Annotated in this window: 33 protein-coding genes (1 of these 33 cut by a window edge); 9 read left to right on the forward strand and 24 right to left on the reverse strand. The window is 71.4% G+C overall.

What is annotated here, in order from left to right:
- A protein-coding gene (locus ACFWI8_RS17025) for a plastocyanin/azurin family copper-binding protein (protein ID WP_387091590.1) crosses the window boundary here: on the forward strand, positions 1-6 show its final stretch. The gene continues 1,158 nt to the left of window position 1, outside the view; the window shows 6 of its 1,164 coding nt (coding positions 1,159-1,164); the start codon falls outside the window, past its left edge; its stop codon occupies positions 4-6.
- A gap of 121 nt (positions 7-127) precedes the next feature.
- Positions 128-916 carry a cupredoxin family copper-binding protein gene (locus ACFWI8_RS17030; RefSeq protein WP_387091593.1) on the forward strand — a complete coding sequence of 263 codons (789 nt, stop codon included), beginning with the start codon at positions 128-130 and terminating at the stop codon, positions 914-916.
- Positions 917-923: 7 nt separating this feature from the next.
- Here the strand turns inward: ACFWI8_RS17030 and ACFWI8_RS17035 are convergent, their stop codons facing one another.
- From ACFWI8_RS17035 to ACFWI8_RS17070, 8 genes are all read right to left on the reverse strand, one after another.
- Complete coding sequence (locus tag ACFWI8_RS17035; protein WP_387091678.1) at positions 924-1,451, reverse strand: DUF4396 domain-containing protein; 528 nt, start codon at positions 1,449-1,451, stop codon at positions 924-926.
- 90 nt (positions 1,452-1,541) lie between these two features.
- The gene (locus tag ACFWI8_RS17040) at positions 1,542-2,792 is read right to left on the reverse strand and encodes an MFS transporter (protein ID WP_387091680.1); all 1,251 of its coding nucleotides are present in this window, start codon (positions 2,790-2,792) and stop codon (positions 1,542-1,544) included.
- A 50-nt stretch (positions 2,793-2,842) separates the two neighbouring features.
- The gene (locus ACFWI8_RS17045) at positions 2,843-3,955 is read right to left on the reverse strand and encodes a PLP-dependent cysteine synthase family protein (protein WP_387091596.1); all 1,113 of its coding nucleotides are present in this window, start codon (positions 3,953-3,955) and stop codon (positions 2,843-2,845) included.
- 196 nt (positions 3,956-4,151) lie between these two features.
- The gene (locus ACFWI8_RS17050) at positions 4,152-4,505 is read right to left on the reverse strand and encodes a hypothetical protein (RefSeq protein WP_387091599.1); all 354 of its coding nucleotides are present in this window, start codon (positions 4,503-4,505) and stop codon (positions 4,152-4,154) included.
- A 179-nt stretch (positions 4,506-4,684) separates the two neighbouring features.
- The gene (locus tag ACFWI8_RS17055; RefSeq protein WP_387091601.1) at positions 4,685-8,611 is read right to left on the reverse strand and encodes a glycoside hydrolase family 2 TIM barrel-domain containing protein; all 3,927 of its coding nucleotides are present in this window, start codon (positions 8,609-8,611) and stop codon (positions 4,685-4,687) included.
- 112 nt (positions 8,612-8,723) lie between these two features.
- A complete protein-coding gene (locus ACFWI8_RS17060; RefSeq protein ID WP_387091604.1) occupies positions 8,724-9,590 on the reverse strand; it encodes a hypothetical protein in 867 nt (288 codons plus the stop codon).
- 11 nt (positions 9,591-9,601) lie between these two features.
- The gene (locus tag ACFWI8_RS17065) at positions 9,602-11,197 is read right to left on the reverse strand and encodes an alkaline phosphatase D family protein (RefSeq protein WP_387091607.1); all 1,596 of its coding nucleotides are present in this window, start codon (positions 11,195-11,197) and stop codon (positions 9,602-9,604) included.
- 184 nt (positions 11,198-11,381) lie between these two features.
- Complete coding sequence (locus tag ACFWI8_RS17070; protein WP_387091609.1) at positions 11,382-12,311, reverse strand: DMT family transporter; 930 nt, start codon at positions 12,309-12,311, stop codon at positions 11,382-11,384.
- Positions 12,312-12,332: 21 nt separating this feature from the next.
- Here ACFWI8_RS17070 and ACFWI8_RS17075 point away from each other — a divergent pair, with 21 nt between their 5' ends.
- The 3 genes from ACFWI8_RS17075 to ACFWI8_RS17085 all read left to right on the forward strand — a co-directional run bounded on the left by ACFWI8_RS17075 (position 12,333) and on the right by ACFWI8_RS17085 (position 15,705).
- Positions 12,333-13,853, forward strand: coding sequence for a PLP-dependent aminotransferase family protein (locus ACFWI8_RS17075; protein WP_387091612.1), 1,521 nt, complete (start codon positions 12,333-12,335; stop codon positions 13,851-13,853).
- 118 nt (positions 13,854-13,971) lie between these two features.
- The gene (locus ACFWI8_RS17080; RefSeq protein WP_387091614.1) at positions 13,972-14,556 is read left to right on the forward strand and encodes a TerD family protein; all 585 of its coding nucleotides are present in this window, start codon (positions 13,972-13,974) and stop codon (positions 14,554-14,556) included.
- A gap of 180 nt (positions 14,557-14,736) precedes the next feature.
- Positions 14,737-15,705: a threonine/serine dehydratase gene (locus ACFWI8_RS17085; protein ID WP_387091617.1), complete on the forward strand. Its 969-nt coding sequence runs from the start codon at positions 14,737-14,739 to the stop codon at positions 15,703-15,705.
- A gap of 4 nt (positions 15,706-15,709) precedes the next feature.
- Here ACFWI8_RS17085 and ACFWI8_RS17090 read toward each other — a convergent pair whose 3' ends face one another.
- Both ACFWI8_RS17090 and ACFWI8_RS17095 read right to left on the reverse strand, forming a co-directional pair.
- Positions 15,710-16,471 carry a hypothetical protein gene (locus ACFWI8_RS17090; RefSeq protein ID WP_387091620.1) on the reverse strand — a complete coding sequence of 254 codons (762 nt, stop codon included), beginning with the start codon at positions 16,469-16,471 and terminating at the stop codon, positions 15,710-15,712.
- A 225-nt stretch (positions 16,472-16,696) separates the two neighbouring features.
- Positions 16,697-17,281 (reverse strand): TetR/AcrR family transcriptional regulator, encoded by a 585-nt coding sequence (locus ACFWI8_RS17095; RefSeq protein ID WP_387091683.1) that lies wholly within the window; start codon positions 17,279-17,281, stop codon positions 16,697-16,699.
- 106 nt (positions 17,282-17,387) lie between these two features.
- Here ACFWI8_RS17095 and ACFWI8_RS17100 point away from each other — a divergent pair, with 106 nt between their 5' ends.
- The 3 genes from ACFWI8_RS17100 to ACFWI8_RS17110 all read left to right on the forward strand — a co-directional run bounded on the left by ACFWI8_RS17100 (position 17,388) and on the right by ACFWI8_RS17110 (position 23,748).
- Positions 17,388-18,338, forward strand: a complete 951-nt coding sequence (locus ACFWI8_RS17100) for an alpha/beta fold hydrolase (RefSeq protein WP_387091623.1) — start codon at positions 17,388-17,390, stop codon at positions 18,336-18,338.
- A gap of 357 nt (positions 18,339-18,695) precedes the next feature.
- Entirely contained in the window at positions 18,696-23,174 is a 4,479-nt protein-coding gene (locus ACFWI8_RS17105; protein WP_387091625.1) for a DUF6531 domain-containing protein, read from the forward strand.
- A gap of 4 nt (positions 23,175-23,178) precedes the next feature.
- Positions 23,179-23,748, forward strand: coding sequence for a hypothetical protein (locus ACFWI8_RS17110; RefSeq protein ID WP_387091628.1), 570 nt, complete (start codon positions 23,179-23,181; stop codon positions 23,746-23,748).
- A 564-nt stretch (positions 23,749-24,312) separates the two neighbouring features.
- On the opposite strand, the gene ACFWI8_RS17115 is transcribed toward ACFWI8_RS17110, so the two are convergent.
- From ACFWI8_RS17115 to ACFWI8_RS17180, 14 genes are all read right to left on the reverse strand, one after another.
- Entirely contained in the window at positions 24,313-24,885 is a 573-nt protein-coding gene (locus ACFWI8_RS17115) for a YcxB family protein (protein ID WP_387091631.1), read from the reverse strand.
- A 552-nt stretch (positions 24,886-25,437) separates the two neighbouring features.
- Positions 25,438-26,049, reverse strand: a complete 612-nt coding sequence (locus ACFWI8_RS17120; RefSeq protein WP_387091633.1) for an SMI1/KNR4 family protein — start codon at positions 26,047-26,049, stop codon at positions 25,438-25,440.
- A gap of 22 nt (positions 26,050-26,071) precedes the next feature.
- Positions 26,072-36,640: a LamG-like jellyroll fold domain-containing protein gene (locus ACFWI8_RS17125; protein WP_387091636.1), complete on the reverse strand. Its 10,569-nt coding sequence runs from the start codon at positions 36,638-36,640 to the stop codon at positions 26,072-26,074.
- 1,117 nt (positions 36,641-37,757) lie between these two features.
- Entirely contained in the window at positions 37,758-39,704 is a 1,947-nt protein-coding gene (locus ACFWI8_RS17130; RefSeq protein ID WP_387091639.1) for a TIGR03960 family B12-binding radical SAM protein, read from the reverse strand.
- Positions 39,705-39,761: 57 nt separating this feature from the next.
- A complete protein-coding gene (locus tag ACFWI8_RS17135; RefSeq protein ID WP_387091642.1) occupies positions 39,762-41,255 on the reverse strand; it encodes a CHAD domain-containing protein in 1,494 nt (497 codons plus the stop codon).
- A gap of 65 nt (positions 41,256-41,320) precedes the next feature.
- Positions 41,321-42,514 (reverse strand): rod shape-determining protein RodA, encoded by a 1,194-nt coding sequence (rodA, locus tag ACFWI8_RS17140; RefSeq protein ID WP_387091645.1) that lies wholly within the window; start codon positions 42,512-42,514, stop codon positions 41,321-41,323.
- Positions 42,514-44,847, reverse strand: a complete 2,334-nt coding sequence (gene mrdA, locus ACFWI8_RS17145) for a penicillin-binding protein 2 (RefSeq protein ID WP_387091648.1) — start codon at positions 44,845-44,847, stop codon at positions 42,514-42,516. Before mrdA ends, rodA begins: the two co-directional genes overlap by 1 nt.
- Complete coding sequence (mreD, locus tag ACFWI8_RS17150) at positions 44,844-45,551, reverse strand: rod shape-determining protein MreD (RefSeq protein ID WP_387091651.1); 708 nt, start codon at positions 45,549-45,551, stop codon at positions 44,844-44,846. Before mreD ends, mrdA begins: the two co-directional genes overlap by 4 nt.
- A gap of 5 nt (positions 45,552-45,556) precedes the next feature.
- The gene (gene mreC / locus ACFWI8_RS17155) at positions 45,557-46,618 is read right to left on the reverse strand and encodes a rod shape-determining protein MreC (RefSeq protein WP_387091654.1); all 1,062 of its coding nucleotides are present in this window, start codon (positions 46,616-46,618) and stop codon (positions 45,557-45,559) included.
- A gap of 99 nt (positions 46,619-46,717) precedes the next feature.
- Entirely contained in the window at positions 46,718-47,737 is a 1,020-nt protein-coding gene (locus tag ACFWI8_RS17160; RefSeq protein WP_311603410.1) for a rod shape-determining protein, read from the reverse strand.
- 322 nt (positions 47,738-48,059) lie between these two features.
- Positions 48,060-48,464: a nucleoside-diphosphate kinase gene (gene ndk, locus ACFWI8_RS17165; protein WP_311603411.1), complete on the reverse strand. Its 405-nt coding sequence runs from the start codon at positions 48,462-48,464 to the stop codon at positions 48,060-48,062.
- Positions 48,465-48,926: 462 nt separating this feature from the next.
- A complete protein-coding gene (locus ACFWI8_RS17170) occupies positions 48,927-49,274 on the reverse strand; it encodes a DUF4233 domain-containing protein (protein ID WP_387091688.1) in 348 nt (115 codons plus the stop codon).
- Positions 49,275-49,282: 8 nt separating this feature from the next.
- Positions 49,283-50,785, reverse strand: coding sequence for a bifunctional folylpolyglutamate synthase/dihydrofolate synthase (locus tag ACFWI8_RS17175; RefSeq protein ID WP_387091658.1), 1,503 nt, complete (start codon positions 50,783-50,785; stop codon positions 49,283-49,285).
- Positions 50,786-51,018: 233 nt separating this feature from the next.
- Complete coding sequence (locus ACFWI8_RS17180) at positions 51,019-53,646, reverse strand: valine--tRNA ligase (RefSeq protein WP_387091660.1); 2,628 nt, start codon at positions 53,644-53,646, stop codon at positions 51,019-51,021.
- 146 nt (positions 53,647-53,792) lie between these two features.
- Here ACFWI8_RS17180 and ACFWI8_RS17185 point away from each other — a divergent pair, with 146 nt between their 5' ends.
- A complete protein-coding gene (locus ACFWI8_RS17185; protein WP_387091663.1) occupies positions 53,793-54,884 on the forward strand; it encodes a hypothetical protein in 1,092 nt (363 codons plus the stop codon).
- Positions 54,885-54,976 lie beyond the last annotated feature (92 nt).

The following is a 54,976-nucleotide window of genomic DNA, read 5'->3' on the forward strand; positions in this document are numbered from 1 at the left end:
TGCTGACGACCACCGACAACCCCTGAGGGTGCGTGCCGGGCCGGCCGAGTCGCAGTCGGCCGGCCCGGCAGCACCCTCCATCCTGCCCGGCCCCCGCCGCCCGCTCCACCCGCTCAAGGTGACCGAGATGACGAAGCCGCTGCCCTCTCCCCCGATCCGCCCCGGCCGCCGCCTCCGCGCGGCCGGACGCGCCCTGCTGGCCACGCTGCTGCTGGCCGCCGCCCTGGTCCTGCCCCTCGCCCCGACCCCGGCCCGCGCCGCCACCCACGAGGTGGTCATCGCCGACTACGCCTACGGGCCGGCCACGTTGACCGTCTCCGTCGGGGACACGGTGACCTGGACCAACCAGGACACCGCTCCGCACGACGTGCTGACCACCGCGGGGCCGGTCGCCGTGGACTCCCCCATGCTGGAGCAGGGCGACCAGTGGAGCTACACCTTCACCACGCCCGGCACCTACGACTACTACTGCACCGTCCATCCCGACATGACGGCCCGCGTCGTGGTCGAACCGGCACCCGAGCCGACCACCCAGGCACCGGCTCCGGCCCCCGAGCCGGAACCGGAACCGGAGGACCACGGCGGTGGCGGCCACGACGAGCACGAGTCGGAGCCGGCGCCCACGTCCGCCCCGCCCGAGACGGAACACGGGACAGAACCCGAGCCGGACCCCACGACCGGTACCGAAACCGAAACCGAGGCCGAACCCACCGAGTCCGGGGCCCACGCCCACGACGCCTCCCCGACGCCCGCCTCGCCCACCGCGGTGGCCGTGGAGCCGGCCGCCGCCGAGGAACGGCTCGATCCCCTCCTGCTGGTGACGGGCGCGGTCGCCGGCATCGCCGTGCTGTGCCTCCTCCTCGTCGGCTCCCGCACCGCCGCCGCCCGCCAGCAGCCGCCCACCGAGGCCGACTGACGGGCGCTCAGTGGTGGTACTGGTGGACGACCGCGTGCCCCTTGCCCCGGCCGATCAGCCACCGGTTCACGGGAGTCGTCACCAGGAAGGCCACCGCGAAGGCCAGGGCGAGCGCGCCCCAGAACAGGCCGTCCGACAGGTGCGCCTCCATCGCGCCGGGCACCAGCAGGAGGACGCCGTTGTCGACGATCTCCATGACCGTGATGGACAGGGTGTCGGCCGCCAGCGCGATGCCGATCGCGGCCGACAGGGCGACGCCCGCCCTGGTGACGGCGTACAGCGTCAGCGAGTAGCCGAAGAAGAAGGCCAGCGCGATGGCCAGCACCATCGTCGGCGCGTTCCCCCAGCCCAGCGCGGTCCCGATGACCATGCCGAGCACCTCGCCGATCGCGCAGCCGGTGAGGCAGTGGAGCGTCGCCCTGACGGCCATGCCCCATCCGACCGGCGCGCCCCCGGCGGTCGGGTGGGGCCCGTGCTGCCCGTGGTCCTGGTGGTGGTGCGCGGGCGCCTGCGCGTCGTCGGCCTCGTGCCGCATGGGATCACCCCTCGGGTCGGTGGCGACTGTCTCGCCGGGCACCGAAACTATACCCCTCCGGGGTATATTCCACCAAGGGGCTTCCGGCCGTCAGACCGGGACGGGCCGCGGCTCCGGGGCGGCCGGCGGAGCGAGGCGGCCCGACCGGTGGAGGAGCAGGACGGCGCCGCCGCACGTCACGCCGAGGGCGAGCAGCGCGACCCACGGCAGCGCCGCCAACCCCGCCTCGCGCGCGGCGTCGAGCACGGCGCCGGTCAGCAGGTTTCCCAGCGTGATGCCCACCCCGCAGACGGTGTTGTAGAGGCCGTAGTGGGTGGCGACCTGCCGGTCGCCGGAGAGACGGACGATGGTGTCCATCTCGAACGGGTAGGCGATCATCGTCCCCACGGCGAGGAGCAGCGCGGCCAGCGTCGAAGGGGCGGTCGCCAGCAGCCACCGGCCGACGCCGTCCTGCTGCCCTGGCACGGCGCCGGCGGCCAGCAGCGGCACGAAGGCCAGCCCCATCGTCGTCACGCCCAGGGCCAGCGCCCGGCCCGGCGCCATCCTGGCCCGGCACCAGGCGGTCACCCTCGTCTGCCCGAGGATCGTGGCGAGCCCGGAGACCGCGAACAGCACGGCCACCGCCGCCGTGCCGGCCTCCCCCTCGCCCCCGAGCCGTCGTACCTCGAGCGGCAGCGCCAGATAGACCTGGAACGAGAGGACGTACGAGCCGGTCATGGCCGTCGAGAAGAGCAGGAACGGCCGGTTGGCCACGACGCTCACCCAGCGCGACCAGACGCTCCCCCGCTCGCCGGCGCCGCCGCCCGGCGGGGCGTCGGCGGCGCCGCGGGGCGGCAGCGCGCGGATCTGCACAACGCTGAGCGCGCCGAAGACCGCGGCGGACGCCAGGCAGGTGACGCGGAAGTCGATGCCGGTCAGCGCCATGCCCACGAGCGGCCCGAGCAGGATCCCGGCCTGGTAGCAGACGTTGAACAGCGCGAACGCCTCGACCCGCCGTTCCCCCGCGTCCGCCGCCAGGTAGGCGCGGACGGCCGGGTTGAACAGCGCGCCGGCGAACCCGGTGGCCGCGGAGGCGGCGAGCAGCGCGGGCAGTGAGTCCACCAGGCCGAGGGTGGCGAAACCGGCGGTCCGCAGCGCGCACCCCGCCACGATCAGCGGCTTGTAGCCGTACCTGTCGGCCAGCGTCCCGCCGACCAGGAACATGCCCTGCTGGCTGAAGTTCCGCACCCCGAGCACCAGGCCGACCAGCCATCCCGCGAGGCCGAGCGTCCCCGAGAGGTGGCCGGCCAGGTAGGGCATGAGCATGTAGAAGCCCAGGTTGATGGTGAACTGGTTGACCATCAACAGCCGGACGCCGCGCTCGTGGGAGCGAAGCTGCCTGATCACGGAGGTCACCTGGACTCGCCCTCCTCGTCGTCGTGCCGGCCGAGCGGGTCGGTGACGTGCGCGCACCGGGTCCAGCGCGTCGCCTCCTTCTCGTCCTGGCGGTCCACCGTCTCCGGCTCCGCCGCCGGTGGCGCGTCGAGCAGGCCGTGGGCCGCGCAGTAGTCGTCGTGGTAGACGGTGTCGAGGTAACGCTGCGGGCCGTCGGGGAAGACCGCCACGACGCGGGCCTCGGCGGGTCGGGTCCTGGCGAACCAGCCGGCGACCAGGGCGACGGCTCCGACGCTCCAACCGCCGGTGGCGTAGTGCGAGGCGGCGAGCCGACGGCAGGTCCACACCGCCTCGGCCGGGGCCACCCAGTGCACCTCCGAGAAGTGCTCGTACGCCACGTTGCTCGGGTGGATGCTCGACCCCAGGCCGCGCATCAGCCGGGGCCTGGCGGGCTGGCCGAAGATCGTCGAGCCGACGGTGTCCACGCCGACGACGGTCAGCTCCGGGTAGAGCTGCCGCAGGACGCGGGAGATCCCGGCTGAGTGGCCGCCGGTGCCGACGCTGCACACCAGCACGTCGATGTGGCCGAGCGAGGAGGCGAGTTCGAGGGCGAGCGGGGTGTAGGCCGAGACGTTGTCGGGGTTGTGGTACTGGTCAGGGCACCAGGAGCCAGGATGGCGTGCCAGCAGCAGCCGCACCCGGTCGCGGCGGGCCTGCTGCCAGCCGCCGGCGGGGTGCGGCTCGGACACGACGTCGACCTCGGCGCCGTGTGCCGTCAGCAGCCTGGTCAGTGAGCGTTCCAGGCCGGGGTCCGTGACCAGGGTGACCGGGTGGCCGTACACCAGGCCCGCCAGGGCCAGGCCGAGGCCGAGCGTGCCGCTGGTGGACTCGATGACGCGGCCTCCAGGCCGCAGCTCGCCCCGGGCCCGGGCCCGTTCGACCATGTGCAGGGCGGTGCGGTCCTTGATGCCGCCGGGGTTGAAGCCCTCCAGCTTGGCCCAGAAACCACGGCCGGTCGGGGTGAAGGGCTCCGCGATCCGCAGCAGCGGGGTGTTGCCGACCAGACCGGGCAGCGCGGAGCGGCCGGTCGGGGCGGTCTCGGGGGATGCGGTGACGGTCTGAGAGGTCATGGTCTCGCTCTCGGAGGGCAGGGATCGGTACGGAGGCGCGCCGGCACGGCGACGGGGAAGCCGGCGGACGCGGGCGGGCGGAGACGGCCGTCGACCGCGGTGGGAGACGGCGCGCCTCGGCGCGGAAGGAAACGGGAAGCCCGGAGGCGGCGGAGCCGCGCGGAGGTGCGGCGGTGGAGGGACGCCGCGCCGAGGTCTAGATCCGCAGGATCGCCGTGACCGCCGAGCCGGCGGCGGGACCCGCCGGCCGTGGCCGGTCCCCGAGGGCGGTCGGGAAGGCGTCGGGCGGCGGGAGCGGCGCCCGATCGGTGACCGCCGGGCCCGGCTGCGCCAGCCCGGGGCCGGACTGCGGCTGCCCGGCGGCGCACGAGTCGGCCGACTGGTACGAGCCGTGGCCCTCACGCGGCCGCTCGGTCGTGTCCTCCGCCGCCGCCTGCTCGGTCTGGCCGTCGCAGACCACGGGGGTCGAGCTGCCGGGGGCGAGGTGGGCCAGCACGCCTTCCGCGCTGACGCCGTGCATGTAGACCAGCGCGAGCAGAAGCGCGCTCACCCACAACAGGCGCCCGGGACGGGTCCGGGAGCGGACCCGCGCCGTGACGGTGAGAGACGAGGCCGTGACCACGCGGTGACCCTAACACCCCGTCAGAGAGGCTGGCGCTGTCGCGCGGGGCAATCCGGCGGCACCGTCGGCCGAGGGCCCCCGCCCAGGGGCGGGGGCCCTCGGCGTGCTCAGTCCAGCGCCGTCGGGCGGCGGGTGGCCGCCGTCGCCTCACCGACGTCGGCGAGCGGCCGCAGTCGGTAGGTGTAGGCGTACTCCCGGTCGGCGAACAGCTTGAACTCGTCGTGCGTGTGCGCGCCCCAGCTGTCGTCGCCGCCGACGCCCATCTGGCGGTGGCTCACCCGCAGCACGACCTCCTCCCTGGGGTCGAGCTGGTAGTCGTGCCGCCTGCCGACCGACAGGTCCTCGGGCGTGAAGTGGGAGGCGTTGATCTCCAGCAGCGGCTCGCCGGAGACGAGCAGCCCCGCGCCGGTGTCGTCCGTCAGCGCCGCCCACCGCACGTCCGTCCGGCTGCCGTTCTCCTGCGGGCGGATGTACGGGGTCCACTGCTCGGCGACGGTGGACGAGTACCGGCCGACGTCGGTGCCGTTGGCGCGGTCCCACTGGTTCTCCTCCGGGCCCCGGCCGTAGTAGTGCAGGGTGGTGAGCCGGCCGGGCAGGAACAGGAGCGTGCCGACCTCCGGGATGTAGGGGAGGCTGGCGGCGCCGGGGCGCAGCGTGTGGTCGACCCTGATCTCGGCGTTGCCGAAGACGGTGTAGGTCGTGGTGTAGGTGGACCGCACGGTGGTGGGCAGGGTGCCCTCGACGGCGATCTCCACGGCCCGGTCCCGCAACGCCCGCACCCGCACGCCGGTCACCGTCCGGTCGGCGCCGGCGTCGCGCCAGGTCTGGTTGCGGAGGTGCTGGCCGTTGCCCCGGTCGTTGTCGGTGGGCGCGCGCCAGAAGTTCGGCGCGGGCCCGGAGTCGACCAGTCGGGCGCCGCCTGCCTCGTAGGAGGTGATGGTCCCGGTGCCCTTGTCGATGGTGACGGAGAAGCCCTCCCCGGTGACTGTCACGGCCGTGTCGCCGTCCTCGTGGCGCAGCGCCGGCACGGAGTCCAGCGGGCGCGGCGTCACGGCGGGCGCGCCGGCGTCGACGGGGAGCTGCTGCCTGGCCACCTCGAATCCGGCGTCCGCCCACGGCGTGCGCTCCCGGGTGGTGAAGGACAGTTCGAGGAAGTACTCGGCGCCCGGCGCCGGGTCGGCCGGCAGCCGCAGCGGCACGGTGATCTCCCGGCTCGACAGGGGCGGGATGTCGAGCTGGGAGCGGCTGAGCCGGCCCCGCCGGGCCACCTCGCCGTCGAGGACCAGTGCCCAACTTCCTTCGAACTCTCGGAGGTTGGTGAAGAGGTACTCGTTGGTGACGGTGATCAGGCCGGCGGCCGCGTCTCCGTCCGTCGCGGTCACGTTGATCGCCTGGTAGACCCGCTTGACCTCGGCGGCCTTGCCGGTGTGGCCGCGGTCGGCGGTGACGACGCCGTCGGCGACGAACGCGCCGTCGTTGGGGTTGTCGCCCCAGTCGCCGCCGTAGGCGAGGAACGTCGGCCGGTCGGGATCGATCCGGGTGACGTCGACGGTGGCCGCGTCGAACCAGAACCGCACGCCGTCGTCGCCGGGACCGCGCTCGGCGGAGGCGAGTTCGGCCACCGTCAGCGCGCGGGCGTAGACGCGTGCCCGCCGCACGGTGCCGCTGAACTCCCGGGTCTGGCTGTCGGCGTCGGTGGCGAGCGCGAGCGGGGCGGCGGTGACGTCCGGCCGCCGGGTCGTGCTGGTGGTGGCCCGCGCCTGGCCGTCGACGTGCAGGGTCAACGTCCCGGCCGCCGCGTCGAAGACGCCCGCCACGTGGTGCTCGGTGCCGGTCCAGTCCGCCGGCACCGGCCAACTGGCGGTGACCCACTGGCCGCCCGAGTGGATGAAGAACTCCAGGGACCGGCCGGTCACCTTCAGGGCGTAACTCGTGTCGCCCTTGGCGAGGACGGGCTGGTGGCCGCCGGTCACGTGCTGGGTGACCCATGCCTCGAGCGTCAGCGAGCCGGTGATGTCGAGCCCGGCGTCGCGCGCGAAGACGGTGCCACCGAAGACGCCCGTCTCGCGGTCGAAGCGGCCGCTCGGCGCGAGCAGTTCGCCCCGCAGCCCGGCGGGACCCGCCTCGGTGAAGACGGTGCGGGCGGGCGTGGGCCAGACCAGCGACTGGTCGGCGAAGTCCCAGATCCAGCCGCCCTGGAGCACGTCGTGGCGGCGGATGATGTCCCAGTACTTCTTGAAGTTGCCCGTCGAGTTCCCCATCGAGTGGGAGTACTCGATCAGCACGAACGGCCGGGTGTCGGCGGTGTTCCCCGCGCGCTGCTCGACCTGGGCGGGCCTGGTGTACATCTCCGAGCGGATGTCGCTGATCTCGGGGCGGTCGTCGCCCTCGTACTGGATGACGCGGGTCGGGTCGTAGCCGCGGATCCAGTCGCGCATGGCGACGAAGGTGGAGCCGCCGCCGGCCTCGTTGCCCAGCGACCAGATGACGGCCGAGGCGTGGTTCTTGTCCCGGTGCACCATGTTCCTGGCCCGGAACAGGCAGGCCTCGGTCCAGTCCTGGTGGTCGCCTGGGTACTCGTCGCGGATGCCGTGCGTCTCCAGATTGGTCTCGTCGACCACGTACAGGCCGTAGGCGTCGGTGAGTTCCAGCCACAGCGGATTGTTCGGGTAGTGCGAGGTGCGGACCGTGTTCATGTTCATCCGCTTCATGACCTCGATGTCCCGCACCATGTCGGCGCGGGTGAGCGACATGCCGCGCTCGGGGTGCATCTCGTGCCGGTTGGTGCCGCGGAACGACACCGGCCGCCCGTTGATCCGCATCAGCCCGTCCCGCAGCGCGAACTCGCGCAGGCCGACCCGGTGCGACAGGGTCTCGACGACCCGCCCCGCCGGGTCGCGCAGCCGCAGCACCGCCGTGTAGAGATACGGGTGCTCCGCCGACCACAGCCTCGGCCGCGGCACCGCCCTGGCGGCCCACACGGTGACGTCCTCGCCGGCCGGCACCGAGCCGACGTCGACGCGCTGGCTCAACGGCCGCGACCACACGGGGTCGCCGCCGGCGTCGTACAGCTGCGTCTCCACGGTGTACCGCCCGGTGGCGGCGTCCTCGGCGTAGGCCCGCACCGACGCGGTGACGGCCAGTTCGGCCGCCGTGTAGTCGTCGCTCAGCGGGGTGTCGAGCTTGAAGTCCCGGAGGTGGACCACCGGCGTCGAGAAGAGATGGACCGAGCGGAAGATGCCGCTCAGCCGGATCATGTCCTGGTCCTCGAGCCAGTCGCCGTCGGAGTAGCGGTAGACCTCCACCGCGATCTGGTTGGTGCCGCCGCGCAGGTGGGACGTGATGTCGTACTCGGCCGAGGTGAAGGAGTCCTCGCGGTAGCCCACCGGCTCGCCGTTGACCCACACGTAGAACGCCGACTTGACGCCCTCGAAGTGCAGGAACACCCGCCGCCCCGACCACCCCTCCGGGACGGTGAAGGTGCGGCGGTACTGGCCGACCGGGTTGTACCGGGTCGGGGCGAACGGCGGCTGGGCCTCCTCCCCCAGGCCGTTGGGACCCCACCACGGATAGGTGATGTTGACGTAGATCGGGCGGTCGTAGCCGTGCAGTTGCCAGCAGGAGGGCACCGGGATGGTGTCCCAGGAGCTGTCGTCGAGGTCGGTCCTGTGGAACTCCGGATCGCGGTCCTCCGGGCGGTCGGCGTAGGCGAACTTCCATGTCCCGTCGAGGTCGAGACGCCACGGCGACCTGGTCCGGTCGCCGGTCAGGGCCTGCTCGACGTCGGCGTAGGGCATCAGCGTGGTGTGCGGCGGCTCGGCACCGACGTCGAAGACGGCGATGTTGTTGTTCCACTCCGGGTAGCCGTTGGCCGGCGGCTCCCAACCGGCCCGCCCGACGGCGCGGGCGGTGCCACCGCCGACGACCCCGCCGAGCGCGAGCGCGCCGAACCCGGCGGCCCCCACTTCCAGGAGACGTCTGCGGCTCACGGCCCGGACGGGCCGGTCGTCGGAGTGCGCGTGCGAGTGCGACATGTCTGGTGGCCCCTTCATCGATCTCGAACAGGAACGAGCGGGGGAACGCGCCAGAAAGGTTATGTACATGTCGCATTCTGTTCAATGATGGTGACGCCGCCTCCTGAGCCTCCTACTGCGGGGCGAACGCCTCGAGTTCCAGGATCCGGGAGTAGTCGGCGCTGTTCGAGGCGTGGACGACGACCCTGATCGCGTCCGTCGTGACCGGGTCGAACGTGGTCACGACGCGGTCGAGCGTGTTGTCGCGGTAGGAGCCGACGGTCAGCCACTCGCCGCCGGACCGCACCTGGACGTCGAAGTCCTTGATGCCCTGGAGCGCGGCGGGCCGCGTCGGGGTGCCGTAGGTGACGGTCTCGATCCGTCCGAGCTCGACCGGCTCGGGCCAGGTGACGGCCAGCCAGTCGGGGAACGCCCCCCTGGTGCCGTCGTTCCACCCGGTCCTGGTCGACCAGTTGCGGTAGTCGCTGTCGCCGTCCACGGCGCCGCAGACCTTGAAGTTGCCGTGCGTGGACGAGGCGGTCGCCTGCTGGCCGTAGGCCAGGTTCGCCCCTGGGCCCGGCTCGGGGACGGCCTCGACCGTGAGGGGCACGACGACGCGCTGCCTGCCGCTGGCCACCGTGATGTCGTAGGTGCCCGGCTCGGTGCCTCGCGGCACCCGCACTCCCACCGAACGGCTCACGGGCTGGTCGGGATCCGTGGCCGGAAGGTAGGTCGAGAACACCGTGTCCGAGAGCGCGATCGGCTCCTCGGCGGCCATCGTCGCGTCGGCGAAGACCGGTTCGGTGCCCGTGTTGGTCATGGTGACGGCGAGCGTCGTGGGCAGGCAGGGGAGTTCGTTGGCGGTCAGGGCCGCGGGCGCCGCCGAGAGGACGACGTTCGAGCGCGGCGCGGCGGCGCGCGCCTCGTCCGACGGGCCGCCGGTGGCCACGGCGGTGCCGAGCAGGACCACGGCCACGGTGCTGATGAGGGTCTTCTTCACAGTGCGGCTCCTCAGGCCTGCTGGACGGCGGGGACGCCGTTCTCGACGGCGAACACGGCGCGGCTGCTGACGGTGCCGTCCGGGACGGTGACCCGGTCGCAGACGCGGAAGTCGGACCGCCACAGCTCCGGGGTGATCTCACAACTGACGTAGCCGCGCTGGAAGTTGCCGAACCTCATGTGCGGGTTCTCGTCGAGCAGCACCTGCCCTCCGGCGTCCAGGTCCTCGCCGTCGAGTCCTGAGGTGATCGACGTGCCGACGAACTCGGTGGCCACCGCCCGGGAGTCCGGGTCGTGGAAGTCGAGCGCGAGGTCGCTGACCACGCTGCGATGCAGGTCGCCGGCGAGGCTGACGACGTTCTGGATCCCGCGTTCCGCGATGCCGCCGAGCAGGCGGTCCCGGGAGGCGCTGTACCCGTCCCAGGTGTCCATCGGCACGGCCACGTTCGGCCCGGACACCGTGTCGAGCAGGGTGATGGCCGTCTGGTGGCCCAGGACGTTCCAGCGGGCGTCGGACGCGGTGAGCCCGTCGAGCAGCCACCGCTCCTGGGGGAGGCCGAGGAGGGAGCGCGCCGGGTCGGCGGTCGCGTCGTTCGGCGGCTTGATCCCGTCGCCGTTCACCTGGTCGTCGCGGTACTGGCGGGTGTCGAGCATCGAGAACTCGGCCAGCCGCCCGTAGCCGAGCCGGCGGTACAGCTGCATGTCGGGACCCTGCGGGGTCTGCGCCGAACGCAGCGGCATGTGCTCCCAGTAGGCCCGGAAGGCGTTGGCCCGGCGCACCAGGAACTGGTCCGACGGGGTGCTTCCCGCGTTGAGGTCCGCCCAGTTGTCGACGACCTCGTGGTCGTCGAGGACGACGATCCACGGGGCGGAGTGATGCGCCTCCTGGAGGTCCGGGTCGAGCTTGTAGTAGGCGTAGCGCTGCCGGTAGTCGTCCAGGGTGACGGCCTGGCGGGTGTTGTGCTCGTCGCCGTCGCCCGGCCGGATGCCGCGGTCGTTGCCGAACTCGTAGATGTAGTCGCCCAGGAACAGCACGACGTCGTGACGGCGGGCGGCGAGGTCCCGGTAGGCCGTGTACCAGCCCTCCCATATCGCCTGGCAGGACGCGAAGGCGAGCGACAGGCGGGGCACGAGCTGCTCGGGGGACGGCGCGGTCTTCGTCCGCCCCACCGGGCTGATGAAGCCTCCGCAGCGGAACCGGTAGAAGTACTCCCGCCACGGTTCGAGGCCACGGACGTCGACGTGGGCGGAGTGGCTGAACTCGGGGCCGACGTGGGTCGTTCCGCGCCGCACGACGCGGCTGAAGCGCTCGTCGGTGGCCACCTCCCACCGCACCGGGTAGGTCCGCCGGTCCATGCCGCCGAACGGGGCGAGCGGGTCGGGGGCCAGGCGGGTCCACAGGACGACCCCGTCGGGCAGCGGGTCGCCCGAGGCGACCCCGAGCGTGAACGGGTCGTCGGCGGGGCTGGGGGCGGACGTGGCCGAGGCCGGACTGATTCCGGGCAGGGCACCGGAGAACGCGAGCGCGGCGGCGGCACCGGAGACGGTCAGGAACCGCCGCCGGGTGGCCGCCAGCAACGCGGCGGGGGGTGTGGGTCTGGAAATCACCCGGGCACCCAATCGGCACTCGGTGAACGAGGGCAATACCTCTGCCGTCGGAAACCGGGCGGGCAACCGACCACCAGGGGCCCATTCCACCCCCCACGGGCGATTCGCCCCGAGCCGGCCGGGCGTCGACCGAGCCGACGCGCGGGAAGTCCCCTGTGCACCAGGCCCGTTGCCCGCCATCCGGTCACCCGGAGCGCACCCCGGTGGGCGCGGCCTCCGCCTCAGTCGGCCGACCGGGGCCCGTGCCGCGTGGCCGCAGGCCGATGCCCAGGCCGACGACCACCACGGCGATGCCCAACCAGACCGAAGGACGCGGCATGCCGGAGCCCGCGGCCGCGCCGACGGCCGCCGCGGCCAGCGGTGCGACGCCGGTGAGCAGTCCGGCGTGCCCGGCCCCCACGGCGCGCACCGTCGAGTACCACAGCACGAAGGCGACCGCCGTGACCAGCAGCGCCAGGTAGCCGGCGGCCACCCACTGGGACGCGGACAACTCCCGTACGGCCGTGGGACCTTCCGCCGCCGCGCCGAGCAGGGCCAGCATCAGGCCGCCCAGCCAGGTCGCGTGCACGGACACCCCCCACGGGCTGTGCCGCCCCAGCACCGGCACCGCGAGCAGCGTGAACCCGGCCTCGCAGCCCAGGACCAGCGCCGCCCAGGCCACCCCGGCGGCATCGGTGCGGCCCGTCCCCTCCACCAGTACCGCGCCCGCCATGACGACGGGCGCCGCCAACAGGACCTGCCGGCTCGGCCCGCGCCGCTCCAACAGCGGTCCCACCACGCCGAGGACCAGCGGTACGCACGCGACCGCGACGGCGATCACCGCGGGCTCGGCGTGCGCGACACCCCTGACCACGGCCACGTTGAACAGCACGAGACCGGTCGCCGCGAGGCCGGTCAGCCACAGCCACTCCCGTCCGCGTGGCCACACCAGCCGGGCACCGGCGAACCGCGCGATGACCAGGAGGATCGCGGTCGCGGCCACGTACCGCACGGCCTGGGCCGTGAACAGCGGGGCGTCCACGAGGGTGCCGGAGACCGTGACGCTGCTGCCGACCAGCGCCATCCCGGCCATCCCGGGCAGCAGTCGGACGAGGGAAACGGAAGACGTGTCCATGCGGTTCACCCTGCCCGCACAATGGACGGCATGGGCAGATCCACGATGCCCCCGTCCGAGGGGTCCAAAGAGCCGTCCCGGGACTCCGGCACGCCCTCCGGCTCCGACTTCCTCCAGCTCGACATCGGGCAGGCGCCGCCGGGCGGGCGCACCGCCTGGCTCACCGAGCGGCTGCGCTCCGCCGTCGCCGACGGCCGGCTGCCCGTCGGGACCCGGCTGCCCGCCAGCCGCGTGCTGGCCGCCGAACTGCGCGTCACCCGGGGCGTGGTGACCGAGGCGTACCGGCGGCTCGCCGAGTCGGGGCAGATCGCCGGTCGCGGCCGGCTCGGCACGGTGGTCGTGGTGGCCCCCGCCGCCCCCCGCGCACCGGCCCGCGACGCCACCGCGCCGGGGCCCGCGCTCTTCGACTCGGCCGACCGGGACGGCGCCGTCGACCTCCTGCGCGCCCTGCCCTGCCGCATCGACCTCTCCCCCGGCGTTCCCGATCTCGCCGCGTTCCCCCGGACCAGCTGGCTGCGCGCCGAACGTGCCGTGCTCACCGACGTCAGCCGGACCGACCTCGGTTACGGCGACCCCCGGGGCGCCCCCGCGCTCCGCCGGGCCGTCGTCGGCTGGCTGGCCCGCAACCGCGGCATCCGCGCCCACCCCGACGAGGTGATCGTGGTCGCCGGCGTCGCGCAGGCCCTCGCCCTGCTGGGGCAGCTCCTGCGGGCGGACGGGATCCGCCGCGTCGCCGTCGAGGACCCCGGATCGCTCGGCACCCGTCAGCAGTTGGCGTACGGCGGCCACACGCCCGTCCCGATCCCCGTGGACGAGCGCGGACTCGACGTCGCGGCGCTGCGCGCCAGCGGCGCCCCCGCCGTGCTGCTCACCCCGGCCCACCAGTTCCCCACCGGAGTCGTCCTCGACGGGGAGCGCCGCCGCGAACTGCTGGGCTGGGCCGCCGACGGCGGGCTGCTCATCGAGGACGACTACGACGCCGAACACCGCTACGACCGGCCCCCGGTGCCGGCGCTGCGCTCACTGCTGCCCGAGGGCGTCCACTACGCGGGCAGCGTCTCCAAACTCCTCGCGCCCGCGCTCCGGGTGGGCTGGCTCCTCGCCCCCTCGGCCCGACGCGACGCCCTGCTGACCGCGAAGAGACACGCCGACCTCGGAAACGGCGTCCTCACCCAGCTCGTCCTCGCCCGCCTGATGGACTCCGGCGAACTGGAACGACACCTGCGGCACCTCCGGCTGCGCCACCGTCGACGCCGGGACGCGATGCTGCGGGCCGTCAGAACCCACCTGCCAGGCGCCCGTGTCCACGGCGCCGCCGCCGGCCTGCACCTCATGGTCACCTTCGACACCCACGGAGCCGGCCTCCGCGACACCGACCTCGCCGCGGCCGCCCTGGCCCGGGGCGTCAAGGCACACCCCCTGTCCTGGCACCGGATCACCCCCGGCCCACCCGGCCTGGTCCTCGGCTACGCGGCGGGCCCGGCCCACGAGATCGACGAGGGCATCGCCCTCATCGGCGCCGCCCTGCGCGCCGGCGCCTGACGGGCGGTCCGCTCAACACGCGGCATCTCAGGACGAAATGGAACCGAAGCGCAGAACTCCGGGGATTTCTCGGCACACTGTGCGTACGACAGTCCAACCGGCCAGAGGATGACCAGAAATGATCACGCTTACCAAGGAACAGGGCCCCGCGGACCTGGACGGAGTGACCCATCTGTCCATCGGGGTGTCCTGGGACCCCACGGCCGGCACCAGCGGCGGAGTGCTGGGCGTGCTCCGCCGCAAGGCCGGCACCGACCTGGACCTGATCGCCATCGCCATGCAGGGTGCCGACCCGGTGCGCCTGGCCGGCCTCGACTCGCACGACCCCATGGGCAACGGCTCCCTGGTGCACAGCGGCGACAACCAGACCGGCCGCGGGGACGGCGACGACGAGACGGTGACGGTCGAGTTCGCGCGCATACCGACCAACATCACGTCGATCGTGTTCGTCGCCGCCGCCTTCAAGAAGGGCAGCTCCTTCCAGAAGGCACGCAACATCAGCTTCAAGGTGTACGACGCGACCGGCGGCAGCACCCAGCAGGTCGCCGACATCTGGCCCAGCCTGCTCGGCCAGGACAACGGCTGCGCGGTGGCCAAGGCCACGCGCGCGGGCACCAGTTGGAAACTCGAGGTGATCAACGAGACGGGGAAGATCAAGCAGGGCGACGAACACGCCCTGATGCGCTTCGCCGTCAGCAAGTAGCGGAACCCCTCCCGCGGCCCGGCACCGACGCGTCACCCGGGCCGCGGAAGACGCACCCCTGCCGGGAAGCGCCGCTGGCCGACTCCCCGGCCGCCAGCCTCGCGCTGGTGTTCAAGCCGGCCCGCCCAGGCCCGCCGGCGGGCACCCACCGGCGCCCACGCGGCCCTACGCTTCGGTGTCATGCAGGAGACGCGCCTCGACACCGCTCGGATCCGGGCGGCTCGCCGGGTCATCGACCCGATGTTCCTCGACACCCCGCTGTACCGCTGCGAGGCGCTGGAGCCCGGCCTCGGGTGCGCCGTGAGCATCAAGCTCGAAACGGCGAACCCGGTCCGCAGCTTCAAGGCTCGCGGCACCGAGCTCGTCGCGAGCCTGCTCGCCGACCACGGCGCGCAGGCCGTGGTGTGCGCCAGCGCGGGCAACCTCGGCCAGGCACTCGCCTGGTCCGCTCGCGGCCGGGGGCTCGACGTCACCGTCGTGGCGTCCCGCTTCGCGACCGCGGCCAAGCTCGACCGCATCCGCGCGCTGGACGCCAGGTTGGAACTGGTCGACGGCGACCACGAGCTGGCGCGGGAGCGGGCCGCGGCCATCGCGCGCCACGACGGCATCCGGCTGCTCGAGGACAGCCTGGACATCGAGACCTGCGAGGGCGCGGCGACCATCGGCCTGGAACTGGTGGCCACCGCACCGTCGTTCGACGCCGTCCTGATCGCGCTCGGCGGCGGGGCACTGGCAACCGGCGTCGGCCATGTGGTGAAGGCCATGGCGCCCGAGGTCGAGGTGATCTGCGTCCAGCCGCTGGGCGCACCGGCGATGACGCACTCGTGGCGCCAACGGCGCGTCGTCACCACCGACTCGACCGACACCATCGCCGACGGCGTCGCCGGCCGGCGTCCCATCCCGGCCGTCCTGGACGACCTCCTCCTGGTCGCCGACGACGCCGTCCTGGTCCGGGAGGCGTCGATCACCGCCGGCATGCGGATGCTCCTCGACCACGCCGGCCTCGTCGTCGAACCGTCAGCAGCGCTCGGCATCGCGGCGATCCTCGAAGACCGCGACCGCTTCGCCGGCCGACACGTGGCCACCATCGTGTGCGGTGGCAACGTCGACATGGCCGCCTACCACCGCTGGGTCTCGCCGCGGGCGTGAAACGCTAGCTTCGGACCGGCTCGTTGAAGTAGCGCTCCATCAGCTCCTGCTGGAAGGTCACGACCTCCATCGTCTGGTCGGGATCGGGCGCGCGGAAGTACAGGGGCTCGTCGTAGGTCATCTCCAGGTGCTCGTAACCACCGTCGAGCTCGCGGGAGAACTCCAGCGGGTAGGGCCTCCCGACGGCGGCCACCCGCACGACGATCTCGCCCCGCGGCGTGGTGGTGCTCAGCGTGACGGTCGGCGTGCCGCCGAAGAAGTCCGCCCCGTCGAACGTCACGTCTCCGTAATCGCCTTCGTCTTCCTGAGGCGAGCCCGAGGCGGAGGTCAGTTCGTCGAGGGAGCACAGGGCGGCCATCTCATCCACCCCGGCCGAGTCCTCGGCGGCGAGGTCGATGTGCAGGTAGCGCTCCTGGAGGATCTCCCTCGCGGCCTCCACCAGCTCATCGTCGTCGGCCTCCGCGGAGACGGCCGCCAACCAGCCGTCTCCGCCGACCCACATGTGGTCTCCCCGCCGGAGCACCTCCATGTTGCCGTACTCGTCGCTCGTCATGGTGGCCGAGCACTCGCCGCCCGAGGTGAGATGCACCTCCCCCGTCATCCCGTCCTCCCGCGCCTCATACCGGATACGCACCGCGTCGGCGCCGGCCATCGCCTCCATCGAGGCGAACGCCACCTCCGCGGCGTCCATCCCGGCCAGCGCGGCCCCCGGGCCCCCCGGCCAGCCGTCCCCACCACAACCGGCCAGCGCGACCACTCCCGCCATGACCCCGGCGGCTCTGACGGCCCGTCTGCACCCCATCGATCTCCACCCCTCGCTCACCCGATCGATTCAATATCGTCGCACGCGGTGCACCTCCCAGGGGCCGGCCGCAGCACCGCATTCGGCCACGGGACACCTACGGGGCGGCCGGGGTCAGGCCCACCGAGCTGCCGATCGCGGCATGACCGTGCGTGCCGGACGGCGAGCCCGACGGTCGCATCAGGTTCGTCACGCGCGCAGCGCCCGCGTGAGCGCGTCCACGGTCACGCCCACGACAGCCAGGAGCTGCGCCGGGCTCGCCCCGGCCCTGCTCATGACGGCGAGGGACTGGTTCACGGCCACGCAGTGCACGGCGTGGGCCTCGGCGTCCCGGTCGGTCAGTCGGCCGGCCTTCAGCGCGTCGCGCAGGCGCAGGCGCTGGAAGCCGAGCGCCTGCTTGGCGTGCGCCGCGACCCGCGGGCTCAGCGCTGGAATCGCCATGGCTGACTGGGCGATCAGGCATCCGTCGGGTAGGTCGGGATCGGCGATGCGATCGAGGGTGACGTCGAAGAACGCACGAACAGCGGCCACGGTTTCCGAGGCCGCACCCGACAGGGCGGCGTCGTACTTCTCGCCGTAGCGCGCGGCGTAGCGATCCAGGCAGCGCAGGAAGAGGGTGTCCTTGTCGCCGAGGGAGGAGTAGATGGAGCTGCGGTTCAGGCCGGTCGCCCGGGACAGGTCGTCCAGCGAGGTGTCGGCGTAGCCGGCGCGCCAGAACTGGATCATCGCGGCGTCGAGCGCCGTGTCCATGTCGAACTGCTTCTTGCCTGCCACGCGGCACTTCCTTGCCGATGCGTCGATCGTTCGGACCGTGTCGCCCACCATCCTATCTTGAACTGATCAGTCCAAGATGTGTTAGCCTTCGAAAACACTGACCCCGATGGAGGACCCCGTGGCCGGCCCAGCAACCAGCGCTCCGCATGCCTCCGAAGGCAACCCCGTCCGCGACCTGCCCCTACCGCACCTGGCCGGATTCACTCACCGCTGGCTCGACGCGGACGGCGTCCGCCTCCATGCCGTCGAGGGAGGACGGCCAGCCGGCCCGGCCGTCGTGCTGCTCGCCGGATTCCCGCAGACCTGGTGGGCCTGGCGAAAGGTGATGCCCGGCCTCACCCGCCGGTTCCACGTCATCGCGATCGACCTGCCGGGTCAGGGCCACTCCGAGCGTCCGGAGCGCGGCTACGACACGCACGCGGTCGCCGCGCACGTCCACGCCGCCGTGCAAGCTCTCGGCGTGTCGACCTACTCCCTCGTCGCCCACGACATCGGCGCCTGGGTCGCTTTCTCCCTCGCCCTCAACTACGAGAGCCAACTACGCGGGGTCGCCCTGCTGGACGCCGGAATTCCCGGTGTCACTCTCCCGGAGGCGATCCCCACCGACCCGGATCGCGCGTGGAAGACCTGGCATTTCGCGTTCCACGCCGTGCCCGACCTCCCCGAGAGGCTGCTCGCCGGCCGCGAACGCGAGTACGTCGGCTGGTTCCTGAAGGTGAAGGCCCTGTCTCCCGGCACGTTCGACGACGCCGAACTCGACCACTACGCCGCCGCCGTCGCCGTCGACGGCGGCCTGCGTGCCTCCCTCGCGTACTACCGGAACGCCGCGAAGTCGGCGCGCGAGAACCGCGAGGCGCTCAAGCGGCGGCACCTGACCGTGCCCGTCCTCGGCATCTCCAGCAGCCACGGCTCCGTTCCGGACATGGCCGCCGCCATCAGCCCCTGGGCCGACAACACCACCGGAATCGTCGTGCCCGACGCCGGACACTTCATCCCCGACGAGCAGCCCGAAGCCGTCGCCGCCGCGCTAGCGGACTTCCTCCCAGCCGGCGACTGACCCACCGACCGCGCCACCCAACCGACGACGCGACGTCCCTCGCCAGCCGCAGCCTCCAGGGCTATTCGCCCTGGCTAGCACAAGCAGCAGTACACCCTGGAACGTCAACCCAGGGGGGTTCGCAACCCGCGCGTGAGGCGGTCGTTCCAGGTCGGGATGGACGCCGTCATCAACTCTCCCTCCCTGCCCTCCAAGGGCCGCCACCCACGATGGCAGCCACCGCCACCGAGGCACCATCTCGGGCAGCCGACAACTTCGATCTTCCAGACTGTTGAACCTCGAACTCGCCCCGTCTATGGTCGATGACGCGTTGTCAGCACGATCCGAACGTTCACTGCGGGGGCGGGGGCGGACGAGATGGCACGACCAACTGACTGGAGTCCGGTCGGCATGGACTCCGATCCGACACCGGGGGATCCCGACGAGATCAGGTCACTGGCCGACGAGTTGCAGACCTTCGCCGACGACGTCGGCGAGGCCCTCGGCCGGGTTCGGGGCATGGCGGAAGACCGGGCGGTGCTGGACTGGGCGGGCTTGTCCGCGGACGCCTTCCGCAGCGAGTTCGACGGCGTGCCCGGCAACTTGGAGAAGCTGGAGACGTCCTACGCGTTATGCGCCCAGGCCCTCCAGACCTACTGGCCGAAGCTCGAGACGGCCCAGGGCATGGCGGACCGCGCACTCGACCGGGCGATCGCCGCGCAGGCCGATCTCAGCTCCGCGCAGAGTGCGCTCTCCGATGCCCAGGACTGGGTGTCCCGCGCGGGCGAGGAGGCCGAACGCTTAGAGCGTGAAGGCGAGCGGGACGACGTCGAGCCGCCGTCCGAGGCGGATGTGCGGGCGGCGACCCGCGACGCGAACGCCGCCAACGAGGCGGCCTCGGCGGCCCAGACGCGGGTGGACGACGCAGAGCAGCGGCTGTCCGCCGCACGGGAGTTGGCCGAGCAGGCGCGCGAGATGCGGGAGGAGGCCGCGAGTCAGGCGGCCCGGGACATCGACGAGGCGTCCGACGCCGGTATCCAGAACCGCAGTTGGTGGGAGGACGCGGTTCACTGGGTGCGGGAGAACTGGGACACGATCGTAGAGGTCTGCAAGGTCGTCGTCGCCGTCCTCGGTATCGTCGTCATGATCATCGGCGGCCCCCTGGCCTGGGTCCTCCTCGCCGCCGCCCTGGTGGTGTTGGCCGACACCCTCTACGACTACGCCAACGGCCGCGCCTCCCTCTGGGACGTCGCCTTCGCCGCCCTCGACTGCATTCCCGGCATGAAAGGCCTCACCACGGCCGCCGGCCTGGCCACCGGCCTCAGGCGGTACGCCGCCAACTTCCGGAACCTCGGCCCCATGTTCCGCCAGCAGGGCATCCGCGGCATCGGCCGTGTCCTGATCGGCGACCCGATCGACGTCATCACCGGCGAGATGACTCTGCGCGAGACCGATGTCGAGCTCCCCGGCGTCCTCTCGCTGACCCTCGCCAGGGAACACCTCAGCACCTACCGCGCCGGCCGCTGGTTCGGGCCGTCCTGGGCCTCCACCCTCGACCAACGCCTTGTACTCGACGACTACGGCGTCGACTACTACGCCGACGACGGCATGTGCCTCCACTATCCGGTGCCGAGGAAGGACCCCGACCAGCCGGTGATGCCGGTGGAGGCGCCGCGCTGGGGACTGTCGTGGGACGGCCGGCACGCCGGTGAACTCACCGTACGGCAGCGCGACACGGGCCTGACCCTCCACTTCGCGCCGGTCCCCGGCCGGCCCGGCACCGAGCTGCCGATCACCGCCATCAGCGACCGCAACGACAACCGGATCACCTTCGTCTACGACGAGCACGGCGCGCCGACCGAGGTGACCCACTCCGGCGGCTACCGAATCGGCGTCGCGGTCCACGACGGGCGCGTCACCGCCCTCACTCTCCTCAACGATCCGGACCGGCCGCTACTGCGCGCCTTCGAGTACGACCCGGCGGGCAACCTCGCCGGCGTCTACAACTCTTCAGGGCTGCCGCTGCGTTACGAGTACGACGCCGAACGCCGGATGACGCGCTGGGAGGACCGCAACGGCACCTGGTACCGGTACGAGTACGACGAGGCCGGCCGGTGTGTCTTCACCACCGGCACGGACGGGGTGCTGGCCTACCGCTACGACTACGAACCCGAGCGCCGGCGCACCATCGCCACCAACAGCCTCGGGCACGCCACCACCTACGAGTACAACGACTTCTTCCAACTCGTCGCCGAAACCGACCCCCTGGGGAACGTCACGCGCAAGGAGTGGACGGAGTACCACGACCTGCTGTCCGTCACCGATCCACTAGGCCGCACCACCCGCTACGACTACGACCCGCACGGCAACCTCGTCACCGTCACCCGCCCCGACGGCAGCACGCAGCACACCGAGTACAACGACCTCGGGCTGCCCAGCACCGTCGTCCAGCCGGACGGCGGCACCTGGAGCCGCGCCTACGACGCCCGGGGCAACGTCGTCGCCATCCTGGACCCCGCCGGCGGGCGCACCCACGTCACCTACGACCCGCACGGCGGCATCGCCTCCGTCACCAACACGCTGGGACACACCGCCCACATACGCTGCGACGCCGCCGGCCTGCCACTGGAGGTCACCGACCCGCTCGGTGGCAGCACCTCCGTCGTCCGCGACTCCTTCGGACGGCCATCGCGCCTGACCGACCCCAACGGCGCGGAGACGACGTTCACCTGGACGGTCGAGGGCAGGCTGCTGCGCCGCACCGACCCCACCGGTGCCGTCGACACCTTCACCTGGGACGGCGAGGGTAACCTCCTCACCCACAACGACGCCAAGGGCGCTGAGACCAGCCACACCTACGGCCCGTTCGACCTGCTCACCTCCTACACGACGCCCGACGGCGCCACCCACCGCCTCACCCGGGACACCGAGCTCAACCTCGTCCAGGTGACCAACGCTCTCGGGGCCACCTGGACCTACACCTTCGACGCCGCCGGCCGTCTCGCCTCGGAGACCGACTTCGACGGCCGCGAGACCACCTACCGACGCGACGCCGTCGGCCAACTCACCGAACTCACCAACAGCCTGGGCGAGACCGTGTCCTGCGCCTACGACTCCCTGGGCCGGCGCACCGCCATGACGACGTCCGACGGCGACACCTGCACGTACACCTACGATCCGCTCGGCCGCGTCGTCTCCGCGGCCTCACCCGGCGTCGAGCTGAGCCGCGTCCACGACGCCCTCGGCAACCTCGTCAGCGAGACCGTCAACGGACGCGTCCTCACCCTCACTCACGACACCGAGGGCCAACTCCTGTCACGCCGGAACCCGTCCGGACACGCCAGCACCTGGACCCACGCCCCCAACGGCCGGCCCGCCACCCTCACCACCGACGGCCGCACCATCACCTTCGACCACGACCCCACCGGACGCGAGATCGCCCGCCACATCGGCGAGCACCTCACCCTCACCCACCAGTGGAACGGCGCCGGCGCACTCGAACACCACGCCCTCACCGCCCCCACGGGCCGAGTCCTGAGCGGGCGCAGCTACACCTACCGCCAAGACCACTACCCGACGGCGCTCACCGACCACCGGGCCGGCACCACCAGCACCTTCACCCTCGATCCCGTCGGCCGCCCGACGGCCGTCGCCCACTCCTCCGGCCGACACGAGTCATACGCCTACGACATCGCCGGCAACCAGACGAGCGCCCGCTGGTCCACGGCGGACACCCCGACCGAGGGCGAACGCGATTACGCTGGCACCCTGTTGACCCGCGCCGGCGCCGCCCGCTACTCCTACGACGCCGCTGGCCGCCCGACGCGCCGCCAGGTGACCCGTCTCTCCCGCAAGCCCGACACCTGGTGCTACGCCTGGAACGCCCGGAACCAGCTCACCGAGACCGTCACCCCCGACGGCAGCGTCTGGCGCTATCTCTACGACCCCTTCGGCCGCCGCGTCGCCAAGCGGCAGATCCGCCCCGAGGACGGAACCGTGCTCACCGAGGTGTGGTTCACCTGGCACGACGGCGAACTCATCGAGCAGACCACGTCGGACGCCACGATCACCTGGAACCACCGCGAAGCCCAGCTCCTCACCCAGACCCACCACACCGCCGGCCAAGAGGAGATCGACCGCCGCTTCTTCGCGATCGTCACCGACCTCGTCGGTAGCCCGATAGAACTCGTCGACGAGCGGGGAACGACGGCCTGGACGGCGGACACCACCCTGTGGGGCCTCCGAACGGCTCCCGACGACGGCGCCGTTCCCGCGCCCCTCGGCTTCCCCGGCCAGTACATCGACGACGAGACCGGCTGGCACTACAACTACTTCCGCCACTACGACCCGAACACCGGCCGGTACGTCACCCAGGACCCTCTCGGCCTGCTACCGGCCCCCAACCCGTGGACGTACCCGCACAATCCGCTGCTCTGGTGCGACCCGTTCGGCCTGGCGGCGCACGTCCCACGGGAGTTCGTGGTCGACTCGGCAGGCGTCGCCGAATCCCTGCCCGTCCACGTCATCGACTCGAGCCGCTGGCGACCACAGGCCGACAACTTCCTCCGCGCGACGGAGAACGGGGCCCCGGCCCTGGTCACCTACGCTCAGCGGACTGAGAGCCAGTCGCGGCGGGTCCGCCGCCAGGCCCAGGCCGGCCGCCCGCGCCCGCGCAGGTTCGCCTCGGACGGCACCTGGGAGGAGTACCCCTTCGCCAGCACCTTCGAGGGCGGCGCCGGCGCGACCCTCACTCTCAGCCCGCAATCGGTAAACTCCAGCCACGGAAACGCGCTCGGCCAGTTCTACGAAGACGCAGGCCTGTCACGCGGTGACCAGTTCCTCGTGAGAGTGAGGTGACGTCGTGAGCAGTCCCACGCTCGAAACGCTGATGGGCGCGCTCTGGGCCCATCTGGAGCGGCTCAACCGCCCCATCATCCAGCACCGCACCCCCGGAGCCGCCCCCACCGAGATCGCCGACGCCTTCGGCGGCCAGGTCCCGGCAGACGTCACCACGTGGTTCACCCTGTGCAACGGCGTAACACACACACCGGACCAGACCCAGGACGACGCCGCCTTCATCCCCGGCTACGAACCCCTGTCCCTGACCGAGGCCGCCGCGATCCGGGCGGACTTCGGCGACTCCCCTCCCCTACCGGAGAAGGACTGGTTCCCCCTCCTCGCCACGGGCGGGGGCGACCTCTACGTCGCAGTCCCAGCACCCGACGGCACCCACTCCCGCGTCTTCACCGTGATGATCGGCTACCCGCCTCGCCTCGCCTATCACAGCATCGAACAGATGCTGAGCGTCTTCGCCCGCTGCTACGACGAGGGTGTCTTCTTCGTCAACGACGAAGCCGGCATGCTCGACGCCGACGACGACCGCTGGGAGGAACTGGAAGACGAAGCTCTCCAGACTGACGGAGGCTCCTGATCTGCCTCATTTCAATGGCCCGCGCACTCCCACTCGGCCATCCACCTCAACCACTCTGACCTGCGACGATGCACTGCCGCCGGATCGCTGCAAAACAACCTTCCACGCCGGTCCCGGCCAGTACCCTGACCTGCCGCTTTACCGTCGGGTCCGTCATCAATCCAGGTGGGTTCGGAACTCACGCTGCTCGGGCGTGCGCATGCAGCCGCCGGCGAGAGTCCGTCATCAACCCTGATGGGTTCAGAACGCCGAGGAGGCCGAGGGGTTGGTACACCTCACAAAGGTCCGTCATCGACTCTGGTGGGTTCGCAAGACACGCAGGCTCTCCGCCTGGGCGTGCCGGAGGTGCACAGCCGAGCCAGTCCCGACAGCGGGCCACGACTCACCTCGCACCGGCCCCCTTTCGCAGCCGACACCACACCATCGCACCTCGAGGCATCCACAGACGGCATGCCCCTCCGAACAATCACCTTCCGCGTGCGCCCCCTCCAGACACCCGGGCCATCAAACTTACAGAAAGATAGTCGCGATATCCCGAATGAGGCTTTCCAACTGTTGCGGCGGCTACGATGAACGATCGCTCACCGAATTCACTGCATCGCCACAATTGACGTATCGATCTAGCAAGGCTCGAAGATACGACACGTCGCCCTCTTCCGCGATGGCTCGCTTGGGAAGGGGAATGAATGTAGCCCCCTGCTGGGGACCAAACAATACAAAGTGTCTCTCGGTCTCCACGTGACAGAGAAAATATGCCCAATTCACGACCGAGGACGTCTCGGCAGTCACGGTCTGAATCCCAGATGCATCAAGGGTAATTCGACATTCCCCCGTGACGGCAGCATGTCCCCCGAAGCCTCGCGCCTGCCTATGGGCAGCAATGCCACGGGCAAGAACCCAAAGCCCCGAGCAAACGCTCAGCACCACGACTGGAAGAAATCTATACCTAAGATTGTCGGCCACAATAGCGAAAAGCATCGCCATCACGACCAAGAAAAATATTGGCAACCTGGCGGCTTGCCACTGCACCCTCTCAAACGTCTGCCTTCGCGTCCGCAGCGCAACCCGAAAATCTTCTGCCACGGGAGTGTAGATAAGAGTCAACGGGCGTGGCGCCTCTCGCTCATCAACCATCATTCCCTCGCTTCCCTAATTCGACCAAATCATTAATCGCCGAGAATTTAGAGTTTGCGCCCCTCGTTCGATCCACATCACCCGACCGGTCACCTGGAACAAGATGGAAGGGAGCACTGCTCGAAGGTGCGTCTCCGCCCTAGGGGCACACGTATCGCATCCCGGATCAGGCTCCTCGGTCCAGAGACGCAAACGACATGGACCAGAAGGCCACACTCGTCACATGGTGACCGAGCACCCATGGGAGAGCAGATAACCTGCTCTACTTCTCTGCGGCGAGGCAACCTACGAAAATATGGAGACCGATCGTCAACTCGAATGACGGGCACATCATCCGCGCTACATGACGTCACGCACATACTGTTCGACACGAACCTCAATGCTATTTCTCATGCCGAGCATCCGATTCCACTGGCTGCAGGAGCTCCCCTAGCCATCATTCTGCCTGATGCCCCCGGCCAGCGAAGAAGGTCTGGGCAGCCGACAGGAGCTGCAGCAGAGTTCTGCGGTGCAACGCTCATCGAGTTGCGAGGGATGAACCGTTTCACTGATGAACTACTCCCCGAACATGCCAGCATTGGGATTGGGCTTACCGGTCCACGGGTCAATCCCTTGCTCCCATGAACGCTCTTCCGTTCTCCAATGCAGAAACCTGGGGGCAGAAACACCCCATAGGTCCATGCCACTCAGCGGGTTCTCATCGTATTCGCACTGAAAAGTCTTCAAGAAAAAATCGGCCACGCCGTCGGGGTACACGACCCAACGAGGCACCCCTTGCCGCCGAAATATGACGATCGGCCAACGGTCCGGATCTGTCCGCGACGTTTCCCAACACAAAATGTCTCCACTGGAATCCGCACCCCAAGCGATCAAAGAATCACCATGAATTTCAGCAGGCCTCTCCCCTTGCCTGGTCTCCAACCACAACCCTCGCACGTTCAGCGTTTCGAAGGACATCCCCTGCACGACGTCGACCTCCATTTTAAGGTCGGGCGCAAGGACTCCCAGATACCTCTCGATGGTCCCCTCACCGTAAACGCGAATGAATTCACAGTAACTGAAGGGAAACCGAGTACCCCAGCCGCTTGTCACCGCATCCCAGTCGATCTCGTCGCCCGCCCCCTCATGCGGCGGCATGAGCCGAGTCAACCGCTCCATTGCCGACAAGTGAAACCTCCTCCAGGCCTCGTCAAGGCGTCGGCCCAGTGGGGACCGGCTGCCTGGTGCGACTATGACTCACCGTGCCTATATTTCGCCAGCCCTCTCTTGGGCTATTGAAAGAATTAGGCGTGAACATGTGAATTCTGATTCCCGGTCGCCCGTCAGCAGTAACACCTATCGCGGTCATCTCGAACCCAACAGGCACCGTTCGTTCTCCCGCATAGTGTGGAGTGACCGTGTAGTCGACTATTTGACGGTCGTGGGTCACGGCGTCATGAACTTGATTTTCGACGCTGAGCATGTGATCCTCGATGCGCCCAGGCCCTAGTACAGAGACATTGGCTTGGCGGGTACACGTTGCCAGATTCCGCAGATCCGTCCCCGAACCGGTGAGTTGCCGACCGAGGAGATGGCAATTATTTATGACCTCTCCTATAGGAAGCCTAAAGCGAAGATATCTGGCATAGTCTTGCGCCCATTCGTAGCCCGGCGGCCTGACACTCGAGGTCGTGTAACTGCCCTTATTTTCTTCAAGGTAAGCCGCATCAAGACAAGCTCGTATACCAGTCGCTCGACCACCATGTACATCATCTGTGTCGTAAAGGTCGACCCATCCCCTCCCCGCACGGCGACAGTCACGCCTCCTGTCCTGTGAAGTTCCGCTTCCCGACGAACTGTCGGATGCCAGGTCACCTGCCTCAGCAGTCTCGGGGCTGAACCGCCCTTGATCGAGCAGGCCAAGCAGATCCTGGGCATGCAGGATCATGTCCCAGCCTTGGCTGAGTGTCCAGCGCCCGGCGTCGCGGTCCCAGTGAGGAACCGGGGCCGGTTGGGCGGGGGCGGGAGCGGGGTTTGGGCCGCGGTTCGGGTTCTGCGGGGGCGGTGGCGGGGGCGGAGTGATGACCGACGTACCGAGTCCGCCCGTGGAGGACCCACCTGCGCCGCCCCAACTTCCCGCTAGACCCTGGGCGGTTCCAGGACCAGAGTTCCCCTTGTTCTGCATTTTGTTCAGGAACTGCCTGAGCCAGTCGGCCAACGCTTGGCGCCCTGCGGCGTTCGCCTGGGCCTGGGCCTGTGCCTGCACCCTGGCGGCCGCTGAGGAGTTGTAGCCCGAGAGGCTGCCGAAGGCGTTCGGGTAGTAGCCGCCCGAGGAGGATGAGTACGAGGAGGCCCGCCACCAGGACCAGGCTCCGACCCCGAGCCATACCACGGCAGCTGCCCCGGCACCGATGGCGGCGCCTGGAGGGCCGCCGACCGCGCCACCAGCTCCGGCTCCCAGGCAGATCGTCGCCGTGGGTGCTGAGACGGCGCAGGGGGCCACCGCATAGTGCCCGCTGGGGTCGGTGCCGTTGAGGGGTGAGCCGCCAGCATAGGCATAGCGGTTGGGTTCGACGTTCCAGGTGTCACGGGAGGCGAAGGCGCCGGTGCCCGGCTGGTACCAGCGGGCGGCCATGTTGACGTCGCCGGTGGCGGGGTCGGTCCAGCCGGACTGGTAGCCGAGGTTGGGGGACGTGCCGTCGGAGGCGGTGACCTGGCCGAAGGGGTCATAGGCGCGGGAGGCTTCGAGGGTGGCGCCGCGGTCGGTGAGGGTGGCGACGACGTCGGTGTGCTGGTTGGTCAGGACGGGGTCGCCGTCGGTGGTGAGGAGGGCGCCTTCGGGGGCTCGGACGTAGAGGGAAGTGCCGTCGGAGACGACGTTGTTGGAGCCGCCGTCGTAGGTGAAGGCGGTGTCGCCGTGGTGGGTGACGCGGTCGAGGGAGTCGTAGCGGTAGGTGGTGTCGCCGTCGGTGATGCGGCGTTCGAAGGCGTCGTGGGTGAGGGTGCGGTCGCCGACGGAGGCCAGGGTGCCGCGGGGCGTGTAGGTGTAGGTGGTGTCGCCGACGGAGGTGAGGCGGTTGCGTTCGTCGAAGGTGGCGGTCTCGTCGCCGGCGGCGACGCGGTTGCCGGCCAGGTCCCAGGCGTAGGTGGTGGTCTCCTCGCCGCTGGTCCAGGAGGTCAGGTGACCGGCGAGGTCGTAACCGTAGGTCTGGAGTCCGGCGCCCGCCGTTCCGGTCGTCTCCTTCTCGGTGAGGCGGTCGTCCAGGTCGTAGGCGTAGCGGGTGCTGGCGACCTCGGCGCCGTCGGTGTCGACGACGAGGCGGTCGGTCTCCTGTCGGCCCAACGCGTCGTAGGTGAAGCTGCGGGTCGCGTGGATGTCGATCTGTGGCGGAGCGGCGGCCAGGCGGGCTCCGTCAGCCGGGACATCGGACACGAAGGTCTGGGCGGTGGGGCGACCGTCGCGGTCGTAGCTGTACGAGATGAGGTAGTTGGTGGTGGCGTCGAGCACGGCCGACGACAGCTGGCCGCGGTCGTTGTGGCCGAAGGTGATCGTGCCGGCGGCGTCGGTGCGTTCGGTCATGCGGCCGTCGCGGTCGTAGGCGTACTGGGTGGTGCCGCTCGGGCCGTCGGCGGTGAGGAGTTGGCCGCGGTCGTTGTAGGTGTAGGTGTCGATCCCGGCGACCTCGTTGGTGGCCTGGCTCGTCATCCGGCCGGCCGCGTCGTACGTGAACCGGCGGTCCATGGTGTCGGCTTCGGCGCCGGCGCCGGTTTCGAGGACGAGACGGCCGAGGTCGTCGTAGGTGCGGTCGCGGCGGACGCCGCCTGGGAGGAGTTCGGTGACGGGCTGGCCGGCGGCGTCGTAGACAGTCGTCCAGGTGCGGTCGGCCGGGTCGGGGTGGGCGTCGGTGGCCGGTTCGATGGTGGATTCGAGCTGGCCCCACGGGGTGTACGTGTACTCGGTGGTGTTGCCCCGCGCGTCGGTCATCCGCGTGCGGTTGCCGGCGGCGTCGTAGCCGAAGGCGACGGTCGCCGAGGTGTCGTCGTCGACGGGCTGGGTCTGCTCGGTGAGACGGCCCAGGACGTCGTAGCGGTAGGTGGTCTCCGTGCCGCTGCCTGAGACGGCCGCGACCTGGTTGCCGTCGGCGTCATACTCGGCACTGGTGGTGCGCAGCACGGTCTCGCCCCTGCCGTACTCCTCCGTGCGGACGACCTGGCCCAGGTGGTTGTAGGCGAGGTCGGTGCGGTAGCCGGCGCCGGTGGTGGTGCGAGCCTCGCGGCCGAAGGGGTCGCGGTCGACGGTGGTCCAGGCGCCGGCCTGGAGGACGCCGGTCAGCTCGCCAGCGGGGTTGTAGCGGGCCTGCGTCACCACGCCCTCGGCGGTGCGGGACTCGGTCTGGTTGCCGGCGTCGTCCCACGTGTAGGTCGAGGTCAGGTTCCGCGGGGTCGGGTGGCGTTCGACGACGGTGGCCGTGAGTTGGCGGCCCAGCGGGTCGTAGGTGGCCTCGGTGCGGGCGCCGGTCGGGTCGGTGGTGGACAGGAGCAGGCCGGTGGGGGTGTGGGCGTAGTGGGTCTCGGAGCCGGAGCCGGGGGTGTCGGCGAGTTCCAGGTCCGGCGGGTCGAGCAGGAAGCGGGACGCGCCGGTGGCCTCGGTGCCCGGGTCGGGGTCGGTGCGGGTGATGAGGTTGCCGAGCTGGTCGTAGGCATAGCGAGTGGTGCGGCCGAGTGCGTCGGTGGTGGCGACGGGACGGCCGAGCACGTCGTAGACGGTCTCCTCGGTGGCGGTGATGGGCTGGCCACCGGGAGCGGTGTACTCGGGGCGGGTGACGGCCGTGGGTTGGCCGAGGCGGTCGTAGGTGAGGCGGGTGATGGCACCGAGGGGGTCGCGCTGCTCGGTGGCGTCGCCGAAGGCGTTGTAGCCGGTACGGGTTTCGGGGCGGGTGCCGTCGACCTCGGGGGCGGTCTCGGCGACGGGGCGGCCGAGCGCGTCGTACGTGTAGTCGGTGGTGTGGCCGCGCGGGGTGGTGCTGGAGGTGAGGAGGCCGCGCTGGTCGTAGGTGTGGTGGCTGGCGCTCTGGCCGTTCGGGTCGGCGACGGTCTCGGAGAGCGGGTTGCCGGCCGGGTCGTAGGTGTAGGTGGTGGACAGGAAGTCGGTCTCGGAGGTACCGAGTTGGCGGACGGTGAGGGGGCGGTCCGCGTCGTCGTAGGTGGTGACGGTGCGCCGGTTCAGGCCGTCGGGGTCGAGGACGGTGGTGGTGACGCGTCCGGTGGTGTCGACCTCGTACTCGGTGACGGTGGTGCCGTTGCCGGTGGCCTGCCGGACGAGGTTGCCGGCGCGGTCGTAGGTGTTGTCCTCCAACACGATGTCGCGGGTGCCGGTCACGTCCTGGGCGGTGACGGTGGCGGTCAGGCCGTCGCCGAAGTAGCGGTAGGCGGTGACGGCGCCCATCGCGTCGGTGGTGGTGGCGAGGCGGCCGGCCGGGTCGTAGGCGTTGGACACCAGCGTCAGGTCGCGGATCTCGCCGGAGGGGTCGCCGGTCCAGTCCTGGAGGACGGTGGTGGCGTGCTGGCCGCGCGGGGTGTAGGTGTGGCGCAGCACGGTGCCGGCGGGGTCGGTCTCCTGGGCGAGCCGGCCGAGGTCGTCGTAGAGGTAGTAGCTGACGCCGTTCTCGGGGTCGATGACGCGGTCGACGCGGCCGTGGTCGTCGTAGCGCTGCTGGCTGACGCGGTCCGGGTCGTCGCCGCCGAGGTCGGCGACGGTCTCGGTGAGGATGTTGCCGTCGGGGTCGTAGGTGCGGGTCACCTGGGCGGTGTGGTCTTCACCGGTGACGGCGTTCTCGGTGGTGGCGCCGGTCTCGGTGGTGACGCGGGAGAGGGCGTCGTAGGTGAACGTCGTGGTGACGCCTTCGGGTTGGGCGTCGGATATCTCGGTCTCGGTCAGCCGGCGGCCGAGGCCGTCGTAGGTGTACTCCAGGGCCAGCCCTGAGGGTTGGGTGGTGCGGGCGACGTCGCCGCTGGCGTAGTAGGCGTACCGGGTGGTGGCTCCGTCGGGTTGAACGTCGGTGGCCAGCAGCCCGGGCGGGGTGGTGCCGCCGCCGACGGCCGGTTCGGTGCCGGTGGTGTAGGTGCGGCGGGTGGTGCGGCCGTCGGGGAGGCGGGTGGTCTCCGGCAGTCCGAGGGTGGTGTACGTCGTGGTGGTGCGGTAGGTGGCGTCGGTCGGTCCGGTCGAGCGGGCGTCGGCGGTGGCGGTGGGCTTGTCGTTGCGCGGGTCGAGCGGGTTGCTCGCGTTGAGGTAGTGGTCGGCGTACGACGTCTGGCAGTCGCGCGGGCCGCGGCAGGTGGTCGAGGAGACGGTGTTGCCGCGCTCGTCGTGCCCGGTGATGGTCGCGTTGCCGTTGGGGTCGGTGACGGTGTGGAGGAAGCCGCCGGTGTCATAGGCGTAGGTGGTGGTGCCGTCCTCGGCATCGGTGACGGAGGTGACGCGGTAGCCGCGCAGCGCGTCGTACGTCGCGTCGGTGGTGTCGCCGAGCGGGTTGGTCACGGTGACGGTGGCGCCGAGCGCCGAACTGGCGCGCTCGACGCGGGCGCTGTAGTGGGCGGCGACGTCCTCGGCGGAGAGGGCGTGGCGGTAGAGGGCAACCTCGTCGAGGAGACCGCCGAAGTGGTAGGTGCCGGCGGGCACGCCCATCCAGCCGCTGCTGGCGTACCCGGCGCCGAGGTAGGCGTAGGGCCGGCTCTGGTCGGTGATGTTCCCGGCCAGGTCGCCGATCTCGACGCCGTCGAGGTAGAGGGTCTGGGTGTCGCCCGAGCCGGAGAGGACGACGTGGTGCCACTCGTTGTCGTTGACGGCCTGCTCGGAGGTGATGGGCGTGGCGCCGCCCGCCTCCGGGGTCCACCACTGGCCGCGCAGGCGGCCGTCGGTGCCGATGTTGAGGACGGTCCGCCACGAGGTGGGGGTGGTGCCGAGCGGGGTGTTCTGGAAGGCCATCAGCACGCCGCTGGCGGTGGTGCTCATGGTGCGGAACCAGAGTTCGGCGCTGAGCTCGGTGGTGCCGGCCAGGATGTCGCCTGGCATCCGGACCGCGCCGTTGGAGCCGCCCTGGATGGCCCTGCCGTCGCCGGCGCCGAAGACGCCGAGGGACGGACGGTAGAGCGTGCCTTCGAGCGTGGCGTGATGGCGTCCGCCCTCGTCGTACGCGGTGCTGCCGCCGTTCTCGTTGAACCGCCAGTAGGCAGCCGCTCCGTCTCCCATCACGGCGGCGCGGTAGTCGTTGCCGGTGCCGGACACCAAGGCGGTGGCCGCGCTGACCCTCCTGTCACCGTGGTTGGTCCAGCCGATCCCACTGTCGCTGACATGGGTGATCCAGGTCGAGTCGTAGAGCGCGACCTCGGCGATCTGGCCGATGAAGTTGCGGTAGCCGTTCGGCTGTCCGTCCCAGTTGTCCGAGGAGTAGCCGCCGCCGAGGTAGGTGTGGGCCAAGCGGCTGGCGGTGGTGCCGTGGGTGTTGTGAGCCTGGTAGTCACCGTCGATGAAGAGGACCTGCGCGTCGGCGTTGCCGGTGAGGGCGACGTGGTGCCAGCGGCCGTCGTCGACGGGTTCCCGCGAACGGAGGGTGGTGTCGCTGCCGTTGTTGCGGAACCGGCCGCGCAGCCTGCCGTCCTCATCGACCAGGAGCATCGGCCACCAGGAGGTGGGCGTGGTGCCCAGGGGCTGGTTCTGCATGGACACGAGGACGCCGGAGTCCGTAGTGCGGAACCAGAGTTCGACGGTCTGGGCGCTGGTGTCGCCCCAGGCCTCGGTGGGGACCTCGACGGCGCTGTCGGCCTCGCCGGTGAAGTAGGGCGCGGTGGTGTCGCCGTCGGCGAACGGTCCCGGCCCGCCGGGGCGGACGCCGTCGAGGTAGGAGCCGTTGGTGTCGTCGCCGAGCGCGCTGGCGGCGACCACGCCGGAGCGTTCCGTCAGACGCCAGTAGCCGGTGGGGTTGCCGGTGCGGACCGTGTCGGCGTACGTGCTCGATCCGTTGGTGAACGTCGGCTGGGAGACCTGCCAGGTGCCGCCGTCGGCGTCGGTGTGCTCGGCGACGCGGCTGGTGGCGTCGTCGTAGGTGTTGGTGGCGTGCGTCCGGCCGGACGGCAGGGTCACCTCGGTGAGGCGGCCCGCCGGCTGGCGCAGGGCGTGGTGTTCGGCGATGGTCGTGGCGTCCAGGGCGCGGTGGTAGACGGCGACCTCGTCCAGGTCGCCGGTGAAGCGCCGGACGCCGCTGGCGATACCGTCGAAGCCGGAGGAGGAGTAGCCGGCGCCGAGGTAGGTGTACGCCATGTCGAGGTGGTCGATGGCGCCGGTGAGAGTGCCGACCGCCCGGCCGTCGAGGTACAGGGTCTGGGTGGTGCCCTCGGCGGTGAGGACGGCGTGGTGCCAGGCACCGTCAGTGACGGTGGCGGTGCTCCTGATGGGGGTGATGTTGCCGCGGTCGCCGGTGAACAGGTAGCCGCTGAGCTTGCCGTTGGCGTCGACCGTCAGCGGCGGGGTCCAGGACTCGGGGCGGCCGTCCTCGAGCCGCTGGCTCTGAAAGCCCATGAGCACGCCCGGCTGGGTGGTGCGGAACCACAGCTCGACGGTGAGGAAGGTGGTGGTGCGGAGGGTGTCGTGCGGGAGGCGGACGAGCGTGTCGGTCCCGTCGAACGAGGCCGCGGTGTCGCCCGTGCCGGCCAGCGCGCCGGGGGTGCCGCCGGAGGTGTTGTAGTACTCGGCGTCGTTGAAGCCGGTGCGGGAGGGGGCGGAGCTGGCGGCGGTGGCGCCTTCGGCCTCGTCCAGCCGCCAGTAGGAGACGGGGCCGGCGTCCAGGACGGCACTGCGGTAGAGCGAGCCGTCCTCGTAGGTGTAGCGGGTGCACTCGTCCGTCGTGCCGGGCGGGCAGACGCTGGTGAGCCGGCCGCCGGTGTAGCCGTAGTTCCACGTCAGGCCCGGCTCGCCGGGGGCGACGGCGTTGGTGGTGACGCTGGCGACCCGGTTGTCGCGCCAGGTGAAGGTGAGGGTGCGGCCGGAGAGGGCGTCGGTGACGGTCGCGAGCCGGCCGGACGTGTGGGTGAGGCGCTGTTCGCGGCCGGCGGTGTCGGCGACCTTGGCGAGCTGGCCGCTGGCGTTGAACGTGTGGGTGGCGCCGGTCGCGTCGCGCAGCACCCAGCCGCCGCCGGACGCGGCGGTGAGGGTGAGGCTGCCGCCGGACGGCCCCGCGTAACTGCCGTTGGAGTTGCGGCCGAAGCGCACGCGGTTGCCTTCGGCGAGGGTGACGACCACGCTGCCGTCGGGCTCGGCGGTGGCCCGCATGTCCCAGCGGGTGGTCCAGCCGGGACCGAAGGCGAGGTCGGCGCGCGGGTCGAGGGAGTTGTAGGTGCGGGTGACCGCCAGCGGCGGGCCGACGGTGGTGAGCGCGGCGTCGGTGGCGGAGGTGGCGTAGTTGCCGCTGACCGCGTTGAACTCGCGGCCGTCGGAGCCGCCGAGGTGGCCGGTGACGGCGGGCTGCGGCACCCGGGTGGAGAACAGCGACGGATTGGGGCGCAGCGAGCTGGCCTGCCCGTCGTAGGCGTAGGCGTACCAGGCGTAGGTCTTGTCCCACGACAGCCAGCCGCTGGGGACTGCCCACTGCTGGGTGTTGGTGCGGTTGCCGGTGCGGCAGTTCTTACGGGTGTTCTCGCCGTCGACCTCGCACACCTCGAACGTGAACTGCAGGCGCTCGTTCGGGTAGTGGTCACGGTCGCTGCCCTCGGCCCACAGGGTCGGGGTGAGGGTGTCGACCGTGACGCCGCTGCCGGGGGACGCGCCGGTCAGCTCGGGCGGGATGTTGACGGCGGCCAGCCGGACCCGCGCGCCGGGGATGCCCTGGCTGGTGAACCGGGTGACGCCGTAGTCCGTCATCGTCCAGTCGACGGTGTACGTGCCGGGCGTCAGCGGCGCGATGCGGGCGTTGAGGGTGACGCTCTCGCCGGGCGAGACGGCCTCCGGCATCTCGGTGTAGCGGCGCATCGAGGAGTCGGTGAGCTCGTTGCCGTCGGCGTCGTACAGGTTGTAGCGCAGCTTGAACTGGCCGCCGGCGGGCCAGGTCTCCTGCCCCTGGTTGGTGACGGTGACGCGCTGCACGCCCTCGCTGACGGCGGTCACCGGCTGGGTGAGCTGGCCGAGGCGGTACGTGGCGCCGTACTTGGTCCAGGTCACGTCGAGGCTGGGCGCGCCGTTGGGGTAGCGGGTGGAGCCGAACTGCTTCCAGCCGTAGGAGTCGGTCGTCGAAGCCCGCACCGCGAGGCCGTAGTTGGCGCGGCGGCCGTGGGTCCAGTCGTCGACGAGCTGCCGGCCGGCGGAGCCGAGCGGGATGGTCTCCCAGGCCGGGTCGCAGGCCCAGGTGTTCGTACCGGCGGGCCGCCAGCCGTGCGCGAACCGGTCGGTGGCCAGCGCGGCGCCGACGTTGGGGCCCGGGTACTGGGCGAGGGTGGAGGCCGACCAGTTCTGGGTGATGGGGTGGATGGTGACCGGGCGGGCGTTGCAGGAGTACGACCAGGAGTTGTAGAGCGCGAGGCGGGCGTCCAGCACCCAGGCGTTGCGCAGCGAGGACTGCACGCCGGAGAAGCGGAGGAACGAGGTGGCGGCGGAGTCGCCACCGTCCGGGGTGCCGGCCTTCAGGATCGTGTCGGTGGAGAAGTTGATGTTGTAAGGCCGCTGCACGTAGGTGGAGGAGCTGGCCTCGACGCGCGTCACGGAGGGGTCGACACGGACCGGGTAGACGCGCGCGGGGTCGCTCAGCCACTCCTGGTCCAGGGTGACGACGAGGACCTGGCGGCCGTTCTCGCTGGTCAGTTCGTAGCTGACGCCACCGGTTATCGCGCCGTCGCCGGAGCGCTCGTCGACGGCCGAGTCCTCCATCCAACCGGGCGGCATGTGGGCACGCACGGTGCCCTCGGCGTCGGCGAACACGATCCCGCCGTGCTCGTCGAGCGCGGCGGTGAGGCCGTCGAGGTTGAGCGGGAACCGCCACTCGGTGGGGGCGTCGGCGTCGTGGAGGACGATCGTCTCCTTGATCTCGGCGTTGCCGCCGAGGAACTCGACGTCGGCGGAGGGCCGGACGTCGCGGTAGGTGACGAGCGGCCCCTCGACCTCACCGGGGACGGCGTTCGCCTCGGCCAGGGCGTAGCCGACGGCGTGGTCTGCGTCCAGACGGAGCGTCATCAACGGATCGTCGGTGGCCACGGCGCCGAAGCTGACGCCGGCTTCGGTGGCCGCCGTCTCCCACGACTCGCCGCCGGCGGCGCGGATGAGGGAGGTGTCGATCGTCTGCCAGCCGCCGTCGAGGTCCGGGTAGTTGACGGGCTCGTTGTAGTAGCGGGTGGTGAAGGTGCCGTCGGTGTTGAGGAACGTGCGGGAGTCCTCGGTGCGCTCCTCCGGGAGCTCGACGCTGGTCTCCTCATCGAACCCGGTGAGTTCGCCCGGCGGCAGCGACTCGATCACCTCCGGGTCACCGGACTCCAACGGCGGCGCGGTGTCCCCCAGGTCGTCGCTCGTGGACTGGCTCTCCTCCAGCGGCAGTTGCCCCGGCGCCTCGCCGGGCTCCGCGCCGCTGCCGTCCCCGTCGGCGGTCGTGTCGCCGGCATCGGCCTCGTGGGAAAGGCCGTCGGCGGAACCCCACTCCTGGTCCGGCGCCTCACCGGCCTCGACGGCGGCCTCGGAGGTGGCAGCGGCCCAACGGCTGGCCGCCGCGGCCGTGCCGGGGTCGAGAGCGGTCAGAACCGCCATCAACAGGGCAGCGGACAGCACGAGAAAGCGCGCGCGAAGCACGGTCCCCCCACGAATCGTCGACATGACGACCAAGAGATTCCATGATCTCTTCAGATTTACACAAGACCCCTGTCGCACCATCAACGCGCCTTCACGCCGACAAATCGGCAGTGATCACGACAACACGCCTGGGACGAGACCGGATCGTTACCAAAAGAGGGGAACCGAGTCTGACGTGCCGACACCCCTCGCGGCTGACTCCTGAGTTGGTAGGCACTCCGTGCGCTGCCGGGGCACTAGGAGCCGGCCGACTCCACTGTCCTGCACCGGGAAGTTAGGAACCGGATTCCGCGGAAGCCGAGCCGGCGTGGCCTGGCAGGCAGCAAGACGGAGCCTCATGGATCAGCCCGCCAAGCGCTTTGACCTGCGCTGATGCACTACCGCCGAACCGCTGCGGATTCGAGCACCAACAGGTGCCGTGGCGTAGCCGCCACCTGCGGCTTTACCCTCGGGTCCGTCATCAACCCTGGTGGGTTCGCAACTTCAGCGCGCTCGGGCAGAAGTGGATGAGTACCTGCCGTCCGTCATCAACCCTGGCGGGTTCGCAACGGCCCCTCCTCTCGATCAGATGGGTGATCAGTGGGGTGTCCGTCATCAGCCCTGGTGGTTCGCAACTCGCGCCGCTGCGGCGCGGCGGTTTCCGGCTCGGGTCCGTCATCAACCCTGGTGGGTTCGCAACCCGTCGCGGGGGTCCCAGTTGTTGATGACGACCCAGGTCCGTCATCAATCCTGGCGGGTTCGCAACATCGAGGCGACGCTCCAGTAGACCTGCGCGATGTCCCTGGTCCGTCATCAACCCTGGTGGGTTCGCAAGACACGCAGGCTGTCGAGCGCCTGGGCCTGCCGGAGGTCCGCACAACCAAGCCAGTCCCGCCAGGGGGGCCACCACCCACCTCGGACCGGCCCTCTTTCACAGCCGACACCAGCCAGACCACGCCATCGCACCTCAAAGCATCCCCAGACGGCACGCCTCTCCGTCTGGGGCGCAAGGACAGCCACCGTCGCCCGATCGGCGGACGCGCCACCCAACCAGGGACGTGATGTCCGTCAGACCTACCGGCCGCAGCCTCCAGGGCTATTCGCCCTGCCCCGCGCCCGACTTCACGACCTGCAACGGCAGCAGCTTCTTGCCCGTCGGGCCGATCTGGATGTGGGTGTCCATCTGTGGGCAGACGCCGCAGTCGAAGCACGGCGTCCAGCGGCAGTCCTCGACCTCCGTCTCGTCGAGCGCGTCCTGCCAGTCCTCCCAGAGCCAGTCCTTGTCGAGGCCGGAGTCGAGGTGGTCCCAGGGGAGGACCTCCTCGTAGCCGCGTTCGCGGGTGGTGTACCAGTCGACGTCGACGCCGAAGGGGGCGAGGGCCGTGGCGGCGGAGCGCGTCCAGAGGTCGTAGGAGAAGTACTCGCGCCAGCCGTCGAAGCGGCCGCCCGCCTCGTAGACGGCGCGGATGACGGCGCCGACGCGGCGGTCGCCGCGGGAGAGGAGGCCTTCGACGATGCCCGGCTTGCCGTCGTGGTAGCGGAAGCCGATGGAGCGGCCGTAGCGCTTGTCGGCGCGGATGGCGTCGCGGAGCTTGGCGAGGCGGTCGTCGGTCTCCTCGGGGGAGAGCTGCGGGGCCCACTGGAAGGGGGTGTGCGGCTTGGGGACGAAGCCACCGATGGAGACGGTGCAGCGGATGTCGTTGGATCCTGACACCTCGCGGCCCTTGGCGATGACCTTGGTCGCCAGGTCGGCGATCTGCAGGACGTCGTCGTCGGTCTCGGTCGGGAGGCCGCACATGAAGTAGAGCTTGACCTGCCGCCAGCCGTTGCCGTAGGCGGTGGCGACGGTGCGGATCAGGTCGTCCTCGGTGACCATCTTGTTGATCACCTTGCGGATCCGCTCGCTGCCGCCCTCGGGGGCGAAGGTGAGTCCTGAGCGGCGGCCGTTGCGGGTGAGCTCGTTGGCCAGGTCGATGTTGAAGGCGTCGACCCGGGTGGAGGGGAGGGAGAGGCCGATCTTGTCGTCCGTGTAGCGGTCGGCGAGGCCCTTGGTGATGTCGGCGATCTCGCTGTGGTCGGCGGAGGAGAGGGAGAGAAGCCCGACCTCCTCGAAGCCGGTGGCCTGCAGGCCCTGCTCCACCATCTCGCCGATGCCGGTGATCGAGCGCTCCCGCACCGGGCGGGTGATCATGCCGGCCTGGCAGAAGCGGCAGCCGCGGGTGCAGCCGCGGAAGATCTCCACGGACATCCGCTCGTGCACGGTCTCGGCGAGCGGGACCAGCGGCTTCTTGGGGTAGGGCCACTCGTCGAGGTCCATCACGGTGTGCTTGGACACCCGCCACGGGACGCCGGAGCGGTTGGGGACGACGCGGGCGATGCGGCCGTCGGGCAGGTACTCGACGTCGTAGAAGGCGGGGACGTAGACGCCGCCGGTGCGGGCGAGGCGGAACAGCAGCTCCTCGCGGCCGCCGGGGCGGCCCTCGGCCTTCCAGGCGCGGATGATCTCCGTCATGTCGAGGACGGCCTGCTCGCCGTCGCCGATGACCGCGCAGTCGATGAACTCGGCGATCGGCTCCGGGTTGAACGCCGCGTGGCCGCCAGCCACCACCACCGGGTGGTCCTCGGTGCGCTCGGCGGCGGTCAGCGGGATCCCGGAGAGGTCGAGCGCGGTCAGCAGGTTGGTGTAGCCGAGCTCGGTGGAGAACGAGACGCCGAACACGTCGAAGGCGCCGACGGGGCGGTGCGCGTCCACCGTGAACTGGGGGACACCCTGCTTGCGCATGAGCTCCTCCAGGTCCGGCCAGACGCTGTAGGTGCGCTCAGCGAGCACGCCCTCGCGCTCGTTCAGCACCTCGTAGAGGATCATGACGCCCTGGTTGGGCAGCCCGACCTCGTAGGCGTCCGGGTACATCAGCGCCCAGCGGACGTCGCACGCGTCCCAGTCCTTGACGGTGGAGTTGAGCTCGCCACCGACGTACTGGATGGGCTTCTGGACGTGCGGGAGGAGGGCCTCCAGGCGGGGGAAGACCGACTCGACTGGCATGGCTTCCGCTCTCCGGGGACGAGGGACGTACGAGGGACAGAGGGGCTGCTAGACCGTTCAGCCTACCGGGAGTTTCGCGGCCTCTCGCGCCCGGTCGGCGGCGACGGCCGCCTCGCGCTCGTGGAGGACGCCGTAGCTGAACGAGGGCTCGCCCGCCTCCTGGGCCAAGTCGGCGAGCTCGCGCAGCGCGGCGCGGGCCACCACGCTGTCCTGGTGGTCGCCGAGGGCGCGCTGGACCGCCTTGCACCGCTTGGCCTGGCGGCGGGCCGGCTTGCCGACGGCGGGGGCGGCGGCCTCGGCCGCGTAGCGGGCGCGCTTGGCGGCCTTGCGGGCGGCGTGCAGCGCGGCGTCGCGGTCGGGCCCCGCGGGGGCGGCGTACGCGGCGCGCAGCCGGCGGGCCAGCCGGTCGCGGTCCCGGCGCATGGCCTTGGCCAGCACCTTGCGGGCCGGGCGCCCGGCGGCGCGCGGCCGCAGCGGCGGGTCGGCGAGCAGCCGGTGGAGGGCGTCGAGCAGGTCGAGGTGGCGAGGCGAGTCGAGCAGCCGGACGACGAGGGCCCGGGACTCGGCGCGGCGCTCGCGGTCCCAGGCGGCGAGCCGCTCGGCGACGGGACCGACACGCAGCTCCTCGGGGAGCTCGTCGAGCCGGGCGGTGAGCCGTTCCGTCAGCACCTCGCGGTCGCGGTCGACGCCGAGCTCGGCGCCCAGATGGCGCAGCTCGGCCGCCAGGTGGTCGGTGACGTCCTGGTCGAGGACGGCGCGGGCGCTGCGCAGCAGGGCGCGCAGCCGCCGGCTGGCGACCCGCATGCGGTGGACGGCGTCCGGCAGGTCGCGGCGGACGGCCGGGTCGAGGGTGAGGATGGCGTCGACCTGCCGGCGGGCGTAGTCGAGGACGTGGGCGGCGGCGGAGTCGGCCGGCCACCGCGGCGGCGCGGGCGGGGGCGTGGGGACGCCTCCCGTCTCGGCGAGCGCGCGCACCAGCTTGGACGGCGCGTCTGAGCGGCGCGCGCCGACCGCGGTGAGCCGCTGCTCGACGGCGTCGAGCACGGCGTCGCCCACCTCGGGGGCGGCGTCCTGGGCGGGCGCGAGTTCGACCTCGACCTCGCTCCAGTGGGCGATGCGGCCGTCGCGGCTCGCCGTGACGCGGTCGAGCACGGCCTCGGCGAGCGGGGCGCCGCCGACGCCGGCGAGCAGGGTGGGCCGCCGCTCGGTGATCAGGTCGATGACGGGCCGGGGCGTGGCGTGGCGGAGGCGGGAGCGGACCAGGGCGGTCAGCTCGCTCGGCGGCCCCTCGTCCCGGTCGGTCAGCGGGGCGTGGATCTCCTCGCGGACGCCGTCGCCGACCGGCAGTTTGAGGTGCCAGCCGGCGTCCTCGCCGCCCGTGCGGCGGCGCAGCGTGATGCCGGCGGCGGCGAGCCGGCCGTCCTCCGTGTCGTAGTAGCGGGCGACCAGGTGCCGGACGGGCAGCGGGCGCTCGGTGGCGACGGGGCCGGCGCCGGCGAGGGGCGGCAGGGGGCCGGCGAACTCGTACTTGCGCTCGTGTTCAAGGGCCATCCTTTCAGCCTAGGAGCCGCGCCCCGCCCCCGCATTCGGGCGGAGGCGGACGCGCTCCCGGGCGTTCAGGCGGCGGAGAGCGGGCGCTTCAGGCGGATGGACTGGAGCAGGCCGATCGCGATCCAGACCGCGAACATCGAGGTGCCGCCGTAGGAGAGGAACGGCAGCGGGACGCCGGCCACCGGCATGATGCCGAGCGCCATGCCGATGTTCTCGAAGCACTGGAACGCGAACCAGGAGACGACGCCGGCCGCGATGATCGTGCTGTAGAGGTCGGTGGACTCGCGGGCTATCCGCAGGGCGCGCCACAGCACCACCCCGATCAGCAGGATGATCCCGCCGGCGCCGACGAAGCCCAGCTCCTCCCCCGCCACCGTGAAGATGAAGTCGGTGTGCTGCTCGGGCACGAACTGTCCCGTGGTCTGGGTGCCCTGGCCGAGCCCGGAGCCGAAGAGCCCGCCGCCGCCGATGGCGATCCTGGCCTGGTTGGTGTTGTAGCCGACGCCCGCCGGGTCGAGAGCGGGGTTGGCGAAGGCCGCGAACCGGTTGATCTGGTACTCGTCGAGGACCCCGAGGACCCAGACGAGGACCGCGCCGACGGCGCCGGTGAACACCAGGCCGATGGTCCACTTCAGCGAGGCGCCGGACGCCAGCAGCATGCCGAGCACGGTGGCGCTGATGACCATGGCGGTGCCCATGTCGTCGAGGAGGACGACGGAGAGCGGGATGGCGGCGAGGCCGAGGGACTGGAGCACGGCGCGCCGGCCGGGGTGCTCCCGGTCGCCGGCGTCGACCGCGTCGGCGAGCACGGCGGCCATCACCAGGATGACGGAGACCTTGACGAACTCGCCCGGCTGGACGGTGTACCCGCCGATGGAGAGCCAGGCGCGCTGCCCGTTGATCTCGGTGCCGAGCGGCGTGAAGACCAGCAGGACGAGGAAGAGCGAGAAGGCGTAGAAGAGGGGGACGGCGCTGCGCAGCCGCTGGTGGCCGAGCCAGACGACGCCGACCGCGATGACGAGCCCGACGGCGAGGTTGATGCTCTGGCGTATGAGGAAGAACTGCGGGTCGCCGCCGGTTATCTCGGTGCGGTTGCGGGTCGCGGACCAGATCAGGGCTATGCCGAGCACGGACAGCGCCAGGCCGGCGAGGAGCAGCAGCCAGTCGAGGCGGCGGGCGACGGAGTCGCGCTCGGCCAGCCGCCGCCAGGCGCTCTTGCGCCGGGCCGGCGGCCTGACCGTCAGGGTGTGCACGCTCATCAGTCGTCCTGGTCCTCGCGCCGGGCGTCGAGCTCGCCGGAGTCCGGTGGGGCGTCGCCGGCCACCGTGTCCGGGGGGCTGATGGCGTCGGGGTCGAAGCCGGGTTCGTAGCCGTTGTCCTGGCCCGGGTCCTCACCACCGTCGCCGGTGTCGCCCTGGCCGGTGTCACCCTCTCCGACGTCCTCGCCGGTGTCCGCGCCGCCGTCGCGGTCGCGCGCGTCGGCGTTCTCCCGCGGGTCCTCGCGGTCGGCCACGATGGTGCCGTTCTCGTCGATCTCCGGCAGGTCCCGGTTCGGCTCGGCGAGCAGCGCGACGTCCTCGTTGACGGTGCCGCCCTGGACGCCGTAGATGGCCTCCCAGATGTGGCGCACCGCGTCACCCGAGGCGCCGGAGCCGGTGCCCGCCTGGTTGATGGTCATGACCACCGTGTAGTCGTCGGTGTAGGTGGCGAGCCACGAGGTGGTCTGCTGGTCGCCCGATGCCTCGGCGGTACCGGTCTTGCCGCGCAGCACGATGTCGTTCTGCGGCCAGCCGCCGAACTTCCAGTCGGCGCTGCCCCGGGTGATCACGCCCGCGGTGGCGGCCCGCAGGTTGTCCATGGTCTGCTCGTCGGCCGGCAGTTCGCCGTTGGCCACCGGCTCGAACTCCTCGACCACGCTGCCGTCGGCGGCGATCACGGCCCGGCCGACCTGCGGCTGGTAGAGGGTGCCGCCGTTGCCGAGGGCCGCGTAGACCGTGGCCAGTTGGAGCGGGGTGACCAGCACGTCGCCCTGGCCGATGGAGAAGTTGAGCATGTCACCGGCGCGCATCTTCATGCCCTCGGTGCAGTTCTCGCGGGCGATCCGGGCCACGTAGTCCTCGCGGTCGGTCTCCGCGATCTCGCACCAGTTCTCCTGGTTGGCCTCCCAGTAATCCTGCTTCCACTCCCGGTCCGGGATCCGGCCGGCCGCCTCGTTGGGCAGGTCCACGCCGGTCGGGGCGCCGAGCCCGAACTCGTGGGCGGTGCGGAACAGCCAGTCGTCCGGGTCGTCCACCGGTTCGAGGCCGCCCTCGCGCTGCCACTCGCGGTGCGCGATGCCGTAGAAGACGGTGTTGCAGGAGACCTCGATGGCCCGGCCGAGGGAGATGGAGCCGTACGCCTGGGACTCGAAGTTGCGGAAGGTCTGGCCGCCGACGTCGTAGGAGGAGCCGCACTCGTAGGAACCGTCGAAGTCGTAGCCGGCGTTGACGGCGGCGGTCGTGGTGATCACCTTGAACGTCGACCCGGGCGGCCCCTGGGCCTGGATGGCCCGGTTGAGCAGCGGGTTGTTGGAGTCCTCGTCGGTGAGCGCCGCGTAGTCGTCGGTCGAGATGCCGCCGACCCACACGTTGGGGTCGTAGTCGGGCGCCGAGGCCATCGCGATGACCCGCCCGGTGGCGTTCTCCAGCACTATGGCCGCCCCGGCGTCCGCCTCGTAGTTGCGGCCCGAGATGTCGTCGTGCTGGGTCCGCGCCACCTCCATGGCCTGCAGGAGCTCCTGTTCGACGACGCCCTGGACGCGGGTGTCGATGGTGGTGACCAGGTTGGCGCCGGCCTGCGCCGTCTCGCTCTCCGACTCCCCGAGGACCCGGCCGAACTTGTCGACCTCGTACCGGGTGACGCCGGCCTGCCCGCGCAGATAGCTGTCGTACTGGCGCTCCAGGCCCGAGCGGCCGATCATGTCCGAGCGCAGCAGCGGGTTGTCGGTGTCCTCCGAGTCGGCGACCTCCTCGTCGGTGACCGGCGACAGGTAGCCGAGCACCTGCGCCGAGTTGGCGCCGTCCGGCGTCGGGTAGCGGCGCACGGCCGTGGGCTCGGCGCTGATGCCGGGGAAGTCCTCGGCCCGCTCACGGATCTGCAGGGCCTGCTGGGTGGTCGCCTCGTCGGTGATCGGGATCGGCTGGTACGGCGAACCGTTCCAGCAGGGCTGCGGCGTCTCGGCGTCGCACAGCCGCACCTGGTTGGTGACCTCCTCGACGTCCATGCCGAGCAGTTCGGCGACGTCGGCCAGCACGCCGGCGCCGTCGTCGGGCAGCCGACTCAGCTCGGTGCGGTCGGCGGTGACCACGAGACGCGTCTCGTTGTCGGCCATCGGCACGCCCCGCGCGTCCAGGATGGCGCCGCGCACCGCTGGCTGGACGGCCTGCTGCACGTGGTTGCCGGCGGCCTCGGCCGCGAACTCGTCGCCCTGCCTGATCTGCAGGTACCACAGGCGGCCGCCCAGCGTGAGCAACAGCGAGAAGACCAGTATCTGGATGACGACGAGACGGATGGTGATCCGCGAGGTCCGCCCGGTCTCCGGGATGTTGGTCACAGCCGCTTGACCCCCTTGATGCGCCCCGCCCGGTTGCGGGCGGACCTGCTGAGCAGTGTGGAGCGGGTGCCGCCCAGCCTGGCGGCCTTCCCGTAGCGGATGCGGCGCGGGCCGCGACGGCGCGGCCCCGCGCCGCCCAGCCAGCTGACCGCGGTGTCGCCGCCACCGCCGCCGCCCGACGTGCCGTCACCGGCCAGCGGGTCGCTCTCGAGACGGCGGGCCATCGCCATCACCAGCGGCACGGTGAACGGGGCGAGCAGCAGGTCGTAGATGGTGGCGGTCAGCAGCAGCGAGCCGAGGCCCACGTCGCGCGCCGCCGAGTCGCCGACCAGGGCGCCGACGCCCGCGTACAGCAGGGTGGAACTGGCCGCGCCGGCCGCGACCACCAGCATCGGCACGGTGGCCGAGCGGTGCTGGCCGGTCTCCGGCCTGGTGAGCCCGGCGGCGTAGCCGATGACGCACAGCACGAGCGCGTACCGGCCGACCGCGTGGTCGGCGGGCGGCGCCAGGTCGGCGAGCAGCCCGGCGAAGAAACCGACCAGGCAGCCGCCGACGTGCCCGTAGACCAGCGCGAGGCCCAGCACGGTGAGCAGCAGCAGGTCGGGCGTGGCGCCCGGCAGGTGGAGTCTGGCCAACACGGTGACCTGGAGCATCAGCGCCACGGTCACCAGGATCGCGGACAGCAGGGTGCGGGAGACGCGCATCGGTCTCACTCCTCGGTGGCGGTGTCGTCGTCGCCGGCATCGACGGGCGCCTCGCCCTCGCCGGCTCCGGTCTCGCCCTCGGTCGGGGGCTGGGGCTCTCCCACCTCGTCACCCGGCTCGCCCTGGGTCTCCTCGCCCTCGCCCGCGCTCTCCTCGTCCTCGTTGCGCGCCCCCTGCTCGCGCTCCTCGTCCTGGTTCTCCTCCTCGGGACGGGGCGGCAGCACGGAGTCGCGCGGGTTGTCGCGCGGCGGTTCGACGACGACGCCCACCAGGTCGAGCTGGGTGAACGAGACGAAGGGCCGCACCTCGACGGTGCGGGTCAGGTCGCCGTTGGACCGGTTGACGTTGACGACCTCGCCGACCGGGACGCCCGGCACGAAGGGCCGGTTCTCCGCGGAGCCGAAGGTGACCATCCGGTCGCCCTCGCGGACCCGGGCCTGCTGGTTGAAGAGCTGCACCTCGAACGTGTTCCCACCGCCGCCGGTGGCAAGCCCCAGCTCCTCGCTGCCCTCGAGCCGGGTGCCGACGCTGAACTCCGGGTCGTTGGCGAGCAGCACGGTGGCCTGGCCCCGCCCCACGGTGGTGACCCGGCCGACCAGTCCTTCGCCGTTGAGTACCGTCATGTCGCGGGTGATGCCGTCCTCGGTGCCGGCGTCGATGGTGACGGTCCAGGAGAAGCCCTGGGCCGCGCCGATCGCGATCACCTGGGCGCCGACGATCCGGTAGCCGCCGGCCCCGGCCGTCCGCAGCAGCTCGTCCAGCTGCCGCGTCCGCGAGTCGCGGTACTCGTCACTGCCGAGCTGCTGCCGCAGCTCCGCGTTCTCCCGCTCGAGTTCGGCGACCCGGTCGTGCCGGTCGCCGGACTCGCGGATCGCCGAGATGGCGTTGGCCACCGGGTCGACCGCGCCCGCCACGCCCTCCTCGACCGGACCGAAGAAGGAGGCGGCCGCCTCCCTGGGCCCGTCGAGCGGGGAGTTCTCGCCGCCGCGGATGTCGAGCGTGATCAGGGCGAATGCGATGGATACCAGCAGGACGAGGAGCAGCCGGCTCTCTCGGGTGTCCCTCACGTGCGGCGGCCGTGCCTTTCTTGTGGTTGCGGGTGGTTGTCGCCGCGCGGTCCTCGCGGCCGGCCGCGCGGCGGCCGTGGCGGCGCGGAACGCCGGCGGCTAACGCCTGGGCTGGGCGTCCAGCACCTGCTGCAGCGCCTCGAACTCCTCGACGCACTTGCCCGAGCCGAGCGCCACGGAGTCCAGCGGGTCCTCGGCGATGTGGATGGGCATGCCGGTCTCCTGGCGCAGCCGCTCGTCGAGGCCGCGCAGCAGGGCGCCGCCGCCGGTGAGCACGATGCCGCGGTCCATCACGTCGCCCGAGAGCTCAGGCGGGCACTTGTCGAGCGTCGTCTTGACGGCGTCGACGATCGCGTTGACCGGCTCCTCCATGGCCTTGCGGACCTCGGCGGAGGAGATCACCACCGTCTTCGGCAGCCCGCTGACCAGGTCGCGGCCGCGGATCTCGGTGTGCTCGTCCTGGTCCATCTCGTAGGCCGAGCCAATGGTGATCTTGATGCTCTCGGCGGTGCGCTCGCCCAGCAGCAGGCTGTACTCCTTCTTGATGTGCTGGATGATCGCGTTGTCCAACTCGTCGCCCGCCACCCGGATCGACTGGGCGGTGACGATGCCGCCGAGCGAGATCACGGCCACCTCGGTGGTGCCGCCGCCGATGTCCACCACCATGTTGCCGGTGGCCTCGTGCACCGGCAGGCCCGAGCCGATCGCCGCCGCCATCGGCTCCTCGATGATGTGCACCTGGCGCGCGCCGGCCTGGGTCGACGCCTCGATGACCGCACGACGCTCCACCCCGGTGATGCCGGACGGCACGCACACGACGACCCGGGGACGCGCCAGATAACGGCGCTTGTGGATTTTGAGAATGAAGTACCGGAGCATGCGCTCGGTGATCTCGAAGTCGGCGATGACGCCGTCCTTCAGGGGGCGCACCGCGACGATGTTGCCCGGGGTACGGCCGATCATCTTCTTCGCCTCGGCGCCGACCGCGAGAATGCCACCGGTGTTGGTGTTGATGGCGACCACCGACGGCTCGTTGAGGACAATCCCACGACCTCTGACGTACACCAGCGTGTTGGCCGTCCCGAGGTCGACTGCCATGTCACGGCCGATGAACGACATATTGTTCGCCATAGGGATACATCTGGCCTTCCAGCTGGAGCGATATGTGCGGGGAGGTCGGCAGGGGGTGCGATAACGGTACGCCAAGAGGGCTCTCCCGCTCGCGGAGGGGAGAGAGCCGGCGGCGATGCCATCGTATCCACGGCCGGTCGAACACGGAGCGCCGGAGCGCCGCTTTCGCCATTGTCGGCGGAACCCGGCCCGCCCTCCGTCATGTGACGTCGTGTTCGGGTGACGGGTTCCCTCGTTCGACTGTACCTATCCCGATGGACGAAGTCGTTCAGGTGAACCCTGACGGCGGGTCAGGGCGTGTCGGAGTGGCTCACGGAAAGAAGATCTTCAGTTCCCGTTCAGCGGACTCCTCCGAATCGGAGGCGTGAATCAGGTTCTCCCGCACGATCGTGCCGAAGTCGCCCCGAATGGACCCCGGCGCGGCGGCGATCGGGTCGGTCGGACCGGCCAGCGTGCGCAGCCCCTCGATCACGCGCTCACCCTCCACGACCAGCACGACGCTCGGCCCCGAGGCCATGAACTCCAGCAGCGGCTCGTAGAACGGGCGGCCGACGTGCTCGGCGTAGTGCGTCTCCAGCGTCGCGCGGTCCAGGGTACGCAGCTCCAGCGCGGTGATGGTCCAGCCGGCCTTACGCTCGATCCGGCCGATGATCTCGCCGACGAGTCCGCGGGCGACGGCGTCCGGCTTCAGCAGAACGAGGGTGCGCTGGCTCATGGCAGGCGGCTCCTGGGATGGGAAAGGGTGTCAGACGGGGGTCGCAAGACTACCGCCCCGCTGCGCTCGGCCCCCGCCGGGGGCTTCTCCCCACGCACGCGCGCGGAGCGCGCGGAGTAGCCACACAGCGATCGGCGCCGCGCGCCGGGGCGGCGTAGCGCTGCCCTGCGGAGCGGGTTTCCCCACCCACCCGCCCTTCTCGGCGCTGCGCGCCGGGGGCGGCCGCCGTAGCGGCTCCGCCGCCTGTTGCGGCCCGCCGAAGGCGGCTGCTCCGCGGCGCAGGTTCCCGCTACCCGCCCACTCCCGGCGCTTCGCGCCGGGTGGCGGAGGCTGCCGGGCCGGGCGGCGCCGGCCGCGGCGTGCGCCGCCGGTCACGCTCAGAGGCTCGGCCGCCGCAGGCGGCCGCACACGGCGCGCAGCGCCGGAAGAGGGCGGGTGGGTGGGGGAAACCGCCGCGCCGCGTCAGGCGCTTGGCTTCGGGGCTATCGCCCCGCCCGGCGCCGTCGTGTCGATGTGGCGGCCGAAGTGGATGGAGGCCCACCAGAGGCCGGCGAAGGCCGCGCCGAGGATGAACATCGCGGGGAGGACGAAGCCGGCCGCGATCAGGCCGATCTGGAGGGCCCAGCCGAGCGGGATCGCCACCGGCGTCCGCAGCAGTCCGCACAGCAGCACGCACAGCGCCATCGCGGGGCCGCTGACGGCCCAGATCGTGGTGGTGGAGAGGTCGTCGGAGAGCCGCATCGCGGCCACCGCCGCGAGGCCGATGACGATGAACTCGCAGACCAGGGTGCTGGCGCAGAGCGTCCGCAGGGTTCGCATCAGCGGGCCTTTCCGAGCAGCAGCCGGGCCTCGCCGACCGTGATGACCGAGCCGGTGACCAGGACCCCGGCGCCTCCGTACTCGTGTTCCTCCTCGGCCAGCGTGATGGCCTCGTCCAGCGCGTCGTCGAGGCGCGGCTCGACCTGGACCCGCTCCTCGCCGAAGACCTCGACGGCGAGCGCGGCCAGCTCGTCCACGTCCATCGCGCGGTGGCTGGTGTTGCTGGTGACGACGACCTCGGTGAACACCGGCTCGAACGCCTCCAGGAGGCCGCGGACGTCCTTGCCGGCCGAGGCGCCGACCACGCCGATCAGGCGGCTGAAGCCGAAGGACTCGCTGATGGCGGCCGCCGTGGCCTGCGCGCCCGCCGGGTTGTGCGCCGCGTCGAGCACCACCGTCGGGCTGCTGCGCACCACCTCAAGACGGCCGGGCGAGGTGACGGAGGCGAACGCGGCGCGCACCACCTCGGCGTCGAGGGTGCGGGCCGGCCGGTCGTCGCCGACGCCGAAGAACGCCTCGACTGCGGCCAGCGCGACCGCCGCGTTGTGCGCCATGTGTTCGCCGTGGAGCGGCAGGAAGACCTCGGGGTACTCGCCGCCGAGGCCGCGCAGCGTCAGCAACTGGCCGCCGACCGCGACCTCGCGGGAGAGGACACCGAACTCCATGCCCTCCCTGGCGACCGTGGCGTCCACCTCGACGGCCCGCCGCAGCACCACGCCGGCCGCCTCGATGCTGGGCTGCTGGGCCAGCACCACCCGGGCGCCGGGCTTGATGATCCCCGACTTCTCGACCGCGATGGCCTCCGGCGTGGTGCCGAGCTTCTCGGTGTGGTCGAGCGCGATCGGGGTGAGCACGGCGACCTGCCCGTCGATGACGTTGGTCGAGTCCCACGTGCCGCCCATGCCGACCTCGACCACCGCCACGTCCACCGGGGCGTCGGCGAAGGCCGCGTAGGCCATGCCCGTCAGCACCTCGAAGAACGAGAGACGGTAGGGCTGCTGGGCGTCCACCAGCTCGACATACGGCTTGACGTCCTCGTAGGTGGCGACGAACCGCTCGGCCGCGATCGGCTCGCCGTCCAGGCTGATCCGCTCCGTGATCGACTGGACGTGCGGGCTGCTGAACCGGCCGGTGCGCAGCTCGAAGGCGCCGAGCAGCGCCTCGATCATCCGGCCCGTGGTGGTCTTGCCGTTGGTGCCGGTGATGTGGATGGCCGGATAGCTGCGCTGCGGCTCACCCAGCACGTCCATCAGGGGGCGGATGCGACTCAGCGACGGCTCGAGCTTGGTCTCCGGCCACCGCTTCGCCAGCTCCGCCTCCACCTCGCGCAGCGCGCGGTCGAGCTCGGGGTCGGCCGGGCGGCCCGGCAGCTCGCCCCCGCGCGGTGCTCCCGACTGGGCGCGCAGGGTGCGGCTGCCGGCCTCGATCACGGCGAGATCGGGGTCGCGGTCGCTCTCCGCGCCCACGATCTCCTCGAACTCGTCGTACTGGTCGTCGCTCACGCCCCCAGTCTACGAAGCGCCACTGACGGCACCGTCCCAAGGCCCTGTCCGGTCGGCCTTGCCGGATCAGGCCTTGGCTCCCCCAGGCCTGGCGGCCTGGGAGGTACCCCCAGATGCGGTGCATCGCAAGGCGGAGTATCGCAGCTCATACTTGGCCGTATTCGCGCGATGCGACAACGCAGCGAGGTGCCGTAGCTGGCGTCGCGGCCCCGGCAAGGCTGGCCGGACAGGGCCTAGGGGAGCCTGGCGAGCTGGGCGGTGATCCGGGCGATGTCGGCCTCCGCGGTGGCGCGCCGGGTGCGGATCTTGTCGACCACGTGGTCGGGCGCCTTGGCCAGGAAGGCCTCGTTGCCGAGCTTGGCGTTGGTGCCGGCGAGCTCCTTCTCGGCGGCGGCCAGGTCCTTGGTGAGCCGCTTGCGCTCCGCGGCCACGTCGATCGCGCCCGACAGGTCGAGCGCGACCGTGACCCCGGCGACCGGCAGGGTGGCGGTGGCGGTGAAGCCGTCGCCGGCCGGCTGGAGGCGGAGCAGCGACCGCACCGCCTCCTCGTGCGCGGCGAGCCCGCTGTCGGCCAGGTCGAGGCTGGCCGGCACCCGCTGCCCGGGCTGGAGGCCCTGGTCGGCGCGGAACCTGCGGACCTCGGTGACGAGCCGCTGGACGGCCTCGATCTCCCGCTCGGCGTCCTGGTCGCGGAATCCTGAGTCGGCCGGCCAGTCGGCGACGACGACGGACTCGCCGCCGGTCAGCGTCGTCCACAGCTCCTCGGTGACGAACGGGATCACCGGGTGCAGCAGGCGCAGCGTGACGTCGAGGACCTCGCCGAGGACCCGGCGGGAGACCTCGGCGGGGCGGCCGCCGGCGGCGAACGTCGTCTTGGAGAGCTCGACGTACCAGTCGAAGACCTCGTCCCAGGCGAAGTGGAAGAGCGCGTCGCTGAGCTTGGCGAACTGGTAGTCGTCGTAGTGCGCGTCGGTCTCGGCGACGACCGAGTTCAGCCGGGAGAGGATCCAGCGGTCGGTGGCGGACAGCTCCTCGGGCGCCGGCAGCGGGCCCTCGACGGTGGCGCCGTTGAGCAGCGCGAAGCGGGTCGCGTTCCAGATCTTGTTGGCGAAGTTGCGGGAGGCCTGGACCCAGTCCTCGCCGATCGGCACGTCGACGCCCGGGTTGGCGCCGCGGGCCAGGGTGAAGCGGACCGCGTCCGAGCCGTAGGCGTCCATCCAGTCCAGCGGGTTGACCGCGTTGCCGAAGGACTTGGACATCTTCTTGCCGAACTGGTCGCGGACCATGCCGTGCAGGGCGATGGTGCGGAACGGCGGGACGCCGTCCATCGCGTAGAGGCCGAACATCATCATCCTGGCGACCCAGAAGAAGAGAATGTCGTAGCCGGTGACCAGGACGGAGTTGGGGTAGAACTTCTCGACGCTCTCGGTGCGCTCGGGCCAGCCGAGCGTGGAGAACGGCCAGAGCCCGGAGGAGAACCAGGTGTCGAGGACGTCGGTGTCCTGGTGCCAGCCCTCGCCGCTCGGCGGCTCCTCGTCGGGGCCGACGCAGACGACCTCGCCGTCGGGGCCGTACCAGACGGGGATCCGGTGCCCCCACCACAGCTGGCGGGAGATGCACCAGTCGTGCAGGTTGTCGACCCACTCGAAGTAGCGGGAGGACATCTCCTTGGGGTGGATGGTGACCCGGCCGTCGCGGACCGCGTCCCCCGCGGCCTTGGCCAGCGGGGCGACCTTGACCCACCACTGGAGGGAGACGCGCGGCTCGACGGTGGTCTTGCAGCGCGAGCAGTGGCCGACGGCGTGCGTGTAGGGCCGCTTCTCAGCGACGATCCGGCCCTCGGCGCGCAGCGCGGCGACGACCGCCGAGCGCGCCTCGAACCGGTCGAGGCCCTGGAAGGGGCCGTGGACGGTGATGTTGCCTCGCTCGTCCATCACGGTCAGCTGGGGCAGCCCGTGGCGGCGGCCGATCTCGAAGTCGTTGGGGTCGTGGGCCGGCGTGACCTTGACGGCGCCGGTGCCGAACTCGGGGTCGACGTGCGTGTCGGCGACGACCGGGATCTCACGGTCCGTCAGCGGCAACCTGACGGTGCGGCCGACGAGGTGGGCGTACCGCTCGTCGTCCGGGTGGACGGCGACGGCGGTGTCGCCGAGCATCGTCTCGGCCCGCGTGGTGGCGACGACCAGCGAGTCCTCGCCCTCCCCGTAGCGGATGGAGACCAGCTCGCCGTCGTCGTCCTGGTACTCGACCTCGATGTCGGAGAGCGCGGTCAGGCAGCGCGGGCACCAGTTGATGATGCGCTCGGCCCGGTAGATCAGGCCGTCCTCGTAGAGCCGCTTGAAGATGGTGCCGACGGCGCGGGACAGGCCCTCGTCCATGGTGAACCGCTCACGGGACCAGTCGACGCCGTCCCCGAGGCGCCGCATCTGCCCGGAGATCTGGCCGCCCGACTCGGCCTTCCACTGCCAGACGCGCTCGACGAACGCCTCCCGGCCCAGGTCGTGGCGGGACTTGCCCTCCTTGGCCAGCTCGCGCTCCACCACGTTCTGCGTGGCGATGCCGGCGTGGTCCATGCCCGGCTGCCACAGCGTCTCGTAGCCCTGCATCCGCTTGCGGCGGGTGAGGGCGTCGATCAGGGTGTGCTCGAAGGCGTGGCCCAGGTGCAGGCTGCCGGTGACGTTGGGCGGGGGGATGACGATGGTGTACGGCTCCTTGGCGCTCTTGGCGTCCGCCGTGAAGTAGCCCCGCTCTACCCAGCGCTCGTACAGCTTCCCCTCTACGTCGGCCGGCGTGTACTGCGTCGGCAGATCGGCTGGGGCGGCGTGTCGCCCGGTCGCGGGAGGCTGGGTGTTCTCGGTCACGGCTGAAGTCTACGAGGCCCCGCGGGCCGAGTTCGAATCAGTTCCCGAGGGCCCGGGAGCGGCCCGGGGTCAGATGTACAGAACCGCGTCGCGTCCGAGAGTATGTGCGGAGGCAGTCCTGAGCAGCCTCGCATAAGGGGAAGCAGATGAGTCACAACGAGCCGGGCCCCTACGGGCAGCCAGGTCCCTACGGTCAGCCGCAGCCGGGGCCGCCCGGCGGCGGCTATGGGCAACAACCGGGGCCGCCCCCGCCGCCCGGTGGCGGCTACGCGCAACCACAGCCGCCGAACCCCTACGGGCAGCAGCAGCCGGGTGGCTACGGGCAGCAGCCGCAGCAGCCGGGAGGGTACGGCCAGCCGCCGCAGGCACCTGGCGGCTACGGGCAGCAGCCGCCCCCGCAGCCCGGCGCCTACCCCCAGCCCGGCCAGCCGGGACAGCCCGACTACGGCCAGGCGCCGCCCTACGGCGCCCCCTCGCAAGGTGGGGGCGGCCGCAAGAACCGGACCGGGCTGATCGCGGCGGCCGTCGTCGTGGCGCTCGCGGTCATCGGCGGCGGCACCTTCCTGCTGGTCGGCGGTGACGACGAGGAGGACGGCGCCGGCGGGGACGGCACGCGCTACCAGCTCGCCCTGCCCGAGACCACCGGCGACTTCACGCTGGCCGCCCCCGCGTCGAGCACTCAGGACATCTCCGAGGAGGAGCTGGCGGCCGCCGGCATGGCGGAGGCCGAGGGCACCACCGGCACCTACCTGGGCGGCGTCACGCCCGAGGAGCTCGCCGGCATGCAGGACCTGTCCGAGCTGGGCGACCGGGTGATCAACAGCATGCTGGTCGTCGGCATGTGGGGCGCGGTCGAGGACCCGGAGGCCGCCGTCGACGCGCTGCTCGCCTACGGCGCGTCCGAGGGCGTCGCCGACCAGGGCGGCGCCGAGCTCACGCTGATCGGCGAGCCGCAGGAGATGAGCCCCGAGGGGCTCGACGGCGCCGTGATGAAGTGCCAGCAGGGCTCGGGCGTGGAGCCGAACACCGAGCAGACGATCCAGATCCCGCTGTGCGTGTGGGCCGACGACAGCACCGTCGGCATCGCCGCCGTGCAGCGGCAGAACGCGACCGGCGCCACCGTCGAGGCGCCGCTGGAGGAGGTGGCCCAGTACACCGCGCAGGTGCGGGCCGACGCGCTGCAGCCGATCGACGAGGGCGCCGAGGGGGCCCGCGAGGACACCGGAGCCGAGGGCTGACCTCGGCACCCACCACGAGGGCGGGGGCGGCCCCCAGGGTCCCGGGTAGGCCCCCCCCCCCTAACCACCAGCCCGAGGCCGGCGCGGGCGCG

The sequence above is a fragment of the Streptomyces sp. NPDC127098 genome (genome assembly GCF_042722465.1).
GTDB lineage: Bacteria > Actinomycetota > Actinomycetes > Streptomycetales > Streptomycetaceae > Streptomyces > Streptomyces millisiae.

What these genes read in the sequence shown, in the direction of transcription:
- ACFWI8_RS17160 (WP_311603410.1), bottom strand. Translation starts at nt 47,737, where the DNA reads ATGTCGTTCATCGGCCGTGACATGGCAGTCGACCTCGGGACGGCCAAC.
- ACFWI8_RS17105 (WP_387091625.1), top strand. Translation starts at nt 18,696, where the DNA reads ATGGCACGACCAACTGACTGGAGTCCGGTCGGCATGGACTCCGATCCG.
- ACFWI8_RS17115 (WP_387091631.1), bottom strand. Translation starts at nt 24,885, where the DNA reads ATGATGGTTGATGAGCGAGAGGCGCCACGCCCGTTGACTCTTATCTAC.
- ACFWI8_RS17135 (WP_387091642.1), bottom strand. Translation starts at nt 41,255, where the DNA reads ATGGCCCTTGAACACGAGCGCAAGTACGAGTTCGCCGGCCCCCTGCCG.
- rodA (WP_387091645.1), bottom strand. Translation starts at nt 42,514, where the DNA reads ATGAGCGTGCACACCCTGACGGTCAGGCCGCCGGCCCGGCGCAAGAGC.
- ACFWI8_RS17130 (WP_387091639.1), bottom strand. Translation starts at nt 39,704, where the DNA reads ATGCCAGTCGAGTCGGTCTTCCCCCGCCTGGAGGCCCTCCTCCCGCAC.
- mreD (WP_387091651.1), bottom strand. Translation starts at nt 45,551, where the DNA reads ATGCGCGTCTCCCGCACCCTGCTGTCCGCGATCCTGGTGACCGTGGCG.
- ACFWI8_RS17055 (WP_387091601.1), bottom strand. Translation starts at nt 8,611, where the DNA reads ATGTCGCACTCGCACGCGCACTCCGACGACCGGCCCGTCCGGGCCGTG.
- ACFWI8_RS17100 (WP_387091623.1), top strand. Translation starts at nt 17,388, where the DNA reads ATGGAGGACCCCGTGGCCGGCCCAGCAACCAGCGCTCCGCATGCCTCC.
- ACFWI8_RS17070 (WP_387091609.1), bottom strand. Translation starts at nt 12,311, where the DNA reads ATGGACACGTCTTCCGTTTCCCTCGTCCGACTGCTGCCCGGGATGGCC.
- ACFWI8_RS17030 (WP_387091593.1), top strand. Translation starts at nt 128, where the DNA reads ATGACGAAGCCGCTGCCCTCTCCCCCGATCCGCCCCGGCCGCCGCCTC.
- ACFWI8_RS17045 (WP_387091596.1), bottom strand. Translation starts at nt 3,955, where the DNA reads ATGACCTCTCAGACCGTCACCGCATCCCCCGAGACCGCCCCGACCGGC.
- ACFWI8_RS17035 (WP_387091678.1), bottom strand. Translation starts at nt 1,451, where the DNA reads ATGCGGCACGAGGCCGACGACGCGCAGGCGCCCGCGCACCACCACCAG.
- ACFWI8_RS17085 (WP_387091617.1), top strand. Translation starts at nt 14,737, where the DNA reads ATGCAGGAGACGCGCCTCGACACCGCTCGGATCCGGGCGGCTCGCCGG.
- ACFWI8_RS17080 (WP_387091614.1), top strand. Translation starts at nt 13,972, where the DNA reads ATGATCACGCTTACCAAGGAACAGGGCCCCGCGGACCTGGACGGAGTG.
- ACFWI8_RS17040 (WP_387091680.1), bottom strand. Translation starts at nt 2,792, where the DNA reads ATGGTCAACCAGTTCACCATCAACCTGGGCTTCTACATGCTCATGCCC.
- ndk (WP_311603411.1), bottom strand. Translation starts at nt 48,464, where the DNA reads ATGAGCCAGCGCACCCTCGTTCTGCTGAAGCCGGACGCCGTCGCCCGC.
- ACFWI8_RS17185 (WP_387091663.1), top strand. Translation starts at nt 53,793, where the DNA reads ATGAGTCACAACGAGCCGGGCCCCTACGGGCAGCCAGGTCCCTACGGT.
- ACFWI8_RS17125 (WP_387091636.1), bottom strand. Translation starts at nt 36,640, where the DNA reads ATGGCGGTTCTGACCGCTCTCGACCCCGGCACGGCCGCGGCGGCCAGC.
- ACFWI8_RS17090 (WP_387091620.1), bottom strand. Translation starts at nt 16,471, where the DNA reads ATGGCGGGAGTGGTCGCGCTGGCCGGTTGTGGTGGGGACGGCTGGCCG.
- ACFWI8_RS17075 (WP_387091612.1), top strand. Translation starts at nt 12,333, where the DNA reads ATGGACGGCATGGGCAGATCCACGATGCCCCCGTCCGAGGGGTCCAAA.